Raw genomic sequence first — 56847 nt, 5'->3', positions numbered from 1 at the left:
CTTCATTTTGCTGTAAACTATTACTAGGCTAGCCTGTTGTTTTCCATTTGATTTAAACCTTAAAATTTTACATCCATGTTTAAACACAAGTATGTTATTCCTGTATTATTGTCGCTCGGTATTTTGGGCGCAATACTGGCCATCTTCGGCGTTATTTCTTGGTGGTGGTGCTTTCTGTTGGTTTTTATATGGATAGCGTTAACAACTTGGGGATCCTTTGATATTCGTAAGAGTTATTTCGTGCAGGTGTTTTATAAGCGAAAGTATCACGATGGCATTAGCCTTGCCCTGACATTCGATGACGGACCGACGCCTATTACCAACGATTTTTTAGATCTGTTGAAAACGTATAATGCCAAGGCTACTTTTTTCTGTATTGGCAAGCAAATTGATAAGTACCCGGATATATTTAAGCGGATTCTGGCAGAAGGACATACCATTGGTAACCATACCATGAACCATACTAAAACATTTGGTTTTTTAAACGAGAATCAGGTTATTCAGGAGCTGAGTAGCTGCGATGCCGAGATCCATGATTTGGCGCCCCTAATTCCGCGTTTATTTCGTCCGCCTTTTGGCGTAACAAATCCTTCTGTTGCGAAGGCTGTGAAACACACCAAGCATCAGGTAATCGGCTGGAGTATCCGTTCTTTGGATACTATACTTAAGGATGAGCAAAAAATATATGATCGTGTTGCACCTCGTTTGGGAGCCGGTGAAATTGTTCTTTTTCATGACACCTCCGAACGTACTTTACGGGTTTTGAAACGTATCTTAGATTTGATGGAAAGTAAAGGGTTGATATCTGTTACGGTAGATGATCTTCTAAATTTAAATGCATATGAATAAAAAAATTATAAGTTTCTACGTATTATTATTTGTTTTTCTTCAGGTTCAAGCACAAGAAAAAGTGATGTCGGCGAGCGAGGTTAGCCTCTTTCAAAAAGCCTTAAACAATGCGGTAAAAGTTAAAACGCTGACGGCTGATTTTACCCAATATAAAAAAGTAGGCTATGTGAAAAATGAACTCGTTTCTACTGGAACATTCTATGTAAAAAACCCAGATAAGTTGGCTTGGTATTATGAGAGTCCTGTAACGTACAGCATGGTCTTTAATGCAAAAAAAATGTCTATTCAGGAAAAGGGAAAAACAAAGACTATGGATGTAAGCCGTAGTAAGCAATTTGAAAATATCAGCCTGGCGATACAGGGAAATATAGCGGGTGCGGTTTCGGATAATAATAGCTTTAAAACCACCTATTTCCAAACGGATAGGCAATACATACTTAAATTAGATCCGCAGGATAAAGCCTCAAAAAAAACCATGAAACAGTTGGTTTTATGTCTTGATAAAGTGAACCATCAGGTAGCCGAGATTAAGATTATCGATGCTAACGATGGTTATACACGTTTTGTATTAAGCAACCAAAAGGTCAACGTGCCAATAGAGGATCGTATTTTTGTGCTGTAAAGAACAAAAAAAGGAAGGAGTATAAATAGGTTTATATCCTCCTTCCAATACATACGAAACAAAAAAGTAGGTCCTAAAATAAGGCTGTATAAAGCGCCCGCAATTAGCCTAAAATCCGTTAAGATTTAAGATTTAGCCGCACTTTATTCCCCTAATTTTTCCTTAAGATGAATTTGCATATCTAAAGACTGCTGCAGGACTTCTAAATTACGGAGGTGTATCTCCTTTGCTCTTTGTTCAATCTGGGCTTGCTTTAATTTCCACGCGGGCGAATTATAGAGGCTTTCAATTTCTCTACCCCGTTTTTCCTGCTCTTTTGCACGCTCCTCTATACGTTTTATTTTTTCGTTAAATGCCGGCGAATTGTAGTATGCAGCCAGTTCTTTTGCTCGTTTCTCTATGCGTTCTACCTGCGCTTTCCATTTCGGTGAGTTGTAGTAAGCTTCCAAATTTTTCATGCTTATTTCAATCATCTGGGCACTTTTTTGGAGCTTACTTTCTATTGTAAGCCACTCCTCAGGGGAGTTAGCCCTGCTGTAAAGCGTATTGGTTTCTTTGCGATCGCTATCCATCGGGTCACCTTTTAGGAATCTTTCGCCACTATCTTCCTTTTGCGCTTTGAGCTCCCAATTCTCCTTCGGTGGAGCCTCTTTTTTAGCACCTCTTAGGGTATCCAACGACAGGTTTGTTGTCTCCAATTTATGCGTCTGCTCGTGATCGATAACCATACTATCCGTAAATGTAAGATGGCCAGAGGTATGCTGGATAGTTTTTTCTGTCTGCTTTACTAATTCCATCGTTATACTTTCCTGAGCGGATAGATGCTCTTTTTCTTTACCCGCAGGTTTTGTCCACGCAATGCCCATAAAGGATAGCGCAACCAGTATCAGTGCCGTAAGCTGGTGTTTGTTATGGTTATATCCAGGTTCTAAATTTTTATGTGTAATGCGTTTTATGCGGTTTAAGAGGCTAAATCTACGGCCAGATGCTGCCATCGCCAATGCCGGCATTGTTTGCTCTTTAAGTGTTTCTACCGATAATAAAGCTTTGGCGTACACGGCCCTGTTTGGATAGCAGTCTACCACACTATCATCGCATGCTTGCTCCCTTTCCAACTCCATATGTTTAGATAATAGCCAAATAAATGGATTAAAAAATAACAGGGTCTCAATGCTTACTTTCACCATGTTAAAAAGGTAATCGTGACGTTTGATATGGGCTAACTCGTGCAGCAGTAGGGTCTCAACTTCGGCTAAGCTTACCTGATTAATATATGCAATTGGAAAGATAACGATAGGTTTTATAAAACCTAAGGTCATCGGTACGGAAACTTTATCGGATACCATAAACTGCACTTTTTTACGCAGATTTAGGGTTTTTAGGGCTTGATTAAACCTATCCTCCCATATTGCTGGTATCAGTAGGTTGCACTGTTTTTTAAACTGATTTAATTTTAGAAAACTAAGCCCCAACAGGCTGCTCTGTATAAACACGCCAAGTAAATATAAAGGCACTATGTATTTGAAGTAGCCTTCTAATCCGGATGTTGTTTCTTGAAACTGAGTGACGTAATGTGCTAGTTCTGCATCTGAAAAGGGGAGGGCGGCAGTCGTTGATCTGCCGTTGCTGTACAGATGAAAAAATGTTCCAATAAAACATATCAGGATAGCAAACTGCGCTACGAAGGCTAGCGCATACCGCACCTTTGCCTTTATGTGGGGTAGTGAAATATATAAGCCATATAAAATTAAGTAAATCGCAATCCCCTGCCATAAGGAGTGCAAAATACTCCAGCCTATGGCATCTCTGAAGGTCTCAAATTGTGGTTCCATACTGCTATTGCTCTAAGTTATCTAAATATTGTTTTATTAAATCAATTTCTTCTTTACTGGCTTTATGGTTTCCTAGGGCCTGCATAACCAGGCGCGCCGTGGAACCGTTGTACACCGTTTCGATCATTTTATCCAAAAACTGGTGTTGGGTATTTTCTTTCTCCAGAATAGCGGTATAGATATGAGTCTTGGCGCTGGTGTCGCGCACGACCATACCTTTATCATGCATAATCTGCATCAGCTTTAATATGGTGGTGTAACCGACATCTTTTTTGTTGAGGGCTTCAAAAACTTCCCGTACACTGCAATGCTCTTTTTCCCAGAGCACCTGCAATATTTCCATTTCGCTTTCTGTTGGTTTCATCGCTTTTATTTTATCTACGAATATTTTCGTAATCAAATCTACGAATGTTTTCGTAAATACAAAATATTTTATTCAATTCCTTGAAAAATAGTTTGATGCGTCTGCCGTAGGAGCTGTTTGAAGGAGGGGCGATAAGTGCCAGCCGGCAATAGAATGTAAGGAAGGTCTTTAGAACTCTACGTACGATTCCCTATATTTGGCAAATAAAGGCAGAATATGTTATTAAAAGATTTCTACAAAATTATTTCTCTAAGTCAAGTTGGAGAACAGAATTATTGTGCGCATATACGTTTAAATAGTGGCCATGCTATTTTTAAGGGTCATTTTCCAGATAATCCAGTTACCCCTGGGGTCTGTATGATGCAGATTGTCAAAGAGCTTACAGAGCAGATATTAGGTATAAATCTACAGCTGCTGCGGTCGTCGAATGTAAAATTTATGGCGCTGATAAACCCGGAAATTAATGCCGATTTAAAGCTTGACCTTGAGATATCAACTACGGAAGAGTCGGTGTATAAGGTTAAAAATATAACCTATATGCAAGATACGGTGGCGCTGAAATTGGTAAACAACTATACGATAAAATAAGATATGCAGGTATTATCAAGTATATTATTCACCCTAAGTTTATGGTTTCAGATTGATGTGGGAACAGTAAGGGCAAATTTTGAAAAGTCTGCTGACTCTAAGGAGGATACAGAAACCTTATACCAATCTTTAAAATCGTACAGCAAATCTGACCCCGTTTTATTGGCTTACAAGGGGGCCGCATATGGTTTAAAAGCACGTTATGTGGAAGATAGGAAGACAAAAAAAGATCTTTTTATATCGGGTGCTAAGGATATTGAAGCTGCCGTAGCGGCGGCATCTGAGAATGTGGAAATTCGCTTTATAAGATTGGTTATCCAGGAAAATACGCCCAATGTATTGAAATATAAGGCAAATATTCACGAGGATAAGCAAATGATTTTAGCTAATTTTGCTAAACAAACCAAAGCGGTTCAAGAGACCGTACGACGCTATGCGGTAAAACGATCGAAAGTTTTTACGGCTAGTGAATTAAGTAAATTATAGTCCACGGTTATTTATGGAGGAGAAACTTGATACTTTAATGCAACGTTTAGGAATTGTGGTTCTTGTGCCGACGTACAACAATCAGCATACCCTGGCGCGTGTTTTGGATGGGGTTTTGACCTACACCTCGCAGGTTATCGTCATAAATGATGGTGCTACGGATACCACAGCTGCGATATTAGATCGGTATACAACGATTACACAGATAGATTTTCCACATAACCGAGGGAAGGGGATGGCCTTGCGTGCAGGACTGGCGCGAGCTCGTGAACAGGGCTATACTTACGCTATTACTATAGATTCCGACGGGCAGCATTACCCGAGCGATTTGGAGGTTTTTGTTCGGGAAATTGAACGTGCCCAAGATCCGGTATTGCTAATTGGTGGTCGTAATATGGCGCAGGATACGGTACCCAAGAAATCTTCTTTTGGTAATAAGTTTTCTAATTTTTGGTTTTGGTTTGAGACGGGAATTAAACTCAACGATACGCAATCGGGCTATCGGGCCTACCCATTGAGGGTGATTCCGAAGCAGTTTTATACCCGGAAATTTGAGTTTGAGATTGAAATTATCGTACGTGCAGCCTGGAATGGTGTTCAGGTAAAAAATGTGCCTATACAGGTGTTGTACGACCCCACAGAGCGGGTTTCGCATTTTAGGCCTTTTAAAGATTTTACCCGCATCAGTATCTTAAATACGGTATTGGTTTTTTTAACATTCTTTTATATTATACCCCGTAATTTCTTCCGCTCCTTTAAAAAAAAAAGTCTGGCCGACTTTGTAAAAGAAAATATTTTTGGAAGTGAAGATTCGGCGGCTAAGATGGCAGCATCCATAGGTTTAGGTGTTTTTATGGGGATAGCGCCATTATGGGGTTTCCAAACGGCATTAGTGATTACCTTATCGGTGTTCTTTCGCTTAAATAAGGTATTGGCATTTACCTTTTCCAATATAAGCTTACCCCCCTTTATACCGCTGATAATTTATGCATCCTTACGTGTTGGCGAATGGTTGATGCCTTCCTCTGCATCTACCAGCACCTTGCTTGTGCATACGATTTCTTTTGACAGCATTAAGGCCCATTTCGTGCAGTATATAATTGGGAGCGTAGCCCTTGGTATTACCATGGCTGTTTGCGTAGGTTTTCTTAGTTATCTATTTATTCGTTCCAGAAAGATTAAAACCGTAACTACGCAATAATGCATCTTTTGTTTTATCATATATATTGCTGGGTGCAACGCCATAAAACCATGTCGGTGGTTTTTGCGGTCTTGTTTCTACTGCTTTTCGGTTTCCTGGCTTCTAAGATTCGTTTTGAAGAGGATATTACCCAGATTATACCTAAAAGTGAAAAATCAGACCTTACTACGCGGGCTATACGACAGGTAAATTTTGCCGATAAAATTACGGTGTTGTTGCAAAAGGATCCTCAGGGCAGTGTCGACGACTTAATTGCTTTAGCAAATAGCCTTTCGGATACACTGCAGCGCGATACTTTGTATTTGAAAGAAATATCAGGGCAGGTGGATCAGGAGTCGATTGCGGAGGTGTATGATTTTGTATACCAGAATATTCCACTGTTTCTAGAGCCTGCGGATTACGATACTTTAGCCTATAAAATGGATAGAAATGCCATCGTAAAAAAGATGGCCGCCAATTTAGAGGTTTTAAGTACCCCGACAGGGTTTGTGGCGGCTGACTTTATTCAGAAAGACCCCCTTGGTTTAGGTCTTATAGGTTTACAGAAGTTACAAAAATTGGGTGTCGGCGATAATTTCACCTTAATTGATGGCTTTATAGGTAGTAAAGATAGTACACAGCTGTTGCTGTTCTTAACACCCAAATATGCGGGTACTGAAACGGAAAAAAATAAAGCCCTTGCGCAGGAGCTATATAGCATTCAGGAGCGGTTGAATGCTGAATTTTTGGGGAAAGCGAAACTCAGTTATTTTGGCTCTGCATTGGTGGCCGTGGCAAATGCAGACCAGATTAAAGCGGATATTTTAAAGACGGTATGTATTTCTATGTCGGTGCTGATGGTTTTGCTGATCTTATTCTACCGCAAAATTTATATTCCGATATTAGTTTTTGTGCCCACAATTTTTGCTGCTGTTTTTGCGTTGGGTTGTTTATACCTGTATAAACCATTAATATCGGCAATTTCCTTGAGTATTGGTGCTGTGCTTATCGGTATTACCATAGACTATACCCTCCATATTTTAACACATTTCAAGAAAAACTCGGATGTAAAGTTGTTGTATAAGGAGCTTACTAAACCTTTATTGATGAGTGGTACGACAAATGCCGTTGCTTTTTTATGCTTGTTGTTTGTGCATTCAACGGCTTTAATTGACTTGGGTATCTTTGCCTCGATAACTTTAGTTGCCTCGGCGGTTTTTACTTTACTGATTATCCCGCATCTATATACCGCAAAGGAGGAGTTGAAACACCATACCTGGTTGGATAAAATTGCGGCCTTCTCTTTTGAACGTAGCCGGCTTTTAATCTGGACTTGTGTGGTGCTTATTGTTATTGGTGTATTTACCAGTAACCGCGTGACGTTTAATAATGACTTGTCGGGTTTAAATTATATGCCTGAGGATTTAAAACATACCGAGCAGGAATTGGATAAATTGACCAATACATCGGCGAAATCTTTGTATATCGTGGCTACCGGAAATACCTTGGATACGGCGCTACAGCGGAATGAGGAGGTTGCCGATTGGTTGGCTATTGTTAAGGACAAAAATTTGATTGTTAGTTTTTCTTCTATTGGAGATTTGTTAAATCCTTGGCAGCTGCAACAGGCTAAAATTGCGCAATGGAATTCCTTCTGGCATTTTCATAATCCGCAACAGCTGATTCGTAATATACAGTATGCAGGCGAAAAATATGGTTTTACAGCCGATGCGCACGATGAATTTTATGATCTGCTGAATAAATCTTTTCAGCCTATAGGGTTACATGACCTCCAGAAACTGCCCAATTCGGGGGTCTACGATTTTGTGGTTCAGCGCAACAACTTTTATACGGTTTCTTCTTTCGTTAAACTGGAGGAGAAACATCGGCAGACCATTGTTCAGGTTTTCGAAAAGATACCTGGGGTTGTGGTGGTCGACAGGAAGCAGTTGAACGAAACGTACCTCGGTAAACTGCGTGACGATTTCAATGCCTTGTTGGGCTATTCTTCTGTCGCAATATTGTTGATTCTGTGGTTGTTTTTTAGTCGTATAGAGCTGGTATTGCTGGCAGCGATACCCATAGGGCTTACGGGCTTGGTTACGGCCGGTTTGATGGCGGTTTTTGGTTTGGAGTTTAATATTTTTAGTGCTATTGTGTGTACTTTGGTTTTTGGCCATGGTGTAGACTTTAGTATATTTATGACTGCAGCGCTGCAGAGGCAGTATACTACCGGTGAGGATGAATTGCAGGTCTATCGTACTTCGATTTTGCTGGCGGTATTAACGACCGTGTTGGCTATTGGAGCGCTGGTATTTGCGAAGCATCCTGCGCTTATTTCCATCTCCTCGGTATCCCTAATTGGCGTCTTTGCGGCTGTTATTATTACCTTTGTTTTCTACCCCTTAATATTTCGCTTTTTTATTACAGATAGGGCGGCGAAAGGGAAATCTCCCTTTACGGTATTTATCCTCTTTTGGTCTATATTGTTGTTTTTTTATTATGGTGTAGGCTGTTTATTACTTTCGGCGATCGCTCGTTTTATTTTTCCACTGCTGCCCCTATCAAAGGACAGGAAGGATCGTGTAATACGTTTTATCGTTGCCAAGTTTATGCGATCGGTGTTGTATGGTTATCCATTGGTAAAAAATAAAACCTTAAATCCATTCGGCGAAACTTTTGAAAAACCTGCCATTATTATTGCCAACCACAGCTCTTTCTTGGACACGTTGAGCATGGGGATGTTGGTTCCTAAAATGATTTTTTTGGTGAACGATTGGGTATGGAAATCACCTATTTTTGGTCGTGCTATACAGTCGTTAGGCTTTTATCCGGTTAGTGCAGGGGTAGAAGAGAGCATTGCTTTCTTACAAGAGAAAGTTAAAAGTGGCTATTCTATTGTTGTTTTTCCGGAAGGAACACGGTCCCAGGATAATGCATTAAAGCGTTTTCATAAGGGCGCATTTTACCTGGCAGCGCAGCTGCAGTTGGATGTTGTGCCTATATTTTTACATGGTAATGGCGATGTACTTCCTAAAGGGGATGTTATTATTTATCCCGGAAAGCTTACTGCCGTTATTGGAAAACGTATAGCTATGGAGGATAGCAGTTTTGGTAGCAGCTATTCGGTGCGCTGCAAAAATATCGCTGCTAGTTTTAAAGCGGAGTTTCAAGATTGGCGCTTGCAGCTTGAGGATGAGCAGTATTTTATCAAAAAGCTTCAGCTGGCTTACCTATTTAAAGATGAAGAAGTGTGTGCCGAGGTGTATCAGAATTTAGAGCGATGGAAGGCTCTTTTTTATAGGCTAAATACCTATATTCCAGCTGATGCTACCTTAATGCATTGGAGTGATACGCATGGCGAGCTGGATTATCTTTTGTCGCTGCAGCAGGGAAAAAGAAAGATTATGGGCTTTATCGAAAATGTAGACGCACGGATGGTTGCACAGAGCATATATTGGCAGCAGCATCGGGATGTTCGTTTTTATGATGGTTTGAAGGCTGCTGATATGTTGCTGCTATCGAAACATTTAATGCAGTCGGAACTGGATAATTTGCCCTTGGATATGTTTACGATAATTATGAATATCAATTCAAAAAATAATTTAGCATTTTTAACGGACAAGGGTTATCGACTAATTGTTAACGATGGCGGAATATCCATTTTCGAGAAATAGTATGGCGCAGGATAGCTATGATATCGTGGTTGTTGGCTCGGGGTTAGGTGGCTTGGTTGCTGCCGTAATTTTGGCCAAAGAGGGGTACCGCGTTTGTGTCTTGGAAAAGAATAACCAGTTTGGGGGAAATCTGCAGACTTTTTCGCGTAACAAAAAAATATTTGATACGGGGGTACATTATATCGGTGGCTTAAGTAAAGGGCAAAATTTGTATCAGTATTTCCATTATTTGGGCATTATGGAAGACCTCCGTCTTGAACCAATGCCGGAAGTGTTTGATGAAGTGCAAATTGGAGATCAGGGGATTGTTTATCCTATAGCGCAGGGATATGCGTCATTTGTAGCGCATTTACTGGAGCATTTTCCGGAGGAGGAATGTACTTTGCGCCAGTATATGGAAGATATACGTGCCATATGTGATGCTTTTCCTTTATATAATGTGGAAGCGAATGGCAATTATCCATCCGACACGTTGACTCAATCTGTAAAAAGTTATTTTGAAAACTTAACCGATAATGTGACTCTTCGTGCTGTATTGGCGGGTACAAATTTCCTATATGCCCCCGAGGGGTACAAAACTCCGTTTTACGTGCATGCGCTCACGGTGAATTCCTATATCCAAAGTGCTTATCGCTGTGTTAACGGTGGTAGTCAGATTTCCAAACTGTTGGTACGGCAACTGCGTAGGTATGGGGGGCAGGCCATACATCGTTCTAGGGTAACGAAGTATATTATGGCAGATAAACAGGTGGCTGCGGTGCAAACTGCAGATGGGAGAGTTTTTAAAGGCCGTATGTTTATATCCAATGTAGAGCCTCAAGCGACCATTAAACAAGTCGGGTATCCTTATTTCCGTTCGGTGTATTGCCAGCGTCTGGAAAATCTCCCGCTAACCGTATCGGCTTTTAGTGCACACCTGGTGTTGCAACGTAAGAAGATCCCCTATATTGCCGCTAATCAATATTACCATGAAGGTGAAGCGCAGTTGTGGTCTAGTGCAGACTATAATGCTGAACAGTGGCCACAGATGTATATGCTGTCTATGACGGCAGATAAGGAGTTTCCACAATATGCCGATACGATTACGGTTTTAAGTTATATGCGTTTTAATGAAGTGGAGACTTGGGCAAATTCGTCGAATACCATCGTGTCGCCTAAGTCCAGGGGGGCGGCATATAAGGCTTTTAAAGAGGCAAAAATTGCTGCTTTGGTCGATAAGGTTGCCGTACGCTTTCCGCAGTTAAAGGATAGCATAGTCTATAGCTATGCCTCCTCACCCTTGTCGTACCGCGATTATATTGGCACTTCATCGGGTTCTATGTACGGCCCGTTAAAAGATGTAGAAAACCCTTTGTTGAGTCATATTTCCATCTCCACAAAAATTCCGAACTTATTTCTTGTAGGGCAGAACATCGGTATGCATGGGGTGCTGGGGGTAACTATTGGAGCTGTCGCAGTTTGTGGAAAAATTGTCAGCTTAGCTACGCTTATAGATAAGATAAAAGCGGCGAATGATGATTAAATATTTAAGTCTTTTACTATTGCTATTTATACTGTTCTCTTGTCATTCCAGCAAGAAAATGGCAGCGTATGGAAAGGCAGGGCACTATGCTACGGATTCCCTTTGGCTTACCTGTGAGCAGGATTCTTTAAGGGTCTTAAACACAGGGGATTATTTGGTACATAGCCCTTATGGTAACTGGGAGTTGTATGTTTCGGGAAATCCTGCGCAGTTGGGGTATAAGGAGGGAATGTTGGCACAACAGCTTTTTAGACAGCAGCAGGCGATATTTATGGATAAGCTCGAGACGATGGTGTCGTCGAAGATTAAACGCCGATTTATCATCAATTTTCTGCATTGGTATGGCCGTAAAATGGATAGGTATATTCCCGAGCCGTATTTAACGGAGTTGTATACCTTATCTAAATCGTTGGATAACACGTATGCCTATGCAGGCGACAATTTCCGTTTGTTGTTATTTATGCATGCTGCTCATGACTTGGGGCATGCCTTGCGGGATTTGGCCATTGTAGGCTGTTCCTCTGTGGCATCCTGGGGTAGTAAAACGGTTGATGGGAAGCTGCTGATCGGCCGCAATTTTGATTTTTATGTCAATGATGCCTTTGCCGAAAATAAAGTGGTCTATTTTGTACGGCCGGAGCAGGGTATTCCCTATATGTCGGTGTCTTGGGCGGGTATGATTGGCGTTGTCTCGGGCATGAACCTGCAGGGGCTTACAGTTACGATGAATGCCGGAAAATCGTCTATTCCGTTGTCGGCAAAAAAGCCGATATCTATTGTCGCTAGGGAGATTTTGGAAAAAGCTTCTACCATTGCAGAAGCCGTTGCCATAGCGGAGCAGTCGCAGGTATTTGTTTCTGAATCCTTGATGATTGGCAGTGCAAACGATAAAAAGGCCGTGCTTTTAGAGCTGTCGCCCAAACATATGGATGTTTTCGAGGTGGATAATGCGGAGCAAATTATCTGTACCAATCATTTTCAGTCGGCTACGTACCAAAACGATCCAAGAAATTTAAAGCATATTCAAAATAGCCATTCTCAGTATCGGTATGAACGTTTGAGCGAGCTTTTGTGGCAGCAGCCTAAACTTAACCCGGCCCAGATGGCCGACATATTGCGTAATAAAGAAGGGCTGAATGACGCCGCCATAGGGTATGGAAACGATAAGGCTGTAAACCACCTGCTGGCACATCATGCCTTAATTTTTCAGCCTGAAGATCGCTTGGTGTGGGTGTCGAATGCTCCCTACCAATTGGGGGCCTTTACGGCTTATGATTTGAATAAAGTTTTCCACAGTGATAATTTTCGCACTTCTTCACAAGTTGTTGATTCACTGTTGATACCGGCGGACCCTTTTCTGTTTTCCACAGGTTATCAACAGTATGAGGAGATGCGTCGACAATCGGATAGCATTGCACATCAGCTGCATACGAAGGGTGTGCTGACAGCAGGTGATATTCAAAAATATCAGGAATTGAACCCTCATTTATGGATGGTTTATTATCTTTCAGGAAAATATTGGATGGCCAATAAGGCTTATAGCAGTGCATCAGCGGCTTTTGAGCAGGCATTGCAGTGCTTATTGCCGACCATACAAACTGAACGTAAAATCTTAAAGTTGAAAGCAAAGGCAGATAAAAAATGGAAACAATAGCATATGCATCCCAGCAAGAAATTGAACTATATCAAACGGCATTGTTGAAGAAACAATTGCTTTATCTTGCGGAGCACTCTCCTTTTTACAAAAGGCTGTTTGCGAAAAATAGGATTGACGTGCTGGAGATACAAAGCCTTCAGGATTTACAGCGTCTACCTACAACCAGTAAGAATGATCTACAGCGTTATAATGATGATTTTCTATGTGTTCAAGCACAGGAGGTTATTGATTATTGTACGACCTCGGGTACTTTAGGGGCGCCTGTAACTTTTGGCCTTACGGAGGCTGATTTGGATCGGTTGGCGCAGAATGAAAGCTGCTCTTTTGAGACGGTGGGCGTAAAGAAGGGCGATATTGTACAATTAATGACGACTATGGACCGCCGGTTTATGGCGGGGCTAGCTTATTTTTTGGGCTTACGTAAACTTGGTGCCGGCGTAGTGCGTGTAGGCTCGGGTATTCCGCAGATGCAGTGGGATTCGATTTTTAAGTATAAACCAAAGTACCTTATTGCAGTGCCTTCTTTTATATTAAAAATGATTGAGTTTGCGGAGCAGCATAATATGGATTATAAAAACTCGAGTGTGGAAGCTGTTATTTGTATCGGCGAGGCACTACGAAAGCCGAATATGGAAAATACCGTATTAACCGACAGAATTTTGGCCAAGTGGGATATAAAATTGCACTCGACTTATGCTTCTACAGAGATGGGGGCTGCGTTTACCGAATGCCAGCACTTTCAAGGGGGCCATGTGCAGCCGGATCTTATAATTACAGAGATTGTCGACAGCCAGGATCTAGCCGTTCCTGATGGCGATTGCGGCGAATTGGTTATTACAACACTAGGGGTGGAGGGCTTACCTTTATTACGCTTTAAAACCGGTGATATGGTGCGTAAACATAGTAGCCCCTGCGCTTGTGGGCGTAACACTTACCGTATAGGGCCTGTAGAAGGGCGGTTGCAGCATATGGTGAAGTATAAGGGGACAACCTTATATCCACCAGCTATGCACGATGTATTAGCGGGTTTTCCGGAGGTCTTATTACATCAAATTATCGTGTCGAGTAATGAAATTGGGACCGATGAGATTTTAATACGTTTGGCCACTGAAAAACGCTCTGATGCTTTAATGAATGCCATTAAAGACCATTTTAGGGCGAAATTGCGTGTAGCACCGAGGTTAGAATTTTGCGATTTCGATGTATTGCAGCAATCCGTATTTCATCCGTTAAGCCGTAAACCAATAACCTTTGTTGATAACCGGCAGCAGTAAATGCGGGATGCAATTAGCGCAACAGCTCTTGTAAATCATCCTGAGATAGGGATTTTACAAAGCTCTCTTCGGTGGTAACTAAAGAGGTTGCCAATGATTTTTTACGGTTCTGTAGGGCGACAATTTTCTCCTCTACGGTATCCTTGCTAATAAATTTATAAATAAATACATTCCGTGTTTGTCCGATACGGTGGCTACGGTCTACTGCCTGCTGCTCTGCAGCGGGGTTCCACCAGGGGTCTAAAATAAAAACATAGTCGGCCTCGGTAAGGTTCAATCCGACACCACCGGCTTTCAATGAAATCAGGAATACCTTGGTATCTTCGTTATTTTTAAACTGCTGCACCGCCTCGGCTCGGTCTTTGGTAGCTCCGTCAAGGTAAGCATAAGCCCTATTTTTTTTGTCTAAATACTTCTTGAAAATGTCCAGATGTTTCACAAATTGAGAGAAAATAAGAATCTTATGTCCCTCGGAAGCCACAGCGTCTAACATCTCCAGTACAGCATTAAATTTTCCGGAACCATCCTTATAAGCATTATCCAGCATTTTAGGGTGGTTTGCCAATTGCCGTAACTTGGTTAACCCCTGCAGTAAGGCGATTTGTGTCGCTTTGCTGCTGCCTTGAGTAGGCCCTTCTAATAAGGCATTTCGATATTCTGATTTTGTGGTTTCGTACAGTTCGGCCTGAGCCTCCGTCATATCGCAGTAAATGACCTGCTCCGTTTTTGGGGGCAGCTCTGTCGCTACCTGGCTTTTGGTACGGCGTAATACAAAGGGCTTTATAATAGCTTGTAAGCGTTTTGCCGTATTTTCATCCTTTTTCTTCTCAATAGGGATCACAAAATCCTTTTGGAAGAAGCTGTAGCTGCCCAATAATCCAGGGTTGCTAAAATGCATCTGAGACCAAATATCAGACACCGAATTTTCTATTGGTGTCCCACTTAAAGCAAGCTTATGTCTGCCCTTCAGCGTTTTTACCGCTTTGAAAGATTTCGATGTTGGGTTTTTAATGTTTTGACTCTCGTCTAGGATGATATAATTAAAAAAGAAGTTGCTTAACAGGCTTTCATCGCTACGTACTATCCCATAGGTGGTAATGACCAAGTCAAAATGTGTAAAGGCGTAGGGATCTTTAAAGCGATTTGATCCGGTATGTAATAAAATCCGTAATTGTGGCGCAAATTTGGACGCTTCTTTTTGCCAGTTATACACCAATGATGTTGGTAATACCAATAAAGAAGTTTTACTCTGTTCTGTATTTTTTAAGTCCTCCTTTTGTTTTTGTAACAGGGCCAATGTTTGCACCGTTTTTCCTAGTCCCATATCATCGGCCAATACCCCCCCGAATTTATACTGCTGCAAGAAGTGGAACCAGTTGTATCCAGCCTGCTGGTAAGGCCTCAGCTGCCCTTCAAAGGCTACAGGAGCCTCTGTATGGCCTATCTCTTCAAAGTTACTTAGGTTCTTCAGCTTGCGACTCATGGTCAGCGCCGTATGCTCCGATATTTCGTGTAGCACCCCAATATGCGCTTTATTAAGCTTTAAGGTGTCTTTCTGTAAGGCAAACTGGAAGAGATGTTCATATTGCGCAAACCACTCCTCAGGAATAATTGCAATCTCACCATTGGGCAAGGTAAACTCTTGCTTGCGGTTTAATATATGGTCACGAAGTTGTACAAAGGGTATTTTATACGGGCCAAAATTAGCGAACGCGCGCACATCAAACCAGTCGTTATCTTCGACAACCTCAATATCTAAGGATGTTCTACCAATAAAAAACTGCTTATCACTGGTATCTTGTTTTATTTCGTAACCTTTTTCGGCCAATAGATCTTGGTGCTGGCTCAGCCATTCGAAGACCGTAGCATACTGGTTTTTATCGGTGCTGTAACTGCCAAACAGATAATCCTGGCGCTGCAGACCTATACGCTCCAGGAAAGCATGTTCCTGCTCTTCAAATACAAGAGACCGCTGTATGCGGGTAAAGGTATACGCGTCTGTATCCTCCTGATAATTTAAACGTACAGAAACCTTATGGTCGGATGCGGTAGCGAAATTATAGGAGCCATAGTTGAAGCTTAGTTGTAAGTACGACTGTCCGTCGGGGATATAATGTAAAGTAAGCCGTGGTGTGGCTTTTTCGCGAATAGTTTGGATAGAAAACCCTTCTGCATATACCGAATACCTTTCTATTAATCCTGCAACAAAGGTCTCAAAATATTTTCTTTCTGTATTTCGGGATACCGAAATGTAGCGCTTGTTGAGGAATGGAGATAGCTTTTTCCCTTCCAAATGTTGGTCAAAGAAGTACAAGGTATTTTCCAATAACAACCAAGCTTGGCTATTGATAATAACATCGGCATCCTTAAACATAAACTCCATACGTAGGCCTTTATATTTTAAGGTCGGAAAATAGCGGGTTTCATTTTCATTCCTACGGAAATGAAATAGTACAGAGGTGGCCTCCTCAGCAATCTGCAATGGATGCTCAGCCGGATAACCATCTGTTTTACTCATCAGGTAAATGGGCTTTTTATGGCTGTTTATAAGCGCCAGCGCCTTAAGCAGTTTATTTTCTAGCTTTGGACGTATGTTGTCATAAACGCTGCTGTCGAATATTTTACCGAAATAGTCTGCCGGACGGATAGGTTTTTTATGGTATTTTTTGATAACATGCGTCTGCTCGATTTCGTCCAGCAGGTTAATGATTTTGAGGTCCTGCTCATCTAGCACCTTAGCAAATTCATCGACAGTGTTTGTAAATACACGCTTATACGATAGAGATAAAGAGCCATTGGCATTAAGTTGTACAATATGGGGCTCAATAAGATAACCTAGGTATGGATGTTTACCTAGGGAATAAATCAGTTTATAGGGAAGCGTAGTATCTATCTGTTGCATCAAAGTATCTATCCTCTTAACGAAGGGTTCTAAGATAGCTTGAATTTATAGTATGTGAAAATTTAATGTATAATAACGCGGATATCTTGCGCAAACACTATATTTCACCTTGGAATACATAGTTTGCAGGGCCCTTTAAAAATACCTCCGTAAAATTATTCCCTTGCCGGTTAAAAGCGATCGATAACTGTCCGCCAACTACACGAATTGGAATTTCTATTGCGCCCGTTAAATCCCGGCTTAGCGCTACTGCCATGGCTGCTGCCGTAGCACCAGTTCCACAGGCGTAGGTTTCGTCTTCAACACCGCGTTCAAAGGTGCGTAAGAAATATCCCTGTCCTTCGGCTTCAATAAAGTTTACATTAATACCACCAGCTTTACCATAGGTTGCATTATTGCGTATAGCATAACCTTCCTGATAGACGTTAAATTCTTGAAGGTTGGTAACTTCGGTAACATAATGTGGCGAACCCGTGTTTAATACAAAAGCATCTGCATCACGGTCGACTTGATGTACGTCTATCATACCCAGATTTACCTGATCTGCCGTAATATCTGCAATATGTTCGCCATCTACTGCCAAAAAGACAGTCTTGTGTGTGATGATTCCCAGATCACGGGCAAAAGCAACAATACAACGTCCGCCATTTCCACACATAGTACCTTCTTTTCCATCGGCATTGTAGTAAACCATTTCAAAATCATAGTTTTCTACCGCTTGAAGTAGCATTAATCCATCCGCACCAATACCAAACCTTCTATCGCATAATTGATGGACTAAAGACTCGTTGTTACGGTCAAAACCACCGCTTCGGTTGTCGATAAGTATAAAGTCGTTTCCGGCGCCTTGGTATTTGAAAAAGGTAAGTTTTTTGCTCATATATTTTGAAATTTCCAATGAAATTAATATTCTTGTTACAATCCATGTTTGCCAATGTTAAAACATGTTAAAAACCAATAAAAGACCACTTAATTAACAAAATTTAACTGACAATCTTGTCGTGGTCCCTACAGATGGTATTACATTTGATTAATACAACATGTGACATCATGGAACACACAAAGTTAAAAATTTTAAAACAGCAATTGATATGAAAAAAATTGGAGTTACATTATTAACAGCTGTCTTAGGGGGTGCTATAGCCGTGGGTGGCTATAAATTGTTTGAGGGAAAACAATTAGACAATATGACCTTTGAAGAACAGCAAAAGGTGTATTATGCTAAGAATCCTTCTGGAGAGATGCTATCCTCCACAGGGAACCCTGATTTTACGCAAGCAGCAGCGGCGGTATCTCCAGGTGTAGTACACATAAAAGTTACCATGGCAGCTAGAGCATCGCAGCGTGGCGGGGGCGGTTCTGGTAGTCCTTTTGATATGTTTGAAGAGTTTTTTGGCATGCCACAGCAACGTAGAGGTGGGCAGCAACCGCAGCGGGCACCTCAGCAGGCCTCAGGGTCTGGCGTTATTTTAACACCGGATGGATATATTGTAACGAACAACCACGTGGTTGAAGATGCAGATAAAATACAAGTGCAGTTAACCGATAATCGTACCTATGAAGCAAAGGTTATTGGCCGTGACCCGAATTTTGACTTAGCATTGTTAAAAGTTAATGCCACAAATCTGCCTATTGTAAAAATGGGTAACTCAGACGATGTGCAGGTGGGTGAATGGGTATTGGCTGTAGGCTATCCGATGGGTTTACAATCTACCGTTACGGCGGGTATTGTAAGTGCTAAAGGTCGCCGTATAGGTATATTGGACGATTCGGCACAACAGCGCGGCTTTAATCAGGACCCGAATGAACCTATTGTGAATACGGCTATCGAATCTTTTATACAGACCGATGCGGTGATTAACAAGGGGAACTCTGGCGGTGCCTTGGTAAATGCACGCGGCGAACTTGTGGGTATTAACTCGGCAATTGCATCACCAACAGGTACCTATGCCGGATATGGCTTCGCTATACCGATTAGTTTAGCCAAAAAAGTGCTGGATGATTTCAAAGAATTTGGTAGTGTAAAACGTGGATATGTGGGTATAAGTTTTACAGAAATGAATGAGGCTTCACGCAAGCAATATGGTATCGATGATATCAACGGGTTGTATGTGAACGATGCGATTAAAGGTGGTGCCGCCGAAGCTGCGGGTATCAAGAAAGGTGATATTATTACCAAGATTGATGGTAAAGTTATCTACGGTTCTCCGGATCTTCAGGAACGTATCGGTCGATTGCGCCCAGGTGATAAAGTGAAATTAAGCGTTAAAACTGGCGGTAAAGAACGTGATGTTACGGTAACCTTAAAAGGGGAAGAGGCTACAAAAACTAGTCGTGGCGGCGATGAAACGAGTGCTAGCGCTACAGAGATTTTCAATAAATTAGGTGCCAGCTTTATTCCGGCTACGGATGCACGTAAAAAAGAACTGGGAATTAACTCGGGTGTTGTGGTAACGCAGGTACATCGCGGTGGAGCTTTTGAGTATTACGGTGTTGAACGAGGATTGGTGATTACGGAAGTTAATGGTAAACCAGTGAATAATGTGGATGATGTAGAATCGGCTTTAGGAAGCACAAAACGCAATAACGTAAGTGTTAAGGGGGTGCCACAAAAAGGTACAATCCTACAGTTTAACGTGCCTTTGCAATATTAGACAATTAGTAGAATAATTTGTATATCGTAAAATGAGCTGCTCTTTCTAAGTGCAGCTCATTTTTTTGTTTATAGCGCTGTATCGCAGGCTTCAATTAAACCGACTTGTTTTTCGTTTTTATATTATAGACTTTTGTGCTATGAAAATTTTAATGGTTTGTTTAGGAAATATATGCCGTTCGCCATTAGCGCATGGCATTATGCAACATATAGTCGATGAAAAAAAATTAAACTGGGAAATAGACTCTGCAGGCACCGGAGATTGGCATATTGGGCAGGCGCCAGACCGTAGGTCTATTGCGGTAGCGAAAAAATATGGTGTGGATATTTCGGGGCAGCGGGCACAGCATTTTACTGCGGATCTGTTTGCTGTATATGATAAAATATTGGTCATGGATGAGCAGAACTATAAGGATGTGTTAAAGCTGGCTAAAACAGATGCAGAGCGGGCTAAAGTTTCCTTATTTTTAGCGGATGATATTGTTCCCGATCCGTATTTCGATGACGCCTTGTTTGAACCGGTGTATAAAATGGTTTATAACCGCTGTTTAACATTGGTCGATGTATTTAAATAGGCGTATTTTTTTTACATTTGATTTGACAATTTTATGAAAGCAGCGGAAATAAATAGAAAATGGGAAGAACTTCGCGGCATTATAGCCGAGAAGTTTGATATGGACTTGCCAGATATTAAGGTTATTTTATTTTTAATTGGTGTGCAGGAGTTAGGCCATGGGCCGAAGACATTTTCGAAACGTGAAAAAGAGGAGTTGATGCATATTGCTAACTGCCGCCTTTTTAGTGCCATGGGGTTCTACGAGCTGGAAGGTCTGGACGAGCAGGGTTGGCCACATTGGAAACTGGTGAAACCTATTCCTAATTATACGTTGATGGAGCAGGAGCTGATAATGAAATCCCTTGCTATAGCGTATTTTCAAGAACTAGAGCTTATATAGATAACTTTCCTTATGCGTATAATACTTACTTTAATCCTAGCGATTTTTATGTTGCCCGTGTTGGCACAGAAACCTCAACATTATTATGTCGAAATTCATACAGATAAAGGCAATATGTTGCTACAGCTGTATAATGAAACCCCACAGCATCGTGATAATTTTAAGAAGCTGGTAAGCGAGGGTTTTTATGACTCTTTGCTTTTCCATCGTGTTATCCGCAATTTTATGATTCAGGGTGGAGATCCGGATTCTAAACGTGCTGGGGATAATGTTTTGCTGGGGGAGGGCGGCCCGAACTACAAAATCCCTTCAGAGATACGGGATGGTATTATTCACCAGCGTGGGGCCTTGGGTGCCGCACGTGATAATAACCCGGCGAAAGAATCGTCTGCATCGCAGTTTTATATCGTTCAAGGAAGACGTTTTTCTGCCGCAGGGCTGGATTCTTTGGAGACCTTCCGTATGCAGGGTAAAAAAATGACCGATTTACAGCGTAAGGTTTACACGACAGTGGGTGGTACGCCGCATCTGGATGGTAACTATACCGTTTTTGGGTATGTGATTAATGGTATAGAGACTGTAGATGCTATCGCTAGTGTAAAAACAAATGAGCAGGATAGACCTCTGGAAAATGAACGTATGTATATGCGTTTGCTTACACGACGTGAAGCCTTAAACCAAGAGCGTATTTTAAAGGGGTTAAAGCCGAATACGGGTTTCTTTTTACGTTTATTGGATGGCTTCAAATCAAAACATTATAAGCTTTAACGGTGCATGAAAATTATTACCTATAATGTCAATGGGCTGCGTGCTGCATTGAAAAAAGATTGGTTGGGCTGGCTGCAAGGTGTGGGCCCGGATGTGGTATGCTTACAGGAAATTAAGGCTACGCCAGACCAAATTCCTGAAGTTAAACAATTAGAAGCCTTGGGCTACGAGCATTACTGGTATCCGGCACAGAAAAAGGGGTATAGCGGGACGGCGATTTTCACGAAAATATCGCCTAAACATGTGGAGTATGGTTGCGGTCATGAAGACTATGACTTTGAGGGCCGTGTAATCCGGGCTGATTTTGAGGATGTTTCGGTGATGTCGACCTACTTTCCGTCGGGAACAACGGGCGATGCTCGGCAGACTTTTAAGTATAGATTTTTGGACGATTTCTATGCCTATGCGCATAAATTACTTGCCGACCATCCGAATTTAATTGTATGCGGCGATTATAACATCTGCCACCGGGCTATCGATATCCATAATCCTAAATCCAACGCTAATACTTCGGGATTTTTACCGGAGGAAAGGGAATGGATGGAAAACTTTATTAATTCCGGCTTTATTGATACATTTCGACATTTAAATCCGGAGCCTCATCAGTACACCTGGTGGAGTTATAGGGCTGGATCTCGCGGCAAGAACCTCGGCTGGCGTATTGATTATAATATGGCTTCTGCGGCCCTACGTGATCGCATTGTAGGGGCTCGTATTTTAGCCGACGCGGTACATTCGGATCACTGCCCCGTATTATTGGAAATAAAATAATTTACGTTATAAAAAAAGGTTCGGCATTTTTGCCGAACCTTTTTTTATAACGTATATGTTGCCGAACATTTTCTTGTTTCCTCTACTTTACAATGAATCAATCGGCAGGGATAATCTGCCAATTGTTGGGGTGCCACCACCTCTACCAAGTACTTCGCCATATTCTCTGCCGTAGGGTTGAACGGTACCACAACCAGGCTTTCGGCAGTAATTTGTTGTAACTGCGTAAGTAAAGGGTCCTTTTCCCAAATCAAAAATTTATGATCATAATTGTCTTCCAACCATAGGCAAAGTTTTTCTTTGATAACTGAAAAATCTAATACCCGGCCAACGCTATCTAATTCCATGGCTTCCACCACAAAGTGAATTCTATAATTATGACCATGAAGGTATTGACATTTGCCTTCGTGTCCTACCACTCTATGTCCACATGAAATATCGTGATATCTTTCTGCTGTAATCATAAGGCAAAGATAGGGAATATTTGTATTAAGGTGTAGCGCTTACAGCGGGTAAGCCACCTGCTGTAAGCGCTACACCTTATAGGGTATTATTATTTTATGCGTAATAGTCTGTCTGGGAACTGATCGATCTTTTCAATCGTTAATTGCTGCATCACTTGGTAAAGCTGTGCTTTAAACATATTAATTGTATGTTCCGCTCCTTCATTACCTAAAGCGCCGACACCGTACATAAACGGGCGCCCCATAAAATTAAAGTCTGAACCCACGGCTTGTGCACGCGCAATATCCACACCCGAACGAATACCGCCATCCATCATAATTTTTACTTTGGATTTGTAGGCAGGGTTTCCGGCCAATCGGATTAAGGAATCTATAGAAGATTCGCTGGCATCAAGCTGACGGCCACCATGGTTCGATACGATGACACCATCTACGCCAAGCTGAATGGCACCTTCCATATCTTCATCTGTCGCAATACCTTTAAGTACCAAAGGCCCTTTCCAGATATCGCGGATGGCTTTCACTTTCTCCATATTCACCTTTCCGGTAAAGGTTTTATTCATAAACTGCCCCAGCTGGCTTAAATCCAGCCCTTTTTCCATGTAAGGTTTCAGTGTTGCAAAGGAAGGGATACCATGTTGTAACGTCTTAATACCCCAGGTAGGGCGAATCATTGCTTGGAAGATGTTTTCAATATTCATCTTCGGCGGCATCGATAAGCCACTTTTAATTTCTCTGTAGCGCAGGCCGAAAGAAGGTACGTCGACCAAGACCACCAATACAGGGCACTCTACAGCCTTTAAGCGGTTTAAAATATCATCGCGTAGGCGATCTTCAGTAGGATGGTACAATTGAAACCAAGCTTTTCCTTCAGAAACTTCCGCAATGCGTTCAATGCTACTTGTAGAAACGGTACTTAACGTATACGGAATATTTAACTTTGCGGCACCCTTAGCTAGAATTTCTGGAGCATTAGGCCACATTAATCCTTGCAAGCCTATTGGTGAGATACCAAAAGGTGCACTGTAGCGGTGTCCGAATAAGTCTACCGACATATCAATATCGCTACCTACCCGTAAATACTGAGGCTTTAATAGAATGTTATCGAAATCATTTTCGTTTCTCCATAAGTTAAGCTCTTCATTACAGCCGCCCTCTAAATAATCAAATGCAAACTTCGGAATCCTAGATTTTGCTTTTCTTTTAAGATCCGCTACCGATGGATATTTTGAATGGTAAGGGAATACAATTTTTTTGCTCATTATTATGCTAAAAAGGTCGATTTAGTTTTGTTGGGCTAATGTACAAAAAAATGGGTAATATATGCCATTAAAAGGCTGTTGACTGCTGCAGTATGCTTTATTTTTTTAGAACAGCATAGTACAGGTAAGATGCCCAGCTTTAATTAGGGAACAATTTGGCATTTACAGACTTACCCTGTCCGTCCGTTCCAAAAAAATGGATGTAGTCGACTTTGGTATTTAAGCCCGAGGTACCTTCCCGTTGCTGAATAAATAGTCGGTTAACTTTCATTTTTACGCCCGATACGGAGGTTTCTATTTTAGCATGTTTATTTTTGTCGACACTGAGGTATAGCTTTTGTGCGGGATAAGATACCAAACTTACCTCGTAAGTATTGTCGCCAATTTTGTGGGTATTTACGCCGTAGGCAAAAGTTTTTTGTACGGTACTCAAGGATTTTATTTCACCTTTATTTTCAAAAATCTGCCGTGTTACCCGAATAGGGTTGTTGCTGTCGAGTTCGCCTGTTGCGCTGTAATTTGCTTGGTATATAAAAGCATTTTTTCCTCTATTATGTTGAATATAGAATAAAAGATCAGCAACATGCGGGGTAGGGTATCCGTCTTGTCCGAAAACCGACAATACGGATACACTTATTAAGAAGGATAAAATGCACTTTTTCATACCTGTTTTTGTGCAAATTACATGATTTTAATGTATTACCAATAAAGTTAAAATTAATTAACCTTTACCACCACCAAATAGTCTGGATATAAGCCAGATAATCAAAGCCAATACCAGTACAACCATAATAACACCAGACCATACACCGGCCTTAAAAATACCTTCAATTACCTGGCAGCTGCTTAAGGACATGATAACGAAGGCGAACACTGTAAATTGAGCTAATTTTTTCATATTATGTTTTTTAAAGGTAACAGCCAATAGAATCAAAAAGTTTGATTTATTGTGAATTATAGGCAATGGCATGTGGGTATACGCAAAAAAAAAGCTGCCCTGCATAGCAAGACAGCTTTTAATATTTAATAATAGGACTAATTAGAAAGGATTATTCAGCACGTAAGATTTTCGCTGCTTTAACCATAGATTCCAAAGCAGCTTTAGTCTCAGGCCATGCACGCGTTTTCAAACCACAGTCTGGGTTAACCCATAATTGTTCGGCAGGTACTACTGCTTTTGCTTTACGCAATAACTCAACCATCTCTTCTGTACTAGGTACACGTGGCGAGTGGATATCGTATACACCAGGACCGATATCATTCGGGTATTTAAATTCGCCCGCGAATGCCTCCAACAGATCCATTTGTGAGCGTGATGTTTCAATCGTAATAACATCTGCATCCATCGCTGCAATATCACGGATGATATCGTTAAACTCGGAGTAACACATGTGTGTATGGATTTGCGTATCATCTTCTACATTAGATGAAGACACACGGAAGGAGCGTACAGACCAGTTCAAGTAATCCTGTTGGTCAGCTTTACGTAATGGAAGACCCTCACGAATAGCAGGCTCATCGATTTGAATAATTTTAATACCCGCTTTTTCTAAAGCTTGTACCTCATCCAAAATTGCCAATGCAATTTGGTATGTTGTTGTCGAACGTGGTTGGTCGTTACGAACAAATGACCATTGTAATATCGTAACCGGACCCGTTAACATACCCTTCACCGGGCGATTCGTTAAAGATTGTGCATAAGCAGACCAGCGAACAGTCATATCTGCAGGGCGGTAAACATCCCCATAAATAACCGGAGGTTTAACACAACGAGAACCGTAAGACTGTACCCATCCGTTTGAGGTGAATGCGTACCCCGCCAATTGCTCACCGAAATATTCAACCATATCATTACGTTCGAATTCACCGTGTACTAACACATCGATATCCAAGTTTTCTTGCAATCGGATGGTATTTTCCGTTTCTTCTGCAATGGCTTTATCATACGCTTCTTGTGTAATAGCACCTTTTTTAAGGTCAGCTCTCCACTTACGAACATCCTTTGTTTGCGGGAATGAACCAATTGTTGTCGTAGCAAAAGCCGGTAATCCAAATTTAGCCTGTTGCGCAGCTTTACGCGCTGCAAATGCTGAAGTACGCTTAGCATCCTCATCCGTGATATTGTTTACACGTTCTTTAACTTCAGGTTTGTGAATTAAAGGAGATGTACGGCGACTTTCGGCAGCAGCTTTGTTAGCTTCGAAACGCTTAGTTGTATTTTCATCAACCTCGGCATCCGCATCCGCCAATACTGCAAGATCTTTAACCTCAGCAAGTTTTTGTTTTGCAAACGCCAACCAGTTTTTAACCTCCGCAGGAAGCGAAGTCTCGTTTTTTTCGTTGTCTAAATCGAAAGGAACATGCAATAAAGAGGAAGAAGGAGCAACCCAAACGCGGTCTTTACCTAAAGCGTCAACAGCCTGTTGAATTTTTGCTAAAGACTTTTCATAGTCATTTTTCCATATATTACGGCCTTCTACCACACCTAAAGATAAGGTCAATGAGGCAGGTACTTTAGCTAAGATAGTATCCAATTGTTTTTCGCCACGTACCAAGTCGATATGTAAAGCGTGAACAGGAAGGTTTACAGCGATATCTTCGTTATCCAATAAAGCCTCGAAGTAGGTCGCTACAATTAGTTTAGCACCCTTTGCTGCTGCCGACAATTTAGAAAATACCGTAGCGTAAAGCGCTTTCACATGCGCATCGATATCCAAAGCCAAGAAAGGCTCATCAATCTGAATATATGCAGCACCAGCATCCGCTAATTTCGATAATATCTCTTCGTAAACCGGTAAAAGATTGTCGATAAGGTCGATACGGTTAAAGTCAGCTTCTTTTTCTTTACCCAATAATAGGTAAGTAATAGGGCCAATAATAACAGGTTTTGTTTCAATACCGAATTCTTTCGCTTCGTTGTATTCGTTTAAGAATTTTTCGGATGTTAATTTAAATTCTTGGTTTTTAACAAACTCAGGTACAATATAGTGGTAGTTAGTATCGAACCATTTTGTCATTTCCATTGCCGTAACATCTACGCCACCTTCCTGGAAACCACGCGCTAAGGCGAAGTATAAATCTAAATTGTACTGACGGTCGATTTTACCTAGTAACGAGTTGTATCTAGCTGGAATTGCACCTACTGTTAAAGATAAGTCTAATACTTGATCATAAAACGAGAAATCGTTTGAAGGAATCAAGTTGATACCTGCATCTTTTTGTGTTTTCCAGTTGTTTTGACGGATAGTCTTTCCAGCCTCTAATAATTCTTCCGCAGAAATTTTCTTTGCCCAATACGCTTCATTAGCTTTTTTCAATTCACGGAAAGGTCCCACTCTTGGGTAACCTAGGTTGTTAGTAAGTAACATAGTCTTTTCCCTATTGTTTTAATAAAAATAGTTTTCTGCTGTAGAGAAGGTTCTTGGACTAGAATCTTCGGCTTATCTTTCTCCATCAGGAGTAGAATTTAGCACCTTGTCTGGTGACAGGTTGCCAAGGCTTCTTCGGGTCTATTCCCTCTGCCTTTCTCTATAAGCGTCACAAATCTATAGAATGGAAATTTAAAAAACAAAGTTTTTTGTAAAAAGTTTTAAAAGAGCAGGCCTATATTTGGCTATTTTTTTTTGAAGTGTTTTCATCCTAACAGGAGGGGGCTATTTTGAAGGTAAGCGATTTGCAGTTTTCTTTTTAGCCAAATAATGTGCCTGTTACAGTTATACCGGGTTTGCCTGTAGCAGGTTTTTGCTGTTGGTATAAACAACAAGAAGATGATTAATTTCATCTTCTTGTTGTGGTTGTAAAGCCTTTAAAAATTAGCTCACCAATAATTTATAACCTTTACCGTGAACGTTAACAATTTCCACATTAGGATCTTCTTTCAGATACTTACGAAGCTTACTTAAGAAGACATCCATACTACGGCCCGTGAAGTAATTATCGTCGTGCCAAATTTTTATTAAGGCTTCCTCCCGCGTTAAGACATCGTTCTTTTTTAAGCATAACAAACGTAATAATTCCGCCTCTTTTGTAGACAATTTTTGCTGTTGCCCCTTATAAGAAATCACCTGGCTGGTATAGTCGAAGAAATAACCGCCGATTTCAAATTTATCGGCAAGTTCTTCATCCTTATCTTTGTTAATGCGTTTTAGGAGGGCATTAATCCGTAGCAATAACTCTTCAACGCGGAAAGGTTTGGTGATATAATCGTCGCCACCCAGTTCGAAAGCCTGCGTTTTATCCTCCATCATACCTTTAGCCGTAGCAAAAATAATAGGCACCGTAGTATTCGTTTTACGAATTTCTTTGCCCAATGTAAAGCCATCCTTTTTCGGCATCATAACATCTAAAATACAGAGGTCAAACTTGTCCTTACGAAATTGTTCCAGTGCGCTCTCTCCATCTTGGCTCAATACCACTTCATATTTACCTTTAAGTTCGAGGTAATCTTTTAATAATTCACCTAAGTTAGGATCATCTTCTGCTAATAATATTTTTTGCATAACTAAAGTCTTTAATCGTTCAAATTCTATTTAATATTTACCCGACTTTAACGGCAAGGTAACTTCAAAGGTCGTGCCTTTGTCCTTCTCACTTTTCACTTGGATTTTGCCATCCAATCTTTTAATGATATCATGTACATAACTTAACCCCAACCCGAATCCTTTAACATTGTGAACATTTCCTGTTGGAATTCGGTAAAACTGATCAAAAATCTTCTCCTGCTGCTCCCGGGTCATGCCCATGCCTTTGTCGGATACGCTGATTATAATATTAGATTTATTGGCCCTACTTTTTACGGTAATGTTAGGGGGTGCTGTGCTATATTTAATGGCATTGTCTACTAAATTAAAAAACACATTAGAAAGATGCAATTCATCTCCGATAACGGTATCATTTTCGGCCAGGAGCTCTGTCGTTAGTGTGCCTTCAGCCTTTTGCAGCTGCAGTTGCATGCTGTCTAAGACATTTTCCAGTAGAGGGTTGATTTCTACCTCTGTACGTTCTATTTTTATATTTTCTTTTTCGAGTTTCGCAATATTAAGAACCCTTTCGATATGGCTGCCCAGACGCACATTTTCGTCGTAAATAATATTAGCAAGTTTGTTTACACGGGCTTCGTTGGTAGCTATTTCTGGATCACGTAGAGACTCGCTAGCAATCATAATCGTCGCTACAGGGGTTTTAAACTCGTGCGTCATATTATTGATAAAATCGGTTTTCATTTCCGAAATTTTCTTTTGCCGGAATACGATCGATAGGGTATAGGCGAAACAACCAATCAGTAAGGCAAACAGCGCTAACGTGGGTAAGATGAGGTAGCTCATATTATCGACGATTACAGCGCGTTTATTTAAAAAGTAGATGGTAAGTTTACCCGTTGATTCGCCAATATCTCCTTTAAACAACGCGGTCGAGTAGGGTGTCAATTTTTCATGTGCATGCGTATCCTCCACATGCGAAAGGGGATATAGCAACCTGTATTTATCACGTATTTCCATGCGGAAAGGCGAGTGTATATCGCGGGAAGCAAGCTCAGATATTAAAAGTCTCTCCAATAAGGCTTGGTTTAAACGTTGTTCTAAAGGCCTGTTTGCCATCTCCATGCTTGCCGCTACATCTTCCACTACACCAGCTTTCTTACCGCCTATAGCTGCTAAAGTGTCAAAAACATTTTTTGCATCAGCTAGAAATTCGAAATTTAGTTTTTTAAGCTCTGCATTTAATTCCATTATTTTCAATGCAATACCTTCATCGCCTCGCGGCGGCAATGTAGCAATTTGATAGCTGTTAATATTACGGCTTCCTAATTCTATATGCGGAATAACATAGCGCATAGAATCGTCTTTGGCTTCAATACGGGGCACCTCTTTTTTGGCCGACACATTGGTATAGTTGTCTACCATAGTACTCCCGGGCAATTGCTCAAACTCTACTGTAATCTCGATTAAGTCGCGATTGGATTTTTTTCTATAGTAAGTTTCATAAAACCAGTTATAAATTGGAGCCGCATTCGGGAAGGTGCTTTTTAAGCTCTCCTCGGCGTCTTTAAATTTTTGGTACGCCATATACTGTTGTAAGCGTAATTTTTCGATTTGCTGCTGTATATCGAGTTGCTTGGCCAGTCGTTTTTGCTTTTCCTGCTCCACCTCATATTTCACCTGGTTAGCCTTACTCTGAATTTTAGCATATTCAAGCACTTCAGTTTTTTCAATCTCTCCGGCGACCTTTGCAAGAGACGCATTTACGGCTTCATCAAAAAGAATAGAGTTTTGTTTATACGTTTCCCGAATAAAGTAATATTGCATGGCTACCACCCCCAATAGTGCAATAGACATGAGCCATATAATTAACGAAATACTTTTTTTCTTCATTTGCTACAAAAATAGTAATGTAACTCTCCTATATAATGCTTTTAACACTATTTAACAGGCAGTTACGGTCTGCTTGACGGTTGTTTAAGTTGCTAAAGAGCAGTGCTTTATTGGCTGTTCAAGGGTGTAATATAAGCAAAAGATTAGGCTTATTTTTGCTTTTTATAGCGCGGAAATTCCATCTTACTGAGACTCAGCATCAGAATGGCAACCATATAAAGGCGTTACAGCAGGAGTATAGGCTGCCAGGCTGCCAAAAAAAAGCATACAGCCAAGTAAGGGGGAAAGCTGTATCAGGTGAAACGAAACGGGTAGCTGTTAAGCCAAGTAAAAAGGTGTCTCTGTTGAGGAGACACCTTTTTAAAATGTTTTATGAGTATTAGTTCACTTCAGAAACACGGATGGTATTAGTCTTACCTTTTTGGTGAAGAGGTGTCGACGCTGTGTTGATAACAATCTGTCCAGGCTCTACCAATTGTCTTTCTTTAAGCAAATCGTTAACATCTTGAATGGTACCATCTGTACTTTCGTATTTTTCATAGATGAAGGTACGTACGCCCCAAACCAAACTCAATTGTTTCAATAAGTTTTTATTGCCCGTGAAAACAAAGATATTTGCATCAGGTCTGTAACTAGAAATCTCAAATGCCGTATAACCCGAAGCTGTCATCACCGCAATAGCAGCAGCCTCCGTTTTTTGCGCTAAGAATACCGAAGACCCACAGATAGCATCCGAAATTTTAGTGCCATCCGTATAGTTATCTTCTTTAGCATTATAATAAGGATAGGAGGTAGACTCTACATGCGTAATGATTTTAGCCATGGTCTCGATAACGATTTCTGGGAAATCACCAACCGACGTTTCGCCACTCAACATTACCGCATCAGCACCATCTAAAACCGAGTTAGCAACATCGTTCACCTCGGCACGTGTAGGGCGCGGCGTAGTAATCATACTTTCCAACATTTGGGTAGCAATAATTACAGGTTTAGACAGGTCACGACATTTTTGAACGATAATTTTCTGAAGGCCTGGAACCTCTTCCATCGGTAATTCAACCCCTAAGTCGCCACGTGCTACCATGATAGCATCCGTTTCAGCAATAATGCTGTCGATGTTTTCAATAGCCTCAGGCTTCTCGATTTTGGCAATAACTTTAGCGTGGCTACCCTTAGCTGCAATAATTTCTTTACACTGCTTAATATCTTCTGCCGAACGAACAAAAGACATCGCGATCCAGTCTGCACCATGATCTAATGCAAAGTTTAGGTTGTCTAAATCTTCTTCAGTTAAAGAAGGGATAGATACTTTCGTGTTTGGAAGGTTTACACCTTTACGTGATGTTAAAACACCGCCATGTACAACCTCGCAGATAACGGTATCTTTATGGTTGGTTGAAAGAACACGTAATTGCAATTTACCATCATCCAAAAGAATGATTTCATTTTCTTTCACGTCGTTAGGGAAATTATCGTACGTGATATAGATTTTCTTCTCATCGCCGATAAGTTCATTGGTGGTCATTTCGATTTGTGTACCATTAACCAAAATTGCTCCCCCCTCTTTCATTTTTCCAATACGAATTTTAGGGCCTTGAAGATCGGCAAGGGTACTCACATTAAAACCATACTCGTCGTTAATGGCATTAATGGTGTTGATAACTTTTAAGTGATCCTCTTGGCTTCCGTGCGAGAAGTTTAATCTACATACATCCACGCCTTTTGCAATAAGGTTTGCTAAGACTTCTTTATTGGACGATGCAGGGCCTAGTGTTGCAACTATTTTTGTTCTTTTTTGAATCTTTTTCATTTGGTATTTTAATTTTCACCTAGGAGTAATCCTCGGGTTATCTGTCTGCTAATTTTGTAATATGAGTGTAAAAAGTACACTTAAATCTAATAATCGGCTAAAATATTAGATTTTCTTTAGATTTCAATGAAATAGGGTCAATTTCTTTCAACAGCATGACCTCTTTTATGCTGCGAATATTTTCTAAAAGTTTAATCAGATCCTCCTCATCTATATAATGTTTGATTAAGAAAAAATAATCAAAATTAGAGGCCTCAGGAATCAAGGTGCCATTTTCTAAGCTTTTGTTATTGACCAAGTAGTACTCGAAATCCAAGTTGTCGTGACAATAGCGGTATACCTGAAAATGATGTAAAATTTCTTTTTTATTTTTATTTTTTTCGACGATAAGATGAAAATCAAGTTCCTCCTGTGGTTTTAATTTAATATTCCCGTTATGGTCCAGCACCGACTCCTTGCCATAAACAAAATTTAATCCTGTTTTTTTGTTTATAAAATGGCATAATCGATAGTCTCGTAACGTTGTGCTTATACCGACCAAAATAAAGTCTAGCTCCAAGTCGAGGTCCATATCTAGTTTGAAAGTGATTTTATTCAAGGGTATGGGGTTTTAAATTTTACAAACGAAAATACAATTTACAGATTGGACTTTCTTCAATTGGTCTGTAAAATTTGTATTAAAAGTAAGTTTATTTTGTTCTTATATGTAAAAATGAGTATAATTGAATAGTGCAAATAGCCTTGTTTTTAGGTGCTGTTTGCTTTATTTTGGCTCTAAAAATTAAAAAGGTTTGATTTTTGGGGAAATTTATTTTTCTTTGCACAGATTTATTAAACAATTAAACTATAAAATCATGTCAGATATCGCATCAAGAGTAAAAGCAATTATCGTTGAAAAGTTAGGTGTAGATGAAAACGAAGTAACACCAGAAGCTTCTTTCACGAATGATTTAGGTGCAGACTCACTTGATACAGTTGAGTTGATCATGGAATTCGAAAAAGAATTCAACGTTGCAATTCCTGATGACCAAGCTGAAAATATCAGCACAGTAGGTCAAGCTATCGCTTATTTAGAGAAAAACGTTTAACTAATTTTATTAGGCTAAAAGCAATAAATGGAGCTTAAGAGAGTAGTTGTAACAGGATTAGGCGCACTTACACCCATAGGGAATACCGTACAAGCGTATTGGGAATCCTTAACTAATGGTGTAAGTGGGGCTGCTCCTATTACGCATTTTGATGCGTCAAAATTTAAAACCCAGTTTGCTTGCGAGGTTAAAGGTTTTGATCCACATGAATTTATGGATCGTAAAGAAGCTCGTAAAGTAGACCCTTTTGTGCAGTATGCAATCGCCTCTACCGATGAAGCGATTAAAGATGCCGGGTTAGAATTTGATAAATTAGACCGTAACCGTATAGGTGTTATATGGGGTTCAGGTATTGGAGGTTTAACGACCTTTACAGAAGAAGTGAAAAATTACGCAAAGGGGGATGGAACGCCACGTTTTAATCCGTTCTTTATACCTAAAATGCTTATTGATATTGCTCCTGGGCATATATCAATGCGTCACGGATTAAGAGGGCCGAATTTTTCAGCAGTATCCGCATGTGCTTCGGCAACCAATGCGATGATTGATGCATTCACCTATATTCGTATGGGGCGTGCAGACGTAATCATTACCGGAGGTTCAGAGGCAACTGTAAATGAAGCTGGAATTGGAGGTTTCAATGCAATGCATGCCTTATCCACACGTAATGACGATCCGAAAACCGCCTCTCGTCCGTTTGATAAAGATCGTGACGGCTTTGTGTCTGGTGAAGGTTCTGGAGCATTGGTATTGGAGAGCTTAGAACATGCCTTAGCGCGTGGAGCAAAAATTTATGCGGAAGTTGTAGGTGGCGGTATGAGTGCAGATGCACACCATATCACGGCATCCCATCCGGAAGGATTAGGAGCTAAGCTTGCTATGACGATGGCAATTAATGATGCAGAGCTTACTTTTGCGGATATTGATTATATCAATGTGCACGGAACGTCGACTCCAGTAGGAGATGTAAGTGAAACAAAAGCCATTGTAGATCTATTTGGTGAACATGCTTATCGATTGAACATCAGTTCTACAAAATCGATGACGGGCCACTTATTAGGTGCTGCAGGTGCTGTTGAAGCTATTGCATCCATATTGGCAGTGAAAAATGATATCGTCCCTCCGACAATTAATCATTTTACCGATGATCCTGAGATTGATGCTAGATTGAATTTTACATTTAATACCGCACAGAAGCGTGTAGTAAATGCAGCTTTGAGTAATACATTTGGTTTTGGTGGTCATAATGCTACCGTTATCGTGAAGAAGTATAACCCATAACAGCAGGTTAAGATATTATAAGAATAATAGGTAGTTTTTCTAAAGCTACCTATTTGTTCTTATGGAATTCCTAGGTATGTCGATTAATCTTTATAAATTATATCTTTCGTCGAATAAGGCTTATTATAAAAAGCTGAAGAATATTCTTGGTTTTATACCAGGGAATGTGAAGCTATATCAAATGGCCTTTCGACATAAATCGGTAGCGAAAGTTATTAAAGATGGCGTCAAGAATAGCAATGAGCGCTTGGAATTCCTGGGCGACGCTGTACTGGGGTCCGTTGTGGCAGAGCTCCTGTTTAAATTATACCCCTATAAAGACGAAGGTTTTTTAACCGAGATGCGTTCCAAAATTGTATCCCGTGCTAACCTAAATCAATTATCGCGCAAGTTAGGTCTCGATCAATTGATACAATACGACTCCCGGATGATTTCGTATGCCAATAAACAAGGCTCCCTGTATGGCGATGCATTTGAGGCGTTGATCGGTGCTGTTTATTTGGATAAAGGCTATACCTTTACGCGCGATTTTTTGTTGACGCGCATTATCAAACCCCATGTAGACATACATGTGTTGGAGAATACAGAAACAAACTTCAAAAGCCGCTTAATCGAATGGTGCCAGCAAGAGGGCAAGGAAGTTGCCTTTGTGCAGGTTGATAACCCGGAGGGGGAATCTCTGAAACTTTTCACCATTGAGGTGCTCGTGAGTGGCGTAGTATGTGGTTTGGGCCGTGATTTCAATAAGAAAAGTGCCGAGAAGATTGCTGCAGAACGCGCCTGCGAACTGTTGAAAATTATTGAACCCGCATAATTTTTACCCTAAACATTTTATCTAGGTATTTCATATTCGCATTGTTATCTTAACTTTGCTGCATGGCAGCAATAAAACCATCTTTAGCAAAAGGTACACGCGATTTTTCTCCAGTAGAAATGGAGAAGCGAAATTACATTTTCAATACTCTGAAAAAGGTTTTTAAAAAGTATGGGTACAGTGAAATACAGACACCATCCTTTGAAAATTTAAACACCCTAACCGGCAAGTACGGTGATGAGGGCGACAGATTGATTTTTAAAATCCTGAATTCTGGAGATTTTTTATCCAAAGCGGATTCGGCTTTACTGCTGGAAAAGAAGTCCAATGCTTTAATTCCTCAGATTTCTGAAAAGGCATTACGCTATGATTTAACGGTGCCATTTGCACGTTATGTAGTGATGCATCAAAATGATATTGCCTTGCCTTTCCGTAGGTTTCAGATTCAACCTGTATGGCGTGCTGATCGGCCTCAGCGCGGTCGTTACCGCGAGTTTTTTCAATGTGATGTCGATGTTGTAGGGTCCGAAAGTCTGCTGAACGAGGCTGAATTTATCTTAATCTATCAGGAGGCATTGACGGATTTAGGTCTTAAAGATTTTACCATTAAACTAAATAACCGTAAAATCCTTGCCGGTATTGCCGAAATTATTGGTAAACCGGAACTTATCGTTGATATGACGGTGGCTATTGATAAATTGGATAAAATTGGTTTAGAAGGAGTCAATAAAGAGTTGGTGGAACGCGGCTTTACTGCCGAGGATTTAGCGCTATTAAAACCTATAATCCTATTAGAAGGGGATACAATAGCGAAACTAACCCAGCTGAAGTCGGTTTTAGCAAGCTCAGAAACGGGGCTTTTAGGTATTCGTGAACTAGAGGAAGTGTTGGCCTATGTAGCTGCTTTTGGTGTTAATGAGGAGGTTTTAAAGCGGGTGGTAGAGGTGGATATTACCTTGGCACGGGGTTTAAATTATTATACCGGTTGTATTTTTGAAGTAAAAACCAATGAGGTGGCTATGGGTAGCATCGGTGGTGGTGGTCGCTACGACGACCTTACGGGTATGTTTGGACTAAAAGGCCTGACCGGTGTTGGGGTTTCCTTTGGTGCCGATCGTATTTATGATGTATTGGAAGAGTTAAACCTATATCCACAGACGCACTCGACATCTACTCAGGTATTGATCGTTAATTTTGATAAAGCCCTAGAATCGTATACGCTTCCTTTACTCGGGAAACTACGAGCTGCTGGAATCGGCGCTGAACTATATCCTGTAGCAGCCAAGCTTAAAAAACAAATGAGCTACGCGGATGCCAAGCAGGTTCCATATGTGGTATTGGTGGGCGAGGATGAGCGGGATTCCGGTGTAGTGACGGTTAAGCATATGCATTCCGGGGAACAGCGTAAGTTGGATTTCGACGCACTCGTAGCTTTGCTGAAAGGTTAACTTCGGTAAACTCTCCTTTGCGTTTATCCTTACGTTAGCTTAAAATTAAATATTATTGAAATGTGACAAAAAATCCTTCCTTGGTTGGATTATTGTACCCATTTATCGAGATAAATTATTAGATTTGTAGTCGGTTAAGTAAGAAAAAGACTTTATAATGAGTTCAACACCTATAACAAAAGAAACATATCTAGAGTGGTATAAATCTATGCTACTCATGCGTAAATTCGAAGAAAAAACAGGTCAATTGTACGGACAACAAAAAATCCGTGGATTCTGTCATTTATACATTGGTCAGGAGGCTGTAGTAGCAGGTACAATTTCTGCAACTAGACCGGAAGATACCCTGATTACTTCTTATCGTGATCATGCTCATGCTTTGGCAAAAGGTGTTTCTGCCAATGCTTGTATGGCGGAAATGTATGGTAAAATTACCGGTTGTTCTAAAGGTAAAGGTGGTTCTATGCACTTTTTCTCTAAAGAACATAGAATGATGGGCGGCCACGGTATCGTGGGTGGTCAGATTCCTTTAGGTGCTGGTATTGCTTTTGCGGAGAAATACTTAGGCAAAGATAATGTGAATGTTTGTTTCATGGGAGATGGAGCGGTACGTCAGGGAGCCTTAAATGAAACATTTAATATGGCGATGTTGTGGAAGATCCCTGTAATTTTTGTTTGTGAAAACAATGGTTATGCGATGGGTACTTCGGTACAACGTACGACTAATATGCAGGACATCTATAAAATTGGTTTAGGTTTTGATATGCCTAGTATGCCTGTAGATGGTATGGATCCGGTAGCGGTACACAACGCCATGGATGAAGCAGTACAACGTGCACGTGCGGGTGAAGGGCCAACATTTTTAGAAATTCGTACCTACCGTTATAAAGGGCACTCTATGTCTGACCCTGCGAAGTACCGTACAAAAGAGGAGTTGGAAGAGTTTAAAGGTAGAGATCCTTTGTTGAGCACGAAACATGCTATCTTGGAAAATAATTATGCCGACGATGCTTGGTTTACCGAGGTTGAGGCTGATGTTAAAAAGGTGGTTGAAGAGTCGGTTAAGTTTGCGGAAGAGTCTCCATACCCTACAGTGGATGAATTGTACAACGATATTTATGTACAAGAGGATTATCCATTTATAATGGACTAATAGTTTTTTAAAGGTTTTTAAAGATATAATTATCTATCATACATGGCTGAAGTAATTAAAATGCCGAAAATGAGCGACACCATGACTGAAGGTGTAATCGCTAAATGGCACAAAAAAGTTGGTGATAAAGTAAATACTGGCGATCTTCTTGCAGAAGTCGAAACAGATAAAGCAACAATGGACTTGGAGTCATATCAAGAAGGTACATTGTTATATATTGGTCCAAAGGATGGCGAAGCTGTTGCTATTGATGCAGTAATCGCTGTTTTGGGTGAAGAAGGTGAGGATTATAAGTCCTTATTAGCGGGTGATACTGCGGCAACTGCTGCTGCAGAGGAGCCTAAAGCGGATGCTGCACCAGCAGTGCCGGCAGCGGATACGTCTGCGTCTGCGTCTGCAGCTTCGGTTTCGGCTGAGGATTTGGGATGTACCGTTATCACGATGCCTTTGTTGAGTGATACGATGACTGAGGGTGTTATTGCACAGTGGAACTTTAAAGTAGGTGATACGATTAAGTCTGACGATGCAATCGCGGATGTAGAAACGGATAAAGCAACAATGGAAGTTACTGCTTACGCAGAGGGCACTTTGTTATATATTGGTTTGGAGGCTGGTGAAGCGGCTAAGGTTAACGATATCATTGCTATTGTGGGCCCGGCAGGAACGGATATTACTCCGTTGTTAAACCAAAAATCTGCGGCTCCGGCTGCTACGGCTGAAAAGCCTGCTGAAACTGCAGGGGTAGCTGCTGATGCTAACACGGCTACAGCTGCTAGTGCTACGGCGGAATCTGCTGACGATGATCGGGTGAAGGCTTCTCCTTTGGCGCGTAAAATTGCTAAAGAAAAAGGTATTAATTTGAGCGAGGTTAAGGGTTCTGCAGATGGCGGACGTATTGTGAAGAAAGATGTAGAAAACTTTGTCCCTGTAGCGAAATCTGAACCTGTAAGCAAAGAGGCTTCTGCTTCAAAATCGGAAACTAAAACCATTTCTCTTCCGCAGTTTGTGGGTGAAGAAAGATATACTGAGGTGGGTGTATCGCAGATGCGTAAAACTATTGCTCGTCGTTTAGGTGAGTCTTTATTTACAGCGCCGCATTTCTACCTTACTGTAAGTATTGATATGGATAATGCTATGGTTGCTCGTGCTCAAATTAATGAGGTGGCGCCTGTGAAAGTTTCTTTCAATGATATGGTTATCAAAGCGGTTGCCGTGGCGTTGAAACAACACCCTGCCGTGAACTCTTCTTGGCGAGGTGATAAAATCCGTTTCAATGAGCATACGAATATTGGTGTTGCTATGGCTGTTGAAGATGGCTTATTGGTGCCTGTAGTTCGTTTTGCAGATGGTAAATCCTTATCTCATATTTCTGCAGAGGTTAAAGACTTTGCTGGTAAAGCGAAATCTAAAAAATTAACCCCAGCAGATTGGGAAGGTTCTACGTTCACGGTGTCTAACTTAGGTATGTTTGGCATAGATGAGTTTACTTCCATTATAAACTCTCCAGATGGAGCAATTCTTTCTGTAGGGGCTATTCAACAAGTTCCTGTGGTAAAAAATGGTGCCGTAGTTCCAGGTAACATAATGAAATTGACTTTGGGTTGTGACCACCGCGTGGTGGATGGTGCAACTGGAGCCCAATTTTTGCAAACGTTAAAAGGTTTATTAGAAGCGCCTATTCGTTTACTTGCTTAAGCGCGTAACTTTATCGATATATGGAAGCCACTTTAGTAATAAAGTGGCTTCTTTTTTAGTTTTATATTGGGACTTATAGCTGTATTTCCTATATTTATTTTGGACGTTTAGAATAGGTGTATTTGTGAAAATATCAATTAGTAATTTAGTATATATAGGTTTTGCATTATTAATATTATCGTGTACTAGTGCAGAGGAGAAAAAAGAACAGGTTCAGAAAAAACAGGCTGAGGTCGATAGTTTAGCTTTGCTTTATAATCCGGTAGATGCTGATCCGCAGATCGATGCTTTTATGAAAAAGCTGCACGCTAAGTCTGGATTTAATGGAAATGTATTGGTCGCAAAAAAAGGCAAGATCATTTATCAGAATGCTTTTGGCTGGGCAAATTATTTGTTGAAGGATAGTTTGCATTTTGATTCTAAATTTGAATTGGCGTCGGTTTCGAAGCCTATGACGGGTATCGCTACGCTACAGCTCGTAGAAGCGGGTAAATTACAGTTGGATCAACAGGTATCTGATTTTTTTCCTGGTTTTCCTTATCCTGGGGTTACGGTTAAAATGTTGTTGACTCATCGGTCTGGCTTGCCTAATTATGTGTATTTTGTTGAAAAGTTATGGCCAAACCGTAAACAGGGAATGTCTAATATCGATGCAATAAACTTAATGATCGAACATAAGCCTACAAGATATGGTGCGCCTGATGGGCGTTTTCATTATAATAACTCCAACTATATGGTGCTGGGGGCTATTATTGAAAAGGTCGCAGGGCAAGATTTTGCTACCTATATGCAGGAACATGTTTTTAAACCTGCAGGCATGAAAAATACGGCAGCTCTTTCTCGGGTGAAGTATGATAAAATCCCTACGGATGTTATTGGCCATGATCGTACTTGGCGTAGATCTGTGGTGCAGGATTATTTGGATGGCCCTTTGGGTGATAAGGGTATATACAGTACAGTTGGAGATATGTATTTGCTGGATAGGGCATTACGTGATGGTAGGTTGTTGAATAAGAGCTTGTTGGATTCCGCTTATATGCCTAGGTCTGATGCTAAGCATGGGGTTTTTAGCTATGGTTACGGTTGGCGTACGTTTAGCCCTGCGCAGGAGCAGGTGGTCTACCATACCGGTTGGTGGCATGGTTTTAGAAATCTGTATGTGCGTGATTTAAAGAATGATATTACGATTGTGTTATTGTCAAATATGGTGAATGGCAGCTTGGTGAAGTTGGATGATTTGTATAAAATATTGGAAATGCCTATTTTAAGGCAGAATGCCTATGACGCCAATGGAGGCTTTGTGGATAACTAAACTATAAACTTTGAATTATGAAAAAAACGTTGATTCTTGGCGCTAGTACCAATCCGGCTCGGTACGCGTATTTAGTTGCAAATAAATTGGTGCGTAAAGGTTATCCTATTGTTAATGTAGGACGTAAAAAAGGGGAGGTGGCTGGTGTGGCTATCGAGCCTGCTGATGTTGTGTATCAGGATATTGATACCATCACGCTTTACGTTGGCCCACAAAATCAGGAGATTTATTATTCTTATATAATAGCCACGAAACCCAAACGCGTTATTTTTAATCCGGGTACAGAGAATAGTGCTTTTGCAGAAACATTAAAAGAGGCGGGTATTGAGCCCGTGGAGGCTTGTACGTTAGTCATGTTAAATACCGGGCAGTATTAGTGGAATGCAGGTTTTAAAAAATTAATTTATGCGAAAGACATCCTTGGATGTCTTTTTTGCTTTTATACCAGTACCGCGTTCTTCCTTAGTGCGATGCTATCGATTCCAGTATAGGCAATATATTTCGAGAAGGGTAAAAAAAATAGAAAAAATAATCCGCTAATTGTTTGATAGTTATAAAAATGTTTGTACTTTTGCAGTCCCTTATTGGGGGAAGTATGTCTTGAGCGAAGCCCTACTGCTTCGATGGACTTTAATTAATTTAATTTATAACATGTCAGGAATTATTGGTAAAAAAGTAGGAATGACCAGCCTGTTCAACGCTGAAGGGAAGAACATCCCTTGTACAGTAATCGAGGCTGGGCCGTGCGTGGTAACGCATATACGTACGGAAGAGAAGGACGGTTATTCGGCAGTTCAGCTTGGCTTTGATGAAGCTAAAGAAAAGAACACGACGGCTCCTTTAAAAGGACACTTTGCGAAAGCAGGAGTGACTCCTAAGCGTAAACTAGTTGAATTCAAAACTTTCGAGGATGAGAAACAACTAGGTGACATCATTGATGTAACTTTATTTAATGAAGGCGAGTACGTAGATGTAGTGGGTACTTCAAAAGGTAAAGGTTTTCAAGGTGTAATGAAGCGTCATGGCTTTGGTGGTGTAGGTGGTGCGACTCACGGTCAGCACAACAGATTACGCGCGCCAGGTTCATTAGGTGCTTCTTCTTGGCCTTCACGTGTATTCAAAGGAATGCGCATGGCTGGTCGTATGGGTGGAGAGCGAGTGAAAATTCAAAACTTACAGGTATTGAAAGTTTACCCTGAGCAAAACCTTATCGTTGTTAGTGGTTCCATTCCAGGAGCTAAAGGTTCATATGTAATCGTAGACAAATAGTAGAGATGGAAGTTAATGTATTAAATTTATCAGGTAAAGAAACAGGTGCCAAGGTGCAACTACCTGAGTCGGTATTCGGAGTACAACCTAACGACCATGCGATCTATTTAGATGTGAAACAATACTTAGCGAACCAACGCCAAGGAACACACAAATCTAAACAACGTAATGAAATCGCGGGTTCAACTCGTAAATTACACAAACAAAAAGGTACTGGTGGTGCTCGTGCGGGCTCTATCAAATCTCCATTGTTTAATGGTGGTGGTCGTGTATTCGGTCCTCAACCTCGTGACTATGGCTTTAAATTGAATAGAAAATTAAAGCAATTGGCACGTAAATCAGCGTTATCTTACAAAGCACAAGAAAACAATGTTGTCGTTTTAGACACAGTTAACTTTGAGTCTATCAAAACTAAAAACTATTTAGCTTTTGTAAACGCTTTAAACCTTGCTGACGAGAAAACTTTATTAGTATTGCCAGCATATGATAACAATGTTTATTTATCAAGCAGAAACTTAAAGAAAGCAAAAGTTATTGTAGCAGCAGAGTTGAATACTTACGATGTATTGAACGCTACGAAATTATTGTTAACAACAGATTCTGTTAAAACTTTGGAGGAAGCATTAGCTAAGTAATATGGAAATTATTAAAAAACCTATCTTAACTGAGAAAGCTTCATTGTTAACGGAGAAATTAAACCGTTACGCTTTCAAAGTAGATCATAGAGCAAACAAAATTCAGATTAAAACGGCTATTGAAGCTATGTTTGGTGTTACAGTAGTAGCTGTAAACACAGCAGTAGTTGCTGGTAAAGCGAAAAGCCGCCACACAAAAGCAGGTTTTGTTTCTGGAAGAGCTCCTAAGTATAAAAAGGCCATCATTACAATTCAAGATGGTGAAACTATTGACTTTTACAGTGTTATATAATTAAAAAATGGCAGTTAAAAGATTCAAACCGGTAACCCCTGGTACTCGTTTTAGAGTAGGTGCTGATTATTCAGACGTTACAACTAACGTTCCTGAGAAATCTTTAGTAGTTAGCATCAAGAAATCAGGTGGTCGTAATAACACCGGTAAAATGACTATGCGTTACATCGGTGGTGGGCACAAAAAAACATACCGATTAATAGATTTCAAACGCGATAAAAAAGATATCCCTGCAAAAGTTGCTACTATCGAGTACGATCCAAACCGTACTGCTCGTATTGCTTTATTGCACTACGCTGATGGTGAGAAACGTTATATTATTGCACCTACAGGATTACAAGTTGGTCAAACTGTAGTTGCAGGTGAGCAGGTTGCCCCAGAAATTGGTAATACATTACCATTAGCAAACATTCCTTTGGGTTCTATCATCCACAACATTGAGCTTAACCCTGGTCAGGGTGGTTCAATCGCTCGTTCGGCTGGTACTTATGCTCAGTTGTCTGCTCGTGATGGTAAATATGCTATTATCAAATTGCCTTCAGGTGAGGTTCGTATGATCTTATTAACTTGTGTTGCAACAATCGGTTCGGTATCGAACGCTGAAAAAGCAAACCAAGTGTTAGGTAAAGCGGGTCGTAAACGTTGGTTAGGTCGTCGTCCTCGCGTTCGTGGTGTTGCTATGAACCCGGTAGATCACCCTATGGGTGGTGGTGAAGGTCGCTCTTCAGGAGGTCACCCTCGTTCACGTACAGGTGTGTTAGCAAAAGGTTACAAAACACGCTACAAGAAGAAAACATCAAATCGTTACATCATTGAGAGAAGGAAAAAATAATGGCTCGTTCAATTAAAAAAGGTCCTTATATCGATCACAACTTAGAAAGAAAAGTTCTTTCTATGAATGACACAAACAAAAAGTCAGTTATTAAAACATGGTCACGTAGATCTATGATTTCACCTGATTTTGTTGGCCATACCTTCGCAGTGCACAACGGGAATAAATTTATCCCTGTTTATGTAACAGAAAATATGGTTGGTCACAAGCTTGGTGAATTTGCGCCTACGCGTACATTCAAAGGCCACGCAGAAAAGAAAAAATAATAGGTAATGGAAGCAACAAAAAAACTTAAAAAGTCTGTCTTAATAAGACAAGCAAAAGAGCAGGCAAAAGCTCAGGTAGGAGGAGCTTCTGCTGCCAAATTATTGAATTGCCCTACTTCACCACGTAAAATGCGTTTGGTAGTGGATCTTATCCGTGGCGAAAAAGTAGAAAACGCTTTATACATCCTTAAACACTCTGGTAAAGAAGCAGCTATTCGTGTAGAGAAGTTGTTATTATCAGCAATTAAGAACTGGGAAGCTAAGAACGAAGGTTCTTCTGTAGCGGATAGTGCTTTATTTGTTAAGGAAGTATCTGTAGGCGGTGGCCGTCAATTAAAAAGATTACGTCCAGCTCCTCAAGGTCGTGGATACAGAATTCGTAAGCGTTCAAACCACGTTACTTTGGTAGTAGATAGTTTAAATAACGTTAACAACTAATTTATTATAAAGAATGGGACAAAAAGCAAATCCAATTGGTAGCAGATTAGGTATCATCAAAGGATGGGACTCTAACTGGTTCGGCGGAAAAAACTATTCCGATAAATTAGTTGAGGACGAAAAAATTAGAAAATATCTTTCTGTACGTATCGCTAAAGGTGGCGTAGCTAAAGTTGTTATTGAAAGAACTTTAAAACGCATCACAGTAACAATTCACACGGCTCGTCCAGGAATTGTTATCGGTAAAGGTGGTCAGGAAGTTGACAAGATCAAAGAAGAGTTAAAGAAATTGACTAAAAAGGATGTTCAAATTAACATCTTCGAGATCAAACGTCCAGAACTAGACGCTAAATTAGTAGCTGAAGGTGTGGCTAAGCAATTAGAAGCACGTATTTCATTCCGTCGTGCAATGAAAACTGCAATCGCTTCTACAATGCGTATGGGCGCTGAAGGTATCAAAATTATGTGTTCAGGTCGTTTAGGCGGTGCCGAAATGGCGCGTACTGAACAGTACAAAGAAGGAAGAACTCCTTTACACACATTACGTGCTGATATCGACTACGCTTTAGCTGAAGCTTTAACTACTTATGGTAAAATTGGTGTTAAAGTATGGATCTGTAAAGGTGAGGTTTACGGTAAACGTGACTTATCACCTAACATCGGTCAAACTTCAGGCGTAAAATCACGTGGCAACAACGAAGGTGGCGCTGAGCGTCGCGATAACCGTGGTGGTCGTGGTGGTCGTCGTGACAACAACAACCGTGGTGGAAATCGTGGTGGAAACCGTGGTGGTGCAAACAAAGGTTAATTAAATAATAAGATGTAAATTGTCTACTTTAGAGTAGATTAAAAATAATTCGAACATGTTACAGCCAAAAAGAACGAAGTTCAGAAAGATGCAGAAAGGGCGCATGAAAGGTAACGCATCACGTGGTGCAGAGTTAGCTTTCGGTTCATTCGGTATCAAATCTCTGGAGGAAGCATGGATCACCAGCCGTCAGATCGAGGCTGCTCGTATCGCGGTAACGCGTTTTATGAAGCGTGAAGGTCAAGTATGGATCCGTATTTTCCCGGACAAACCGGTTACGAAGAAGCCTGCAGAGGTACGTATGGGTAAAGGTAAAGGTGCGCCTGAGTATTGGGTAGCCGTAGTACGCCCAGGACGTATGTTATTCGAAGCAGAAGGTGTACCTTTACAGGTTGCAAAAGAAGCTTTGCGTTTAGCAGCTCAGAAGTTGCCTGTACAAACTAAATTTGTTATACGTAGAGATTACGTTGAAGCATAACATCGTTGGTAATGTCAATCGTTTAGCCTTACGGCCGTTACCCGTAAGGCATACTATAAACTAGATTGATAACCCAATATAATACTGAAAAAAATGAAAAATTCAGAAATCGTAGGATTAACAATTGAAGAGTTAACAGCTAAACTCGCTGAAGAGAAAGCTGCTTTAAACAAGTTAAAATTTGCACATGCTGTTTCTGCTATTGAGAACCCTAACGTTCTTCGTGCAGCTCGCAAAACTATCGCTCGTATCTCTACACAGATTACTAGCCTTAAGAATGCAGCAAAATCTGAAACAGCCGCTGAGGCATAAAATTTAAGTCGAAATGGAAAGAAATTTAAGAAAAACAAGAATCGGCTTAGTAGTTAGCAACAAGATGGATAAATCTATCGTGGTAGCTGTTGAACGTAAAGTAAAACACCCTATTTACGGTAAATTTGTTAAGAAAACTACTAAATTCAAAGCTCATGACGAAACTAATACCTGCGGTATCGGCGATACGGTATTAATTATGGAAACGCGTCCGCTGAGTAAAACAAAGAACTGGAGATTAGTTGAAATTTTAGAAAGAGCTAAATAACATGGTACAACAGGAATCAAGATTAAATGTGGCCGACAACTCTGGAGCTAAAGAAGTTTTAGTAATCCGTGTGTTAGGCGGTACGCGTAAGCGTTATGCATCTATCGGTGATAAGATCGTTGTTACCGTTAAGAGCGCTATACCTTCAGGAAACGTGAAAAAAGGTTCAGTTTCTAAAGCAGTAGTTGTACGTACGAAAAAAGAAATCCGTCGTAAAGATGGTTCTTATATTCGTTTCGATGACAACGCAGCAGTATTGTTGAATAATAATGATGAACCACGTGGAACACGTATTTTCGGCCCTGTGGCTCGTGAATTGCGTGAGAAACAGTTCATGAAAATTGTATCACTAGCACCGGAGGTTTTATAATTATGGCACAAAAAACAAAAAAAACTCACAAAATCAAAATCAAAAAAGGTGATTTAGTGAAAGTTATCGCTGGTAACTCTAAAGGTGTACAAGGAAAAGTATTACAAGTTTTAGTGGAAGCTAACAGAGCTATCGTAGAAGGCGCTAACTTCGTTAAAAAACACACTAAACCGAGTGCGGCTAATCCTCAAGGTGGTATTATTGAGAAAGAAGCTGCAATCACTATCTCTAACTTAGCTTTATTAGATCCTAAAACAGGACAACCAACACGTATTGGTCGTAAAGTTAATGCAGAAGGTAAAATTGTTCGTTACGCTAAAAAATCAGGGGAGGAAATTAAATAATGACTTACGTACCAAGATTAAAAGCGAAATATGCGGAAGAAATCCGCACTGCGCTGAAAGAAAAATTCCAGTATAAAAGCGTTATGCAAGTTCCAAAACTGGAGAAAATCGTAGTATCTCAAGGTGTTGGTGCAGCTACTGCTGACAAGAAATTAATTGATAACGCTATCGCGGAATTAACATTAATTACAGGTCAACAAGCGGTTCCTACAAAATCTAAGAAAGATATTTCGAACTTTAAATTACGTAAAGGAATGCCAGTTGGTGCACGTGTTACATTACGTGACAATACTATGTACGAATTTTTAGATCGTTTGATCGCTGTTTCATTGCCACGTATCCGCGATTTCCGTGGAATTAACGATAAAGGTTTTGACGGTAGAGGTAACTACAACTTAGGGGTAACAGAGCAAATTATCTTCCCGGAAATTAACATTGACAGAATCAATAAAATTACGGGTATGGATATTACCTTTGTAACATCTGCAGGAAATGATATCGAAGCCTTAGAGTTATTAAAACAATTCGGTTTACCATTCAAAAATCAAAATACGAACAACAATGGCTAAGGAAGGATTAAAAGCACGCGAAGTAAAGCGTCAAAAATTGGTAGCTAAATATGCAGCAAAACGTGAAGCTTTAAAAGAAGCTGGCGATTACGCTGGATTAGATAAATTGCCAAAAAATGCTTCACCAGTTCGTTTACACAACCGTTGTAAATTAACAGGTCGTCCTAAAGGATATATGCGTCAGTTTGGTATTTCACGTGTAACTTTCCGTGAAATGGCTTTAGACGGTAAGATCCCAGGGGTGAAAAAAGCTTCTTGGTAATTCAAAAAAAAAACGTACTTTTGCCCGGATAAACCTGAAACATGGTTTATCGGGTTTTTTTGCATTGCATTTTATTTTTTAACAGATAGTAGGTCGTTAACTTCGGTTAGTTGATGAAACCCCTATCAAAATATATCGTATATAATGAATACAGATCCAATAGCGGATTACCTTACACGAGTAAGGAATGCCATTAAGGCCAACCACAGGGTTGTTGAAATTCCTGCATCGAACCTTAAAAAAGAAATTACAAAAGTTCTTTTTGACAAAGGTTACATTGCTAATTACAAATTTATTGAAGAAGGACCTCAGGGTTCTATCAAAATTGCATTGAAATACAATCCAATTAGCAAAGTACCGGCTATTCGCACCTTGACACGTGTGAGTAAACCTGGTTTAAGAAAGTATGCAAGTGTTGACAACTTACCTCGTGTTTTAAATGGCTTAGGTATCGCAGTATTGTCTACTTCAAAAGGAGTTATGACAGATAAAGAAGCTCGCTTACAAAATGTAGGTGGTGAGGTTTTATGTTACGTTTATTAATCTAGGAAAACACACAAAGAAATGTCAAGAATTGGAAAAGCACCCATCGCTATTCCTGCCGGAGTAACGGTAACTGTATCGGATAAAAATCTTGTTACAGTAAAAGGACCTAAGGGTGAATTAACGCAAAATGTAGATAGCGATATTACTATTACTACAGAAGATGGTAACATCTTAGTAACTCGCCCTACAGAACAAAAGAAACACAAAGCATTACATGGTTTATACCGTGCGTTGCTTAACAACATGGTTGTAGGTGTAACTGAAGGATACAAAACTACGCAAGAATTAGTGGGTGTGGGTTACCGTGCTTCTAATACTGGAAATACGTTGGAGTTGACTTTAGGATACTCTCACCAGATTGTATTTGTATTGCCAAAAGAAATTATTGTTACGACAACTGCTGAAAAAGGTAAAAACCCTACGATCACTTTGGAGTCTATTGACAAACAATTAATTGGTCAAGTAGCGGCAAAAATCCGTAGCTTCCGTAAACCAGAGCCTTACAAAGGAAAAGGTATCAAGTTTGTAGGTGAAGTATTGAGAAGAAAAGCAGGTAAATCAGCTAAAAAATAATAACCATGGCAGCAAATAAAACATCTCGCAGAGAGCGAATTAAAAAAGGAATTAGAAAGCACCTTTCAGGCTCGGCTTTACGTCCACGCTTGTCCGTGTTTAGAAGTAATAAAGGTATCTACGCGCAAATTATCGACGATACTACGGGAACAACTTTAGTGGCAGCTTCAAGCTTATCTAAAGATTTTACCGCGTCTGGTAATAAAGTAGAACAATCGAAAGCGGTTGGTAAATTGGTAGCTGAGAAAGCAGTTGCAGCAGGTATTAGCAAAGTAGTTTTTGACCGTAATGGGTACTTGTACCATGGCCGTGTTAAATCATTGGCAGAAGGTGCGCGCGAAGGCGGTTTAGACTTTTAATCAATAGAAAGAAATGGCATTAAGCAATATTAAAAGAGTAAAATCAAGCGAAATTGAATTAAAAGATCGCTTAGTAAGCATCCAACGTGTAGCAAAAGTAACTAAAGGTGGTCGTACTTTCAGTTTCTCTGCAATCGTTGTTGTCGGTGACGAAAATGGTATCGTAGGTTACGGTTTAGGAAAAGCTAAAGAGGTAACTGAAGCAATTACTAAAGGTATCGATGATGCAAAGAAAAATTTAGTTAAAGTTCCTATTATTAAAGGAACAGTTCCTCATGAACAATACGGTAAATTCTCTGGTGGTTCGGTATTAATCAAACCAGCAGTAGGTGGTACTGGAGTCTTGGCTGGTGGTGCAATGCGTGCCGTATTGGAGTCTGCTGGTATCAAAGATGTATTGGCAAAATCATTAGGATCTTCTAACCCGCACAACGTGGTGAAAGCAACAATTGATGCTTTAGCAAATATGCGTGATGCTTATACAGTAGCACAGCACCGCGGTGTCGATTTAAATAAAGTATTTAACGGTTAATTATCATGGCAAAAATCAAAATCACCCAGATAAAGAGCGTTATCGACAGAAGCGAGCGCCAAAAGAAAACTATTGAGGCCTTAGGATTGAAAAAAATCAATCACTCAGTAGAAGTTGAAGCTACTGCAGCAATTATCGGAATGGTACGTAAAGTAAATCATTTGGTAGCGGTAGAGACTATCTAAAAATATACTATGGAAAGGGCTATAATCCCTTTCCATTAGTTGTTTATAATCAAATTTTTAATCGTTGTGTCCTGTTTAGTGAAAGCGAAGGCGCAGCATAATCTTAGTTTAAAAAATGAACTTAAGTAATTTAAAACCAGCAGTTGGTTCAACAAAAAACAGAAAACGTATTGGTCGTGGTCAAGGTTCAGGTCGTGGTGGTACTTCGACACGTGGTCACAAAGGTGCTGGATCTCGTTCTGGTCACTCGACTAAAATCGGTTTTGAAGGTGGTCAAATGCCTTTGCAACGCCGTGTACCTAAGGTGGGTTTCAAAAACATTAACCGCGTAGCGTACAATGGTGTGAACTTAGACGTTTTGCAAGCCCTTGTTGAAAAACACAATCTAACTGTTATCGATTTCGATACGTTGAAAGCGCATGGTTTAGCCTCTAAAAATGACCTTATCAAAGTTTTAGGTCGTGGTGAGTTTACTGCTAAAGTTGAAGTTAAAGCGCATGCATTTTCAGCTTCTGCTCAAAAAGCTATCGAAGCCGCAGGTGGTTCTATCGTAAAACTTTAATACATGAAGAAACTAATCACAACCTTAACCAATATATGGAAGATTGAAGATTTACGTGGGCGTATTATTAATACCCTGCTATTTCTTCTTATTTATCGTATAGGATGTCACGTGGTATTACCAGGTGTAAATCCGGATGCTTTAGCTACTGGTCAAAAAGAAGGTCTATTAGGCCTACTAGACATGTTTGCGGGAGGTTCATTCTCTCGTTCTGCTATATTTGCTTTAGGTGTTATGCCTTACATTTCGGCATCTATCGTTGTACAATTATTGGGGATTGCGGTTCCAGCATTTCAAAAGATGCAAAAAGAAGGTGAGTCTGGTAGAAAAAAAATGAACCAGATTACACGTTATCTGACATTAGGAATTACCATTGTTCAAGCTGTGGCTTACGTGAAGACACAAATTGAACCGGGTGCTAAAACTATTGCAGATCCAATGTTCACGATTCTTGCTGCCATCGTTTTGACTGCAGGTACCTTGTTTGTGATGTGGTTGGGTGAAAAAATTACGGATAAAGGAATCGGAAATGGTATTTCTTTGATTATTATGGCGGGTATTATCGCGCAGTTACCGGGTGGTGCTGTAGCTGAATGGGCATCTCGTATGAGTCCTAGCGGTGGTGGTATTATCCCTATTTTGGTTGAAGCTATCGCTTTGTTCTTTATTGTAATCTTTACTATATTAATTGTACAAGGAGTTCGGAAAATTCCTGTGCAATATGCAAAGAAAATTGTAGGTAATAAACAGGTTGGCGGTGTGCGTCAGTATATTCCTTTAAAAGTGAATGCTGCTGGTGTAATGCCTATTATTTTTGCGCAGGCAATTATGTTTTTACCCATGTCATTGGCACAATTTTTTCCTTCGCTTCAATCGGATTTCTTAACGTCGCTGACTAATTTTACTTCCGTAGCGTATAATGTAACGTTTGCAGTATTGATTATTGCATTTACATTTTTCTATACGGCTATCATGGTAAATCCGCAGCAGATGTCTGAGGATATGAAGAAAAACGGAGGTTTTGTTCCGGGCATAAAACCAGGATATGATACGAATTTGTTTATTGATAACGTTATTTCTCGTATCACCTTCCCGGGCGCTGTTTTCTTAGCGATTATTGCTATTATGCCTTCACTTGCGAGTGCGGCAGGGGTAAATAATCAGTTTGCCCATTTCTATGGAGGTACATCTTTGTTGATCTTGGTAGGGGTAGTGTTGGATACCTTACAACAGATCGAGTCTCATTTGTTAATGCGTCATTACGATGGTTTAATGAAGACAGGTCGCGTTAAAGGGCGTTCTGCAGTAGGTGTTGAAGGATATGATCAATCAGCTATTTAACTCTTTGGATGTCTAAAGTAATCTATAAAACAGAAGAACAAATTGAGCAAGTGCGAGAGTCTGCGAATGTACTCTCGCAATTGCTTGCAGAAATTGCTAAGGTTATTAAGCCAGGTATCACTACCTTGTCTTTAGATAAGTTGGCATTTGAATATATTCAGGATCATGGTGGTACACCTGCCTTTTTGAATTATCATGGATTCCCATATTCACTTTGTATTTCAGTTAATGATCAAATTGTGCATGGTTTTCCGAGTGATTATGTACTTAAAGAAGGTGATATTATTTCTGTTGATGGTGGTGTAAACTTAAATGGTTTTATTTCCGACTCGGCTTACACTTTTGGTGTAGGGGCTATCTCTGCTGAGGCACAGACGCTTTTGGATGTTACCAAAGCAGCCTTATACAAAGGGGTAGAGCAAGCTGTAGCCGGGAAACGTGTGGGCGATATCTCCGCGGCTATTCAAGAGCATGTGCAGCCTTATAATTACGGTATTGTGCGTGAGCTTGTGGGTCATGGTGTGGGTTTACACTTACACGAGAAACCTGAAGTTCCGAATTATGGAAAACGTGGTTCTGGTCCTAAATTAGACAAGGGTTTAGTAATTTGTATTGAACCTATGATTAATGCCGGAAAAGCTGGAGTGAAGTTCTGGGATGATGGCTGGACAGTTAGTACTGTTGATGGTAAGTTGTCGGCTCACTTTGAACAGATGGTAGCTATCCAAAAAGGAAAACCAGACGTTTTGTTGAATTTCGAAGAGATAGAGAAAGTTTTAAGTAAAAGGTAGTTGAGTTTCAATATTTTTTATTTATCTTTGCACTCCTGTAATTTGCAGGCTTTTAAATATTAATTAAGGATATATCATATGGCTAAACAAGCCTCTATAGAACAAGACGGTGTTATCAAGGAAGCATTATCTAATGCTATGTTCCGGGTTGAGTTAGAAAATGGGCATGAAATTATTGCACATATTTCTGGAAAGATGCGTATGCACTATATCAAAATCTTACCTGGAGATAAAGTTAAATTAGAAATGTCTCCTTACGATTTAACCAAAGGTCGAATTACATATCGTTATAAATAAGATATCGCTCTGGATAAGAGCCTAAAGTTAAAAAACAATGAAAGTAAGAGCATCAGTAAAAAAACGTAGCGCGGACTGTAAAATCATCCGTCGCAAAGGGAAAGTTTTTGTGATCAACAAAAAGAACCCTAAATTTAAACAACGTCAAGGGTAATTAATTAACAAATCGCTTAAAATATTATATGGCAAGGATATCAGGTATAGATTTACCTAAAAACAAGAGAGGCGTTATCGGCCTTACCTATATCTTCGGTGTAGGTCGTGCTACTGCTGCTTACATCTTAGAGAAGGCAGGTATCAGTGAGGACGTTAAAGTTTCGGAGTGGAACGATGATCAACTAGCAGCTATTCGTACTATTATTAATGATGAGCTTAAAGTTGAAGGTGCATTACGTTCTGAGGTTCAATTGAACATCAAACGTTTAATGGATATCGGTTGTTACCGTGGTTTACGTCACCGTAAACATTTACCAGTTCGTGGTCAACGTACTAAAAACAACTCACGTACCCGTAAAGGTAAACGTAAGACAGTTGCAAACAAGAAAAAAGCTACTAAATAATCATTAAGAAATGGCTAAAACTAAAAAAGCTACAAAAAAGCGTATCGTAGTTATCGAGCCTGTAGGTCAAGCTCATATCAACGCTACGTTTAATAACATCATCATTACTTTGACAAACAACCAAGGTCAAACAATCTCTTGGTCAAGTGCAGGTAAAATGGGATTCAGAGGTTCAAAAAAGAACACTCCTTATGCTGCAGGTCAAGCTGCTAACGACTGCGGAAAAGTGGCGTACGATTTAGGTTTACGTAAAGTTGAGGTTTTTGTAAAAGGTCCTGGTGCAGGTCGTGAGTCTGCAATCCGTACTTTACAAACTGTAGGTATTGATGTTACTACTATTAAAGACATCACTCCACTTCCTCACAACGGTTGTCGTCCTCCAAAACGCAGAAGAGTTTAATTAACAGAATTGTTTAAGATAAGATTCGTCGGGTATAGCCTGATTGATACTTCAAACAGAATAAGATAATGGCAAGATATACAGGACCTAAGTCCAAGATTGCACGTAAATTCAGAGAGCCAATTTTCGGCCCTGATAAAGCATTAGAAAAAAAGAATTATCCTCCTGGTCAACATGGACCTTCAAAAAGAAGAGGTAAACAATCTGAATATGCTATTCAGTTGTTAGAAAAACAAAAAGCAAAATATACATACGGTGTATTAGAGCGTCAATTCTCTAATTTATTCGTAAAAGCGGCTGCAAAGCAAGGTATCACAGGTGAGAACTTCTTGAAATTATTAGAAGCTCGTTTGGATAACGTAGTTTACCGTTTAGGTATTGCTCCTACACGTTCTGCAGCGCGTCAATTAGTTTCGCATAAGCACATTACTGTTAACGGAAGTGTTGTTAACATTCCATCATATAGCCTTCGTCCAGGTGATGTAGTAGCTGTTCGTGAGCGTTCTCAGACTTTAGAAGCTATTACAAACTCGGTAGCAGGAAGAACAATCAACAAATTTGGTTGGTTAGAATGGGACGCAAAAGGGTTAACAGGTACATTTGTTACTTTCCCTGAGCGTGCTGATATCCCTGAAAATATTAAGGAAAACTTAATTGTAGAGTTGTACTCTAAATAATAATTAGTAGTTATATGCATAGTCTGAAAAGGCTATGCATCTGCTATTAAGATATATTAATTGTTATAAAAAAAATAAAACATTATAAATGGCAATTTTAGCATTTCAAAGACCGGATAAAGTTATCATGCAAAAGTCTACGGATTTTGATGGTACATTCGAATTTCGTCCATTAGAGCCAGGTTTTGGTGTTACTATTGGTAATGCTTTACGCCGTATTTTATTGTCCTCTTTAGAAGGATATGCAATTACGTCGGTAAGATTTTCAGGCGTTTCACACGAATTCTCAACGATTAAAGGTGTTGTGGAAGACGTAACCGAGATCATCTTAAACTTGAAACAAGTGCGTTTTAAGAAAACAGGTGAGCAAGGTGATAGCGAGAAAATCTTTGTAGTTATCAATGGTCAAGATCAATTTAGCGCAGGCGATATCACTAAATTTTCAAACAATTTTACAGTCTTAAATCCAGATTTAGTTATCTGTAATATGGAAAGTTCTGTAACAATTGAAGTGGAACTTGCCGTTGCTAAAGGCCGTGGATATGTGAATGCGGAAGAAAACAAAGTTACAGATGGACCTGTAGGTTTGATCGCTATCGATTCGATTTATACGCCGATTAAGAATGTAAAATATACCATTGAAAACTATCGTGTAGAGCAAAAAACTGACTACGAGAAATTGTTGTTAGATATTTCTACTGATGGATCTATTCACCCTGAAGATGCTTTGAAAGAAGCAGCTCGCATCTTGATTCAACACTTTATGTTGTTCTCCGACGAGAATATGTTGTTGGAGTCTCAAACAAAAGAAGAGACTAAAGTTGTGGACGAAGAGATCCTACACATGCGTAAGATTTTGAAAACTGAATTGGTAGATTTAGACCTTTCTGTGCGTGCATTGAATTGTTTAAAAGCTGCTGATATTCGTACTTTAGCAGAATTGGTTACCTACGATGTAGCTGATATGTTGAAGTTCCGTAATTTCGGTAAAAAATCGTTAAGCGAAATCCAAGAGCTTGTAAAATCTAAAGGTTTATCTTTTGGAATGAACTTGTCTAAATACAAATTGGACGAAGAATAATTAATACTTTATATAAAGCGACCTGCTGCGTAATTCCTCAGGAAATAGAAAAAGATACTCTGGTAAGGTTTTTTACTGAAGTATACTCATAACCTGAACGGTGCGCACAAAAAACAAACTAAAATGAGACACGGAAAAAAAGTAAATCACTTAGGCCGCACTGACAGTCACCGTAAGGCGATGTTAGCTAACATGGCGACTTCATTAATCAAACACAAACGTATTACTACAACTTTGGCTAAAGCTAAAGCTTTACGTACGTACGTAGAACCTTTGATTACAAAATCTAAAAACGATACTACACACTCTCGTCGTACTGTATTCGCGTACTTAAAAGACAAAGATGCAGTTACAATCTTGTTCCGCGAGATTTCAGAGAAAGTAGCTACTCGTCCAGGTGGTTATACACGTATTATTAAGTTAGAAAACCGTTTAGGTGACAACGCTGAGATGGCGTTCATCGAATTGGTTGACTACAACGAAGTATACGGTAAAACTGCGAAAGTAGAGAAAAAAGCGACTAGACGTCGTGGTGCTGCGAAGAAAAAAGCTGAAGAAGCTCCAGTTGCTGAAGTTGCTGCAGAGGTTAAAGCTGAAGATGCTGCAACAGAAGAAACAGCTACAGAAGAGAAAAAAGACTAATTTATTAGTTTTTATAGCTTATAAAAAGAGTTACCTGCTACAGGTAACTCTTTTTTTTGTTTTACTCGGGTCGATTTCCCATCTTATTTTGTAGAGATTTTAAAAATAGTACCGCTATAACTCTAGTTTTTATATCTACTTAACTATATTTGTTTGCGCTAATAAGCAGATTAACAATTATTAGAAAATCGTTATTATTTATTAACTACATGGAACTTTTTAATGTCTATCCTATTAATCCTGTTGCCATTGAAAGAGCTAAAGGCTCCTTGGTATGGGATAATGCAGGAAATGAGTATCTCGATCTTTATGGCGGTCATGCCGTAATCTCTATCGGGCACACGCATCCACATTATGTG

Annotated in this window: 65 protein-coding genes and 1 riboswitch (1 of these 66 running past the window's edge); of the genes, 52 read left to right on the top strand and 13 right to left on the bottom strand. The window is 40.1% G+C overall.

Features of this window, described 5'->3' with window-relative positions; translation table 11 throughout:
* Positions 1 to 75: 75 nt before the first annotated feature.
* Complete coding sequence (locus ACL9RF_RS08430) at positions 76 to 849, top strand: polysaccharide deacetylase family protein (RefSeq protein ID WP_422800173.1); 774 nt, start codon at positions 76 to 78, stop codon at positions 847 to 849.
* Positions 842 to 1471 (top strand): LolA family protein, encoded by a 630-nt coding sequence (locus ACL9RF_RS08425; protein WP_422800172.1) that lies wholly within the window; start codon positions 842 to 844, stop codon positions 1469 to 1471. The genes ACL9RF_RS08430 and ACL9RF_RS08425 overlap by 8 nt, the downstream gene beginning before the upstream one ends.
* Before the next feature lie 143 nt (positions 1472 to 1614).
* On the opposite strand, the gene ACL9RF_RS08420 is transcribed toward ACL9RF_RS08425, so the two are convergent.
* Together ACL9RF_RS08420 and ACL9RF_RS08415 are read right to left on the bottom strand one after the other, a co-directional pair.
* The gene (locus ACL9RF_RS08420; RefSeq protein WP_422800171.1) at positions 1615 to 3303 is read right to left on the bottom strand and encodes a M56 family metallopeptidase; all 1689 of its coding nucleotides are present in this window, start codon (positions 3301 to 3303) and stop codon (positions 1615 to 1617) included.
* A 4-nt stretch (positions 3304 to 3307) separates the two neighbouring features.
* Positions 3308 to 3667 carry a BlaI/MecI/CopY family transcriptional regulator gene (locus tag ACL9RF_RS08415; RefSeq protein ID WP_422800170.1) on the bottom strand — a complete coding sequence of 120 codons (360 nt, stop codon included), beginning with the start codon at positions 3665 to 3667 and terminating at the stop codon, positions 3308 to 3310.
* 216 nt (positions 3668 to 3883) lie between these two features.
* Here ACL9RF_RS08415 and ACL9RF_RS08410 point away from each other — a divergent pair, with 216 nt between their 5' ends.
* From ACL9RF_RS08410 to ACL9RF_RS08380, 7 genes are read left to right on the top strand one after another with little or no spacing between them, the layout of a single operon-like run.
* A complete protein-coding gene (locus ACL9RF_RS08410; protein WP_422800169.1) occupies positions 3884 to 4255 on the top strand; it encodes a hypothetical protein in 372 nt (123 codons plus the stop codon).
* A 3-nt stretch (positions 4256 to 4258) separates the two neighbouring features.
* Positions 4259 to 4741, top strand: a complete 483-nt coding sequence (locus ACL9RF_RS08405) for a hypothetical protein (RefSeq protein ID WP_422800168.1) — start codon at positions 4259 to 4261, stop codon at positions 4739 to 4741.
* A gap of 13 nt (positions 4742 to 4754) precedes the next feature.
* On the top strand, positions 4755 to 5942 hold the full coding sequence (locus ACL9RF_RS08400) for a DUF2062 domain-containing protein (RefSeq protein ID WP_422800167.1): 1188 nt from the start codon (positions 4755 to 4757) through the stop codon (positions 5940 to 5942).
* On the top strand, positions 5942 to 9598 hold the full coding sequence (locus ACL9RF_RS08395; RefSeq protein WP_422800166.1) for a 1-acyl-sn-glycerol-3-phosphate acyltransferase: 3657 nt from the start codon (positions 5942 to 5944) through the stop codon (positions 9596 to 9598). The genes ACL9RF_RS08400 and ACL9RF_RS08395 overlap by 1 nt, the downstream gene beginning before the upstream one ends.
* Complete coding sequence (locus ACL9RF_RS08390) at positions 9570 to 11120, top strand: phytoene desaturase family protein (protein WP_422800165.1); 1551 nt, start codon at positions 9570 to 9572, stop codon at positions 11118 to 11120. The genes ACL9RF_RS08395 and ACL9RF_RS08390 overlap by 29 nt, the downstream gene beginning before the upstream one ends.
* A complete protein-coding gene (locus tag ACL9RF_RS08385; RefSeq protein WP_422800164.1) occupies positions 11110 to 12774 on the top strand; it encodes a C45 family autoproteolytic acyltransferase/hydolase in 1665 nt (554 codons plus the stop codon). The genes ACL9RF_RS08390 and ACL9RF_RS08385 overlap by 11 nt, the downstream gene beginning before the upstream one ends.
* Complete coding sequence (locus ACL9RF_RS08380; RefSeq protein ID WP_422800163.1) at positions 12762 to 14051, top strand: phenylacetate--CoA ligase family protein; 1290 nt, start codon at positions 12762 to 12764, stop codon at positions 14049 to 14051. The genes ACL9RF_RS08385 and ACL9RF_RS08380 overlap by 13 nt, the downstream gene beginning before the upstream one ends.
* Positions 14052 to 14064: 13 nt before the next feature.
* Here ACL9RF_RS08380 and ACL9RF_RS08375 read toward each other — a convergent pair whose 3' ends face one another.
* Entirely contained in the window at positions 14065 to 16953 is a 2889-nt protein-coding gene (locus ACL9RF_RS08375) for a DEAD/DEAH box helicase (RefSeq protein ID WP_422800414.1), read from the bottom strand.
* 97 nt (positions 16954 to 17050) lie between these two features.
* Positions 17051 to 17833, bottom strand: a complete 783-nt coding sequence (dapF, locus tag ACL9RF_RS08370; protein WP_422800162.1) for a diaminopimelate epimerase — start codon at positions 17831 to 17833, stop codon at positions 17051 to 17053.
* 211 nt (positions 17834 to 18044) lie between these two features.
* Between dapF and ACL9RF_RS08365 the strand changes: the two genes are divergently transcribed.
* The 5 genes from ACL9RF_RS08365 to ACL9RF_RS08345 all read left to right on the top strand — a co-directional run bounded on the left by ACL9RF_RS08365 (position 18045) and on the right by ACL9RF_RS08345 (position 22101).
* Positions 18045 to 19607, top strand: coding sequence for a Do family serine endopeptidase (locus ACL9RF_RS08365; RefSeq protein ID WP_422800161.1), 1563 nt, complete (start codon positions 18045 to 18047; stop codon positions 19605 to 19607).
* Between the two features lie 139 nt (positions 19608 to 19746).
* Positions 19747 to 20181, top strand: a complete 435-nt coding sequence (locus tag ACL9RF_RS08360) for a low molecular weight protein-tyrosine-phosphatase (RefSeq protein WP_422800160.1) — start codon at positions 19747 to 19749, stop codon at positions 20179 to 20181.
* 33 nt (positions 20182 to 20214) lie between these two features.
* A complete protein-coding gene (locus tag ACL9RF_RS08355; protein WP_422800159.1) occupies positions 20215 to 20562 on the top strand; it encodes a hypothetical protein in 348 nt (115 codons plus the stop codon).
* Between the two features lie 12 nt (positions 20563 to 20574).
* Complete coding sequence (locus tag ACL9RF_RS08350) at positions 20575 to 21330, top strand: peptidylprolyl isomerase (protein WP_422800158.1); 756 nt, start codon at positions 20575 to 20577, stop codon at positions 21328 to 21330.
* 6 nt (positions 21331 to 21336) lie between these two features.
* Positions 21337 to 22101: an exodeoxyribonuclease III gene (locus tag ACL9RF_RS08345; protein ID WP_422800157.1), complete on the top strand. Its 765-nt coding sequence runs from the start codon at positions 21337 to 21339 to the stop codon at positions 22099 to 22101.
* 44 nt (positions 22102 to 22145) lie between these two features.
* On the opposite strand, the gene ACL9RF_RS08340 is transcribed toward ACL9RF_RS08345, so the two are convergent.
* The 9 genes from ACL9RF_RS08340 to ACL9RF_RS08300 form a co-directional block, all read right to left on the bottom strand.
* Entirely contained in the window at positions 22146 to 22565 is a 420-nt protein-coding gene (locus ACL9RF_RS08340) for a 6-pyruvoyl trahydropterin synthase family protein (protein ID WP_422800156.1), read from the bottom strand.
* A gap of 89 nt (positions 22566 to 22654) precedes the next feature.
* Complete coding sequence (locus ACL9RF_RS08335) at positions 22655 to 23827, bottom strand: alpha-hydroxy acid oxidase (protein WP_422800155.1); 1173 nt, start codon at positions 23825 to 23827, stop codon at positions 22655 to 22657.
* Between the two features lie 139 nt (positions 23828 to 23966).
* Positions 23967 to 24491, bottom strand: a complete 525-nt coding sequence (locus ACL9RF_RS08330) for a DUF4833 domain-containing protein (protein ID WP_422800154.1) — start codon at positions 24489 to 24491, stop codon at positions 23967 to 23969.
* A gap of 57 nt (positions 24492 to 24548) precedes the next feature.
* The gene (locus ACL9RF_RS08325; protein ID WP_422800153.1) at positions 24549 to 24725 is read right to left on the bottom strand and encodes a hypothetical protein; all 177 of its coding nucleotides are present in this window, start codon (positions 24723 to 24725) and stop codon (positions 24549 to 24551) included.
* A 151-nt stretch (positions 24726 to 24876) separates the two neighbouring features.
* On the bottom strand, positions 24877 to 27195 hold the full coding sequence (gene metE / locus ACL9RF_RS08320) for a 5-methyltetrahydropteroyltriglutamate--homocysteine S-methyltransferase (RefSeq protein ID WP_422800152.1): 2319 nt from the start codon (positions 27193 to 27195) through the stop codon (positions 24877 to 24879).
* A 69-nt stretch (positions 27196 to 27264) separates the two neighbouring features.
* Positions 27265 to 27364: riboswitch (SAM riboswitch) on the bottom strand.
* A 275-nt stretch (positions 27365 to 27639) separates the two neighbouring features.
* The gene (locus tag ACL9RF_RS08315) at positions 27640 to 28326 is read right to left on the bottom strand and encodes a response regulator transcription factor (RefSeq protein ID WP_422800151.1); all 687 of its coding nucleotides are present in this window, start codon (positions 28324 to 28326) and stop codon (positions 27640 to 27642) included.
* A gap of 30 nt (positions 28327 to 28356) precedes the next feature.
* Positions 28357 to 30198, bottom strand: a complete 1842-nt coding sequence (locus tag ACL9RF_RS08310) for a sensor histidine kinase (RefSeq protein WP_422800150.1) — start codon at positions 30196 to 30198, stop codon at positions 28357 to 28359.
* A 379-nt stretch (positions 30199 to 30577) separates the two neighbouring features.
* Positions 30578 to 32008, bottom strand: coding sequence for a pyruvate kinase (gene pyk / locus ACL9RF_RS08305; RefSeq protein WP_422800149.1), 1431 nt, complete (start codon positions 32006 to 32008; stop codon positions 30578 to 30580).
* A 97-nt stretch (positions 32009 to 32105) separates the two neighbouring features.
* Positions 32106 to 32606 carry an IPExxxVDY family protein gene (locus ACL9RF_RS08300; RefSeq protein WP_422800148.1) on the bottom strand — a complete coding sequence of 167 codons (501 nt, stop codon included), beginning with the start codon at positions 32604 to 32606 and terminating at the stop codon, positions 32106 to 32108.
* Between the two features lie 256 nt (positions 32607 to 32862).
* On the opposite strand from ACL9RF_RS08300, the gene ACL9RF_RS08295 reads away from it, so the two are divergent.
* From ACL9RF_RS08295 to ACL9RF_RS08110, 38 genes are all read left to right on the top strand, one after another.
* Positions 32863 to 33096, top strand: coding sequence for an acyl carrier protein (locus ACL9RF_RS08295; RefSeq protein WP_422800147.1), 234 nt, complete (start codon positions 32863 to 32865; stop codon positions 33094 to 33096).
* 27 nt (positions 33097 to 33123) lie between these two features.
* The gene (gene fabF / locus ACL9RF_RS08290; RefSeq protein WP_422800146.1) at positions 33124 to 34377 is read left to right on the top strand and encodes a beta-ketoacyl-ACP synthase II; all 1254 of its coding nucleotides are present in this window, start codon (positions 33124 to 33126) and stop codon (positions 34375 to 34377) included.
* A gap of 76 nt (positions 34378 to 34453) precedes the next feature.
* Positions 34454 to 35191: a ribonuclease III gene (rnc, locus tag ACL9RF_RS08285; RefSeq protein ID WP_422800145.1), complete on the top strand. Its 738-nt coding sequence runs from the start codon at positions 34454 to 34456 to the stop codon at positions 35189 to 35191.
* A gap of 62 nt (positions 35192 to 35253) precedes the next feature.
* On the top strand, positions 35254 to 36639 hold the full coding sequence (gene hisS, locus ACL9RF_RS08280) for a histidine--tRNA ligase (RefSeq protein WP_422800144.1): 1386 nt from the start codon (positions 35254 to 35256) through the stop codon (positions 36637 to 36639).
* A gap of 157 nt (positions 36640 to 36796) precedes the next feature.
* On the top strand, positions 36797 to 37792 hold the full coding sequence (gene pdhA / locus ACL9RF_RS08275) for a pyruvate dehydrogenase (acetyl-transferring) E1 component subunit alpha (RefSeq protein ID WP_422800143.1): 996 nt from the start codon (positions 36797 to 36799) through the stop codon (positions 37790 to 37792).
* Positions 37793 to 37834: 42 nt separating this feature from the next.
* Positions 37835 to 39487 carry a 2-oxo acid dehydrogenase subunit E2 gene (locus ACL9RF_RS08270; RefSeq protein ID WP_422800142.1) on the top strand — a complete coding sequence of 551 codons (1653 nt, stop codon included), beginning with the start codon at positions 37835 to 37837 and terminating at the stop codon, positions 39485 to 39487.
* A 130-nt stretch (positions 39488 to 39617) separates the two neighbouring features.
* Positions 39618 to 40799 (top strand): serine hydrolase domain-containing protein, encoded by a 1182-nt coding sequence (locus ACL9RF_RS08265; protein ID WP_422800413.1) that lies wholly within the window; start codon positions 39618 to 39620, stop codon positions 40797 to 40799.
* A 17-nt stretch (positions 40800 to 40816) separates the two neighbouring features.
* Entirely contained in the window at positions 40817 to 41176 is a 360-nt protein-coding gene (locus ACL9RF_RS08260) for a CoA-binding protein (RefSeq protein ID WP_422800141.1), read from the top strand.
* Between the two features lie 274 nt (positions 41177 to 41450).
* Complete coding sequence (rplC, locus tag ACL9RF_RS08255; protein WP_422800412.1) at positions 41451 to 42068, top strand: 50S ribosomal protein L3; 618 nt, start codon at positions 41451 to 41453, stop codon at positions 42066 to 42068.
* A 5-nt stretch (positions 42069 to 42073) separates the two neighbouring features.
* On the top strand, positions 42074 to 42703 hold the full coding sequence (gene rplD / locus ACL9RF_RS08250) for a 50S ribosomal protein L4 (protein WP_422800140.1): 630 nt from the start codon (positions 42074 to 42076) through the stop codon (positions 42701 to 42703).
* Between the two features lies 1 nt (position 42704).
* Positions 42705 to 42995 (top strand): 50S ribosomal protein L23, encoded by a 291-nt coding sequence (gene rplW, locus ACL9RF_RS08245; RefSeq protein WP_422800139.1) that lies wholly within the window; start codon positions 42705 to 42707, stop codon positions 42993 to 42995.
* A 7-nt stretch (positions 42996 to 43002) separates the two neighbouring features.
* Positions 43003 to 43827 (top strand): 50S ribosomal protein L2, encoded by an 825-nt coding sequence (rplB, locus tag ACL9RF_RS08240; RefSeq protein WP_422800138.1) that lies wholly within the window; start codon positions 43003 to 43005, stop codon positions 43825 to 43827.
* Positions 43827 to 44093 (top strand): 30S ribosomal protein S19, encoded by a 267-nt coding sequence (gene rpsS, locus ACL9RF_RS08235; protein ID WP_422800137.1) that lies wholly within the window; start codon positions 43827 to 43829, stop codon positions 44091 to 44093. The genes rplB and rpsS overlap by 1 nt, the downstream gene beginning before the upstream one ends.
* 6 nt (positions 44094 to 44099) lie before the next feature.
* The gene (gene rplV, locus ACL9RF_RS08230) at positions 44100 to 44531 is read left to right on the top strand and encodes a 50S ribosomal protein L22 (protein ID WP_422800136.1); all 432 of its coding nucleotides are present in this window, start codon (positions 44100 to 44102) and stop codon (positions 44529 to 44531) included.
* A gap of 13 nt (positions 44532 to 44544) precedes the next feature.
* Positions 44545 to 45339, top strand: coding sequence for a 30S ribosomal protein S3 (rpsC, locus tag ACL9RF_RS08225; protein ID WP_422800135.1), 795 nt, complete (start codon positions 44545 to 44547; stop codon positions 45337 to 45339).
* Between the two features lie 55 nt (positions 45340 to 45394).
* Positions 45395 to 45817: a 50S ribosomal protein L16 gene (gene rplP, locus ACL9RF_RS08220; protein WP_422800134.1), complete on the top strand. Its 423-nt coding sequence runs from the start codon at positions 45395 to 45397 to the stop codon at positions 45815 to 45817.
* 93 nt (positions 45818 to 45910) lie between these two features.
* Positions 45911 to 46129, top strand: coding sequence for a 50S ribosomal protein L29 (gene rpmC, locus ACL9RF_RS08215; protein WP_422800133.1), 219 nt, complete (start codon positions 45911 to 45913; stop codon positions 46127 to 46129).
* Between the two features lie 13 nt (positions 46130 to 46142).
* Positions 46143 to 46397 (top strand): 30S ribosomal protein S17, encoded by a 255-nt coding sequence (gene rpsQ / locus ACL9RF_RS08210; protein WP_099370336.1) that lies wholly within the window; start codon positions 46143 to 46145, stop codon positions 46395 to 46397.
* Position 46398: 1 nt separating this feature from the next.
* The gene (gene rplN, locus ACL9RF_RS08205) at positions 46399 to 46767 is read left to right on the top strand and encodes a 50S ribosomal protein L14 (protein ID WP_037498951.1); all 369 of its coding nucleotides are present in this window, start codon (positions 46399 to 46401) and stop codon (positions 46765 to 46767) included.
* A 2-nt stretch (positions 46768 to 46769) separates the two neighbouring features.
* Positions 46770 to 47111 carry a 50S ribosomal protein L24 gene (gene rplX, locus ACL9RF_RS08200; RefSeq protein WP_422800132.1) on the top strand — a complete coding sequence of 114 codons (342 nt, stop codon included), beginning with the start codon at positions 46770 to 46772 and terminating at the stop codon, positions 47109 to 47111.
* Positions 47111 to 47680 (top strand): 50S ribosomal protein L5, encoded by a 570-nt coding sequence (gene rplE, locus ACL9RF_RS08195; RefSeq protein WP_422800131.1) that lies wholly within the window; start codon positions 47111 to 47113, stop codon positions 47678 to 47680. Before rplX ends, rplE begins: the two co-directional genes overlap by 1 nt.
* A complete protein-coding gene (gene rpsN, locus ACL9RF_RS08190) occupies positions 47673 to 47942 on the top strand; it encodes a 30S ribosomal protein S14 (protein ID WP_422800130.1) in 270 nt (89 codons plus the stop codon). Before rplE ends, rpsN begins: the two co-directional genes overlap by 8 nt.
* Before the next feature lie 141 nt (positions 47943 to 48083).
* Complete coding sequence (gene rpsH, locus ACL9RF_RS08185; protein ID WP_422800411.1) at positions 48084 to 48485, top strand: 30S ribosomal protein S8; 402 nt, start codon at positions 48084 to 48086, stop codon at positions 48483 to 48485.
* A gap of 21 nt (positions 48486 to 48506) precedes the next feature.
* Positions 48507 to 49061, top strand: a complete 555-nt coding sequence (gene rplF / locus ACL9RF_RS08180; protein ID WP_422800129.1) for a 50S ribosomal protein L6 — start codon at positions 48507 to 48509, stop codon at positions 49059 to 49061.
* On the top strand, positions 49058 to 49420 hold the full coding sequence (rplR, locus tag ACL9RF_RS08175; protein ID WP_422800410.1) for a 50S ribosomal protein L18: 363 nt from the start codon (positions 49058 to 49060) through the stop codon (positions 49418 to 49420). Before rplF ends, rplR begins: the two co-directional genes overlap by 4 nt.
* Before the next feature lie 28 nt (positions 49421 to 49448).
* Complete coding sequence (gene rpsE, locus ACL9RF_RS08170) at positions 49449 to 49952, top strand: 30S ribosomal protein S5 (RefSeq protein WP_422800409.1); 504 nt, start codon at positions 49449 to 49451, stop codon at positions 49950 to 49952.
* 5 nt (positions 49953 to 49957) lie between these two features.
* The gene (gene rpmD, locus ACL9RF_RS08165) at positions 49958 to 50137 is read left to right on the top strand and encodes a 50S ribosomal protein L30 (RefSeq protein ID WP_094257897.1); all 180 of its coding nucleotides are present in this window, start codon (positions 49958 to 49960) and stop codon (positions 50135 to 50137) included.
* Positions 50138 to 50252: 115 nt separating this feature from the next.
* Positions 50253 to 50699 carry a 50S ribosomal protein L15 gene (gene rplO, locus ACL9RF_RS08160; protein ID WP_422800128.1) on the top strand — a complete coding sequence of 149 codons (447 nt, stop codon included), beginning with the start codon at positions 50253 to 50255 and terminating at the stop codon, positions 50697 to 50699.
* Between the two features lie 3 nt (positions 50700 to 50702).
* Positions 50703 to 52040, top strand: coding sequence for a preprotein translocase subunit SecY (secY, locus tag ACL9RF_RS08155; RefSeq protein ID WP_422800127.1), 1338 nt, complete (start codon positions 50703 to 50705; stop codon positions 52038 to 52040).
* An 8-nt stretch (positions 52041 to 52048) separates the two neighbouring features.
* Positions 52049 to 52831, top strand: a complete 783-nt coding sequence (gene map, locus ACL9RF_RS08150) for a type I methionyl aminopeptidase (protein ID WP_422800126.1) — start codon at positions 52049 to 52051, stop codon at positions 52829 to 52831.
* A 78-nt stretch (positions 52832 to 52909) separates the two neighbouring features.
* The gene (infA, locus tag ACL9RF_RS08145) at positions 52910 to 53128 is read left to right on the top strand and encodes a translation initiation factor IF-1 (protein WP_079643278.1); all 219 of its coding nucleotides are present in this window, start codon (positions 52910 to 52912) and stop codon (positions 53126 to 53128) included.
* Positions 53129 to 53165: 37 nt separating this feature from the next.
* Positions 53166 to 53282 carry a type B 50S ribosomal protein L36 gene (gene ykgO, locus ACL9RF_RS08140; RefSeq protein WP_165320151.1) on the top strand — a complete coding sequence of 39 codons (117 nt, stop codon included), beginning with the start codon at positions 53166 to 53168 and terminating at the stop codon, positions 53280 to 53282.
* Between the two features lie 28 nt (positions 53283 to 53310).
* On the top strand, positions 53311 to 53688 hold the full coding sequence (rpsM, locus tag ACL9RF_RS08135; RefSeq protein ID WP_422800125.1) for a 30S ribosomal protein S13: 378 nt from the start codon (positions 53311 to 53313) through the stop codon (positions 53686 to 53688).
* Positions 53689 to 53698: 10 nt separating this feature from the next.
* The gene (gene rpsK / locus ACL9RF_RS08130; protein WP_422800124.1) at positions 53699 to 54088 is read left to right on the top strand and encodes a 30S ribosomal protein S11; all 390 of its coding nucleotides are present in this window, start codon (positions 53699 to 53701) and stop codon (positions 54086 to 54088) included.
* A gap of 68 nt (positions 54089 to 54156) precedes the next feature.
* Entirely contained in the window at positions 54157 to 54765 is a 609-nt protein-coding gene (gene rpsD / locus ACL9RF_RS08125; protein ID WP_422800123.1) for a 30S ribosomal protein S4, read from the top strand.
* Positions 54766 to 54853: 88 nt separating this feature from the next.
* Entirely contained in the window at positions 54854 to 55846 is a 993-nt protein-coding gene (locus ACL9RF_RS08120) for a DNA-directed RNA polymerase subunit alpha (protein WP_422800122.1), read from the top strand.
* Positions 55847 to 55969: 123 nt separating this feature from the next.
* Positions 55970 to 56488, top strand: coding sequence for a 50S ribosomal protein L17 (gene rplQ / locus ACL9RF_RS08115; RefSeq protein WP_422800121.1), 519 nt, complete (start codon positions 55970 to 55972; stop codon positions 56486 to 56488).
* A 209-nt stretch (positions 56489 to 56697) separates the two neighbouring features.
* Positions 56698 to 56847, top strand: partial view of an aspartate aminotransferase family protein gene (locus ACL9RF_RS08110; RefSeq protein WP_422800120.1) — the beginning only. 984 nt of this gene lie beyond the right edge of the window; only the first 150 of its 1134 coding nucleotides appear in the window; the start codon lies at positions 56698 to 56700; the stop codon falls past the right edge of the window.

Origin of the sequence: Sphingobacterium sp. Mn56C, from assembly GCF_049319645.1 — a bacterium.
GTDB lineage: Bacteria > Bacteroidota > Bacteroidia > Sphingobacteriales > Sphingobacteriaceae > Sphingobacterium.
The sequence above is the reverse complement of the archived record's forward strand: the minus strand, read 5'-3'. Positions and strand labels throughout refer to the sequence as shown.

Coding starts and splice junctions, on each gene's coding strand:
- ACL9RF_RS08430 (WP_422800173.1), top strand. CDS start 76: ATGTTTAAACACAAGTATGTTATTCCTGTATTATTGTCGCTCGGTATT.
- ACL9RF_RS08425 (WP_422800172.1), top strand. CDS start 842: ATGAATAAAAAAATTATAAGTTTCTACGTATTATTATTTGTTTTTCTT.
- ACL9RF_RS08420 (WP_422800171.1), bottom strand. CDS start 3,303: ATGGAACCACAATTTGAGACCTTCAGAGATGCCATAGGCTGGAGTATT.
- ACL9RF_RS08415 (WP_422800170.1), bottom strand. CDS start 3,667: ATGAAACCAACAGAAAGCGAAATGGAAATATTGCAGGTGCTCTGGGAA.
- ACL9RF_RS08410 (WP_422800169.1), top strand. CDS start 3,884: ATGTTATTAAAAGATTTCTACAAAATTATTTCTCTAAGTCAAGTTGGA.
- ACL9RF_RS08405 (WP_422800168.1), top strand. CDS start 4,259: ATGCAGGTATTATCAAGTATATTATTCACCCTAAGTTTATGGTTTCAG.
- ACL9RF_RS08400 (WP_422800167.1), top strand. CDS start 4,755: ATGGAGGAGAAACTTGATACTTTAATGCAACGTTTAGGAATTGTGGTT.
- ACL9RF_RS08395 (WP_422800166.1), top strand. CDS start 5,942: ATGCATCTTTTGTTTTATCATATATATTGCTGGGTGCAACGCCATAAA.
- ACL9RF_RS08390 (WP_422800165.1), top strand. CDS start 9,570: ATGGCGGAATATCCATTTTCGAGAAATAGTATGGCGCAGGATAGCTAT.
- ACL9RF_RS08385 (WP_422800164.1), top strand. CDS start 11,110: ATGATGATTAAATATTTAAGTCTTTTACTATTGCTATTTATACTGTTC.
- ACL9RF_RS08380 (WP_422800163.1), top strand. CDS start 12,762: ATGGAAACAATAGCATATGCATCCCAGCAAGAAATTGAACTATATCAA.
- ACL9RF_RS08375 (WP_422800414.1), bottom strand. CDS start 16,953: ATGCAACAGATAGATACTACGCTTCCCTATAAACTGATTTATTCCCTA.
- dapF (WP_422800162.1), bottom strand. CDS start 17,833: ATGAGCAAAAAACTTACCTTTTTCAAATACCAAGGCGCCGGAAACGAC.
- ACL9RF_RS08365 (WP_422800161.1), top strand. CDS start 18,045: ATGAAAAAAATTGGAGTTACATTATTAACAGCTGTCTTAGGGGGTGCT.
- ACL9RF_RS08360 (WP_422800160.1), top strand. CDS start 19,747: ATGAAAATTTTAATGGTTTGTTTAGGAAATATATGCCGTTCGCCATTA.
- ACL9RF_RS08355 (WP_422800159.1), top strand. CDS start 20,215: ATGAAAGCAGCGGAAATAAATAGAAAATGGGAAGAACTTCGCGGCATT.
- ACL9RF_RS08350 (WP_422800158.1), top strand. CDS start 20,575: ATGCGTATAATACTTACTTTAATCCTAGCGATTTTTATGTTGCCCGTG.
- ACL9RF_RS08345 (WP_422800157.1), top strand. CDS start 21,337: ATGAAAATTATTACCTATAATGTCAATGGGCTGCGTGCTGCATTGAAA.
- ACL9RF_RS08340 (WP_422800156.1), bottom strand. CDS start 22,565: ATGATTACAGCAGAAAGATATCACGATATTTCATGTGGACATAGAGTG.
- ACL9RF_RS08335 (WP_422800155.1), bottom strand. CDS start 23,827: ATGAGCAAAAAAATTGTATTCCCTTACCATTCAAAATATCCATCGGTA.
- ACL9RF_RS08330 (WP_422800154.1), bottom strand. CDS start 24,491: ATGAAAAAGTGCATTTTATCCTTCTTAATAAGTGTATCCGTATTGTCG.
- ACL9RF_RS08325 (WP_422800153.1), bottom strand. CDS start 24,725: ATGAAAAAATTAGCTCAATTTACAGTGTTCGCCTTCGTTATCATGTCC.
- metE (WP_422800152.1), bottom strand. CDS start 27,195: ATGTTACTTACTAACAACCTAGGTTACCCAAGAGTGGGACCTTTCCGT.
- ACL9RF_RS08315 (WP_422800151.1), bottom strand. CDS start 28,326: ATGCAAAAAATATTATTAGCAGAAGATGATCCTAACTTAGGTGAATTA.
- ACL9RF_RS08310 (WP_422800150.1), bottom strand. CDS start 30,198: ATGAAGAAAAAAAGTATTTCGTTAATTATATGGCTCATGTCTATTGCA.
- pyk (WP_422800149.1), bottom strand. CDS start 32,008: ATGAAAAAGATTCAAAAAAGAACAAAAATAGTTGCAACACTAGGCCCT.
- ACL9RF_RS08295 (WP_422800147.1), top strand. CDS start 32,863: ATGTCAGATATCGCATCAAGAGTAAAAGCAATTATCGTTGAAAAGTTA.
- fabF (WP_422800146.1), top strand. CDS start 33,124: ATGGAGCTTAAGAGAGTAGTTGTAACAGGATTAGGCGCACTTACACCC.
- rnc (WP_422800145.1), top strand. CDS start 34,454: ATGTCGATTAATCTTTATAAATTATATCTTTCGTCGAATAAGGCTTAT.
- hisS (WP_422800144.1), top strand. CDS start 35,254: ATGGCAGCAATAAAACCATCTTTAGCAAAAGGTACACGCGATTTTTCT.
- pdhA (WP_422800143.1), top strand. CDS start 36,797: ATGAGTTCAACACCTATAACAAAAGAAACATATCTAGAGTGGTATAAA.
- ACL9RF_RS08270 (WP_422800142.1), top strand. CDS start 37,835: ATGGCTGAAGTAATTAAAATGCCGAAAATGAGCGACACCATGACTGAA.
- ACL9RF_RS08260 (WP_422800141.1), top strand. CDS start 40,817: ATGAAAAAAACGTTGATTCTTGGCGCTAGTACCAATCCGGCTCGGTAC.
- rplC (WP_422800412.1), top strand. CDS start 41,451: ATGTCAGGAATTATTGGTAAAAAAGTAGGAATGACCAGCCTGTTCAAC.
- rplD (WP_422800140.1), top strand. CDS start 42,074: ATGGAAGTTAATGTATTAAATTTATCAGGTAAAGAAACAGGTGCCAAG.
- rplW (WP_422800139.1), top strand. CDS start 42,705: ATGGAAATTATTAAAAAACCTATCTTAACTGAGAAAGCTTCATTGTTA.
- rplB (WP_422800138.1), top strand. CDS start 43,003: ATGGCAGTTAAAAGATTCAAACCGGTAACCCCTGGTACTCGTTTTAGA.
- rpsS (WP_422800137.1), top strand. CDS start 43,827: ATGGCTCGTTCAATTAAAAAAGGTCCTTATATCGATCACAACTTAGAA.
- rplV (WP_422800136.1), top strand. CDS start 44,100: ATGGAAGCAACAAAAAAACTTAAAAAGTCTGTCTTAATAAGACAAGCA.
- rpsC (WP_422800135.1), top strand. CDS start 44,545: ATGGGACAAAAAGCAAATCCAATTGGTAGCAGATTAGGTATCATCAAA.
- rplP (WP_422800134.1), top strand. CDS start 45,395: ATGTTACAGCCAAAAAGAACGAAGTTCAGAAAGATGCAGAAAGGGCGC.
- rpmC (WP_422800133.1), top strand. CDS start 45,911: ATGAAAAATTCAGAAATCGTAGGATTAACAATTGAAGAGTTAACAGCT.
- rpsQ (WP_099370336.1), top strand. CDS start 46,143: ATGGAAAGAAATTTAAGAAAAACAAGAATCGGCTTAGTAGTTAGCAAC.
- rplN (WP_037498951.1), top strand. CDS start 46,399: ATGGTACAACAGGAATCAAGATTAAATGTGGCCGACAACTCTGGAGCT.
- rplX (WP_422800132.1), top strand. CDS start 46,770: ATGGCACAAAAAACAAAAAAAACTCACAAAATCAAAATCAAAAAAGGT.
- rplE (WP_422800131.1), top strand. CDS start 47,111: ATGACTTACGTACCAAGATTAAAAGCGAAATATGCGGAAGAAATCCGC.
- rpsN (WP_422800130.1), top strand. CDS start 47,673: ATGGCTAAGGAAGGATTAAAAGCACGCGAAGTAAAGCGTCAAAAATTG.
- rplF (WP_422800129.1), top strand. CDS start 48,507: ATGTCAAGAATTGGAAAAGCACCCATCGCTATTCCTGCCGGAGTAACG.
- rpmD (WP_094257897.1), top strand. CDS start 49,958: ATGGCAAAAATCAAAATCACCCAGATAAAGAGCGTTATCGACAGAAGC.
- rplO (WP_422800128.1), top strand. CDS start 50,253: ATGAACTTAAGTAATTTAAAACCAGCAGTTGGTTCAACAAAAAACAGA.
- secY (WP_422800127.1), top strand. CDS start 50,703: ATGAAGAAACTAATCACAACCTTAACCAATATATGGAAGATTGAAGAT.
- map (WP_422800126.1), top strand. CDS start 52,049: ATGTCTAAAGTAATCTATAAAACAGAAGAACAAATTGAGCAAGTGCGA.
- infA (WP_079643278.1), top strand. CDS start 52,910: ATGGCTAAACAAGCCTCTATAGAACAAGACGGTGTTATCAAGGAAGCA.
- ykgO (WP_165320151.1), top strand. CDS start 53,166: ATGAAAGTAAGAGCATCAGTAAAAAAACGTAGCGCGGACTGTAAAATC.
- rpsM (WP_422800125.1), top strand. CDS start 53,311: ATGGCAAGGATATCAGGTATAGATTTACCTAAAAACAAGAGAGGCGTT.
- rpsK (WP_422800124.1), top strand. CDS start 53,699: ATGGCTAAAACTAAAAAAGCTACAAAAAAGCGTATCGTAGTTATCGAG.
- rpsD (WP_422800123.1), top strand. CDS start 54,157: ATGGCAAGATATACAGGACCTAAGTCCAAGATTGCACGTAAATTCAGA.
- ACL9RF_RS08120 (WP_422800122.1), top strand. CDS start 54,854: ATGGCAATTTTAGCATTTCAAAGACCGGATAAAGTTATCATGCAAAAG.
- rplQ (WP_422800121.1), top strand. CDS start 55,970: ATGAGACACGGAAAAAAAGTAAATCACTTAGGCCGCACTGACAGTCAC.